This window comes from Sphingobacterium sp. xlx-130, assembly GCF_011007405.1.
Lineage (GTDB): Bacteria > Bacteroidota > Bacteroidia > Sphingobacteriales > Sphingobacteriaceae > Sphingobacterium > Sphingobacterium luzhongxinii.
The window spans coordinates 576,714-634,384 of record NZ_WFKN01000004.1; the positions used below are offsets into that span (position 1 = coordinate 576,714).

At 37.8% G+C, this 57,671-nt stretch carries 46 protein-coding genes (1 of these 46 only partly in view); 27 read left to right on the forward strand and 19 right to left on the reverse strand.

The genetic code is table 11. The features are described from left to right. Positions 1-72 precede the first annotated feature (72 nt). Positions 73-2,022 (reverse strand): KUP/HAK/KT family potassium transporter, encoded by a 1,950-nt coding sequence (locus tag G7B18_RS08485; protein ID WP_164108614.1) that lies wholly within the window; start codon positions 2,020-2,022, stop codon positions 73-75. Positions 2,023-2,232: 210 nt separating this feature from the next. On the opposite strand from G7B18_RS08485, the gene G7B18_RS08490 reads away from it, so the two are divergent. After that, the gene (locus G7B18_RS08490) at positions 2,233-2,649 is read left to right on the forward strand and encodes a T9SS type A sorting domain-containing protein (RefSeq protein ID WP_164108613.1); all 417 of its coding nucleotides are present in this window, start codon (positions 2,233-2,235) and stop codon (positions 2,647-2,649) included. 26 nt (positions 2,650-2,675) lie between these two features. Here the strand turns inward: G7B18_RS08490 and G7B18_RS08495 are convergent, their stop codons facing one another. From G7B18_RS08495 to G7B18_RS08510, 4 genes are all read right to left on the reverse strand, one after another. Beyond that, positions 2,676-3,173: a retropepsin-like aspartic protease gene (locus G7B18_RS08495; RefSeq protein WP_240452807.1), complete on the reverse strand. Its 498-nt coding sequence runs from the start codon at positions 3,171-3,173 to the stop codon at positions 2,676-2,678. A gap of 122 nt (positions 3,174-3,295) precedes the next feature. Further along, the gene (locus G7B18_RS08500) at positions 3,296-4,234 is read right to left on the reverse strand and encodes a malate dehydrogenase (RefSeq protein ID WP_164122360.1); all 939 of its coding nucleotides are present in this window, start codon (positions 4,232-4,234) and stop codon (positions 3,296-3,298) included. 636 nt (positions 4,235-4,870) lie between these two features. Beyond that, positions 4,871-7,183, reverse strand: coding sequence for a BamA/TamA family outer membrane protein (locus G7B18_RS08505; protein ID WP_240452808.1), 2,313 nt, complete (start codon positions 7,181-7,183; stop codon positions 4,871-4,873). Then, on the reverse strand, positions 7,173-12,461 hold the full coding sequence (locus tag G7B18_RS08510; RefSeq protein WP_164122361.1) for a translocation/assembly module TamB: 5,289 nt from the start codon (positions 12,459-12,461) through the stop codon (positions 7,173-7,175). The genes G7B18_RS08505 and G7B18_RS08510 overlap by 11 nt, the downstream gene beginning before the upstream one ends. Positions 12,462-12,655: 194 nt before the next feature. Here G7B18_RS08510 and G7B18_RS08515 point away from each other — a divergent pair, with 194 nt between their 5' ends. The 4 genes from G7B18_RS08515 (at position 12,656) to G7B18_RS08530 (ending at position 15,705) form a co-directional block, all read left to right on the forward strand. Then, positions 12,656-13,327, forward strand: a complete 672-nt coding sequence (locus tag G7B18_RS08515) for a response regulator transcription factor (protein ID WP_164122362.1) — start codon at positions 12,656-12,658, stop codon at positions 13,325-13,327. After that, positions 13,327-14,613, forward strand: a complete 1,287-nt coding sequence (locus tag G7B18_RS08520) for a sensor histidine kinase (RefSeq protein WP_164122363.1) — start codon at positions 13,327-13,329, stop codon at positions 14,611-14,613. The genes G7B18_RS08515 and G7B18_RS08520 overlap by 1 nt, the downstream gene beginning before the upstream one ends. A 167-nt stretch (positions 14,614-14,780) precedes the next feature. Next, positions 14,781-15,224 carry a PepSY-like domain-containing protein gene (locus G7B18_RS08525; RefSeq protein ID WP_164122364.1) on the forward strand — a complete coding sequence of 148 codons (444 nt, stop codon included), beginning with the start codon at positions 14,781-14,783 and terminating at the stop codon, positions 15,222-15,224. A 28-nt stretch (positions 15,225-15,252) separates the two neighbouring features. Next, entirely contained in the window at positions 15,253-15,705 is a 453-nt protein-coding gene (locus G7B18_RS08530; protein ID WP_164122365.1) for a PepSY-like domain-containing protein, read from the forward strand. 42 nt (positions 15,706-15,747) lie between these two features. Here the strand turns inward: G7B18_RS08530 and G7B18_RS08535 are convergent, their stop codons facing one another. Then, positions 15,748-17,241, reverse strand: a complete 1,494-nt coding sequence (locus G7B18_RS08535; RefSeq protein WP_164108605.1) for a TlpA disulfide reductase family protein — start codon at positions 17,239-17,241, stop codon at positions 15,748-15,750. A gap of 70 nt (positions 17,242-17,311) precedes the next feature. Continuing rightward, entirely contained in the window at positions 17,312-18,370 is a 1,059-nt protein-coding gene (locus G7B18_RS08540) for an aldose epimerase family protein (protein WP_164108604.1), read from the reverse strand. A 188-nt stretch (positions 18,371-18,558) separates the two neighbouring features. On the opposite strand from G7B18_RS08540, the gene G7B18_RS08545 reads away from it, so the two are divergent. The 5 genes from G7B18_RS08545 to G7B18_RS08565 all read left to right on the forward strand — a co-directional run bounded on the left by G7B18_RS08545 (position 18,559) and on the right by G7B18_RS08565 (position 24,534). Beyond that, on the forward strand, positions 18,559-19,905 hold the full coding sequence (locus G7B18_RS08545) for a deoxyguanosinetriphosphate triphosphohydrolase (protein WP_164108603.1): 1,347 nt from the start codon (positions 18,559-18,561) through the stop codon (positions 19,903-19,905). A 108-nt stretch (positions 19,906-20,013) separates the two neighbouring features. Then, complete coding sequence (locus tag G7B18_RS08550; protein WP_164108602.1) at positions 20,014-22,125, forward strand: type IA DNA topoisomerase; 2,112 nt, start codon at positions 20,014-20,016, stop codon at positions 22,123-22,125. Between the two features lie 87 nt (positions 22,126-22,212). Next, positions 22,213-23,196, forward strand: coding sequence for a hypothetical protein (locus G7B18_RS08555; protein ID WP_164108601.1), 984 nt, complete (start codon positions 22,213-22,215; stop codon positions 23,194-23,196). A 92-nt stretch (positions 23,197-23,288) separates the two neighbouring features. After that, positions 23,289-23,720 (forward strand): energy transducer TonB, encoded by a 432-nt coding sequence (locus G7B18_RS08560; RefSeq protein WP_164108600.1) that lies wholly within the window; start codon positions 23,289-23,291, stop codon positions 23,718-23,720. Positions 23,721-23,727: 7 nt separating this feature from the next. Continuing rightward, entirely contained in the window at positions 23,728-24,534 is an 807-nt protein-coding gene (locus G7B18_RS08565) for a suppressor of fused domain protein (protein ID WP_164108599.1), read from the forward strand. 14 nt (positions 24,535-24,548) lie between these two features. Here the strand turns inward: G7B18_RS08565 and G7B18_RS08570 are convergent, their stop codons facing one another. Then, a complete protein-coding gene (locus tag G7B18_RS08570; RefSeq protein ID WP_164122366.1) occupies positions 24,549-24,800 on the reverse strand; it encodes a hypothetical protein in 252 nt (83 codons plus the stop codon). A gap of 238 nt (positions 24,801-25,038) precedes the next feature. On the opposite strand from G7B18_RS08570, the gene G7B18_RS08575 reads away from it, so the two are divergent. From G7B18_RS08575 to G7B18_RS08590, 4 genes are all read left to right on the forward strand, one after another. Beyond that, a complete protein-coding gene (locus G7B18_RS08575; protein WP_164108597.1) occupies positions 25,039-25,851 on the forward strand; it encodes a hypothetical protein in 813 nt (270 codons plus the stop codon). Between the two features lie 21 nt (positions 25,852-25,872). Further along, a complete protein-coding gene (locus G7B18_RS08580; RefSeq protein WP_164108596.1) occupies positions 25,873-26,955 on the forward strand; it encodes a ThiF family adenylyltransferase in 1,083 nt (360 codons plus the stop codon). Between the two features lie 36 nt (positions 26,956-26,991). Continuing rightward, entirely contained in the window at positions 26,992-29,151 is a 2,160-nt protein-coding gene (locus G7B18_RS19210; protein ID WP_164108595.1) for a 7TM diverse intracellular signaling domain-containing protein, read from the forward strand. Between the two features lie 82 nt (positions 29,152-29,233). Continuing rightward, positions 29,234-30,319, forward strand: a complete 1,086-nt coding sequence (locus tag G7B18_RS08590; RefSeq protein ID WP_164108594.1) for a sensor histidine kinase — start codon at positions 29,234-29,236, stop codon at positions 30,317-30,319. Positions 30,320-30,335: 16 nt separating this feature from the next. On the opposite strand, the gene G7B18_RS08595 is transcribed toward G7B18_RS08590, so the two are convergent. The 5 genes from G7B18_RS08595 to G7B18_RS08615 form a co-directional block, all read right to left on the reverse strand. Next, the gene (locus tag G7B18_RS08595) at positions 30,336-30,803 is read right to left on the reverse strand and encodes a response regulator (protein WP_079644987.1); all 468 of its coding nucleotides are present in this window, start codon (positions 30,801-30,803) and stop codon (positions 30,336-30,338) included. A 208-nt stretch (positions 30,804-31,011) separates the two neighbouring features. Further along, positions 31,012-31,785 (reverse strand): succinate dehydrogenase/fumarate reductase iron-sulfur subunit, encoded by a 774-nt coding sequence (locus G7B18_RS08600; RefSeq protein WP_205600169.1) that lies wholly within the window; start codon positions 31,783-31,785, stop codon positions 31,012-31,014. A gap of 87 nt (positions 31,786-31,872) precedes the next feature. After that, a complete protein-coding gene (locus G7B18_RS08605) occupies positions 31,873-33,807 on the reverse strand; it encodes a fumarate reductase/succinate dehydrogenase flavoprotein subunit (RefSeq protein ID WP_164108593.1) in 1,935 nt (644 codons plus the stop codon). A 23-nt stretch (positions 33,808-33,830) separates the two neighbouring features. Next, on the reverse strand, positions 33,831-34,616 hold the full coding sequence (locus G7B18_RS08610) for a succinate dehydrogenase cytochrome b subunit (RefSeq protein ID WP_079645097.1): 786 nt from the start codon (positions 34,614-34,616) through the stop codon (positions 33,831-33,833). Positions 34,617-34,926: 310 nt separating this feature from the next. Continuing rightward, complete coding sequence (locus tag G7B18_RS08615) at positions 34,927-35,529, reverse strand: porin family protein (RefSeq protein ID WP_164122367.1); 603 nt, start codon at positions 35,527-35,529, stop codon at positions 34,927-34,929. A gap of 111 nt (positions 35,530-35,640) precedes the next feature. Between G7B18_RS08615 and G7B18_RS08620 the strand changes: the two genes are divergently transcribed. The 6 genes from G7B18_RS08620 (at position 35,641) to pruA (ending at position 40,196) form a co-directional block, all read left to right on the forward strand. Continuing rightward, positions 35,641-35,856: a hypothetical protein gene (locus G7B18_RS08620; protein WP_079645095.1), complete on the forward strand. Its 216-nt coding sequence runs from the start codon at positions 35,641-35,643 to the stop codon at positions 35,854-35,856. Next, the gene (locus tag G7B18_RS08625; protein WP_164122368.1) at positions 35,856-36,203 is read left to right on the forward strand and encodes a tRNA-binding protein; all 348 of its coding nucleotides are present in this window, start codon (positions 35,856-35,858) and stop codon (positions 36,201-36,203) included. The genes G7B18_RS08620 and G7B18_RS08625 overlap by 1 nt, the downstream gene beginning before the upstream one ends. Before the next feature lie 3 nt (positions 36,204-36,206). Then, positions 36,207-36,677 carry a nucleoside deaminase gene (locus G7B18_RS08630; RefSeq protein WP_164122369.1) on the forward strand — a complete coding sequence of 157 codons (471 nt, stop codon included), beginning with the start codon at positions 36,207-36,209 and terminating at the stop codon, positions 36,675-36,677. An 89-nt stretch (positions 36,678-36,766) separates the two neighbouring features. Next, entirely contained in the window at positions 36,767-37,375 is a 609-nt protein-coding gene (locus tag G7B18_RS08635) for a superoxide dismutase (protein ID WP_164108588.1), read from the forward strand. A 105-nt stretch (positions 37,376-37,480) separates the two neighbouring features. Further along, positions 37,481-38,350, forward strand: coding sequence for a helix-turn-helix domain-containing protein (locus G7B18_RS08640; protein ID WP_164108587.1), 870 nt, complete (start codon positions 37,481-37,483; stop codon positions 38,348-38,350). Between the two features lie 208 nt (positions 38,351-38,558). Next, on the forward strand, positions 38,559-40,196 hold the full coding sequence (gene pruA, locus G7B18_RS08645; protein ID WP_164122370.1) for an L-glutamate gamma-semialdehyde dehydrogenase: 1,638 nt from the start codon (positions 38,559-38,561) through the stop codon (positions 40,194-40,196). A gap of 63 nt (positions 40,197-40,259) precedes the next feature. On the opposite strand, the gene G7B18_RS08650 is transcribed toward pruA, so the two are convergent. The 5 genes from G7B18_RS08650 to G7B18_RS08670 all read right to left on the reverse strand — a co-directional run bounded on the left by G7B18_RS08650 (position 40,260) and on the right by G7B18_RS08670 (position 45,329). Then, positions 40,260-41,441 carry a metallophosphoesterase family protein gene (locus tag G7B18_RS08650; RefSeq protein ID WP_164108585.1) on the reverse strand — a complete coding sequence of 394 codons (1,182 nt, stop codon included), beginning with the start codon at positions 41,439-41,441 and terminating at the stop codon, positions 40,260-40,262. A 138-nt stretch (positions 41,442-41,579) separates the two neighbouring features. Next, on the reverse strand, positions 41,580-42,602 hold the full coding sequence (recA, locus tag G7B18_RS08655; RefSeq protein ID WP_164108584.1) for a recombinase RecA: 1,023 nt from the start codon (positions 42,600-42,602) through the stop codon (positions 41,580-41,582). A 95-nt stretch (positions 42,603-42,697) separates the two neighbouring features. Next, a complete protein-coding gene (gene nth / locus G7B18_RS08660; protein ID WP_164108583.1) occupies positions 42,698-43,372 on the reverse strand; it encodes an endonuclease III in 675 nt (224 codons plus the stop codon). 71 nt (positions 43,373-43,443) lie between these two features. Then, positions 43,444-43,629: a hypothetical protein gene (locus tag G7B18_RS08665; protein ID WP_164108582.1), complete on the reverse strand. Its 186-nt coding sequence runs from the start codon at positions 43,627-43,629 to the stop codon at positions 43,444-43,446. Positions 43,630-43,703: 74 nt separating this feature from the next. Beyond that, a complete protein-coding gene (locus G7B18_RS08670) occupies positions 43,704-45,329 on the reverse strand; it encodes a S8 family peptidase (protein WP_164108581.1) in 1,626 nt (541 codons plus the stop codon). Positions 45,330-45,510: 181 nt separating this feature from the next. Here G7B18_RS08670 and G7B18_RS08675 point away from each other — a divergent pair, with 181 nt between their 5' ends. The 6 genes from G7B18_RS08675 to G7B18_RS08705 all read left to right on the forward strand — a co-directional run bounded on the left by G7B18_RS08675 (position 45,511) and on the right by G7B18_RS08705 (position 53,632). Further along, positions 45,511-47,628 carry a S9 family peptidase gene (locus G7B18_RS08675; RefSeq protein ID WP_240452809.1) on the forward strand — a complete coding sequence of 706 codons (2,118 nt, stop codon included), beginning with the start codon at positions 45,511-45,513 and terminating at the stop codon, positions 47,626-47,628. A 21-nt stretch (positions 47,629-47,649) separates the two neighbouring features. After that, positions 47,650-48,228: a YceI family protein gene (locus G7B18_RS08680; protein WP_164122372.1), complete on the forward strand. Its 579-nt coding sequence runs from the start codon at positions 47,650-47,652 to the stop codon at positions 48,226-48,228. Positions 48,229-49,065: 837 nt separating this feature from the next. After that, positions 49,066-49,782, forward strand: a complete 717-nt coding sequence (locus G7B18_RS08690) for a GNAT family N-acetyltransferase (protein ID WP_164122373.1) — start codon at positions 49,066-49,068, stop codon at positions 49,780-49,782. A gap of 83 nt (positions 49,783-49,865) precedes the next feature. Continuing rightward, complete coding sequence (gene argG / locus G7B18_RS08695; RefSeq protein WP_164108577.1) at positions 49,866-51,053, forward strand: argininosuccinate synthase; 1,188 nt, start codon at positions 49,866-49,868, stop codon at positions 51,051-51,053. 85 nt (positions 51,054-51,138) lie between these two features. Further along, complete coding sequence (gene argC / locus G7B18_RS08700) at positions 51,139-52,158, forward strand: N-acetyl-gamma-glutamyl-phosphate reductase (RefSeq protein ID WP_164108576.1); 1,020 nt, start codon at positions 51,139-51,141, stop codon at positions 52,156-52,158. 190 nt (positions 52,159-52,348) lie between these two features. Continuing rightward, entirely contained in the window at positions 52,349-53,632 is a 1,284-nt protein-coding gene (locus tag G7B18_RS08705) for a DUF3472 domain-containing protein (RefSeq protein WP_164108575.1), read from the forward strand. Positions 53,633-53,684: 52 nt separating this feature from the next. Here the strand turns inward: G7B18_RS08705 and G7B18_RS08710 are convergent, their stop codons facing one another. Beyond that, the gene (locus tag G7B18_RS08710) at positions 53,685-56,228 is read right to left on the reverse strand and encodes an ATP-dependent Clp protease ATP-binding subunit (protein ID WP_164108574.1); all 2,544 of its coding nucleotides are present in this window, start codon (positions 56,226-56,228) and stop codon (positions 53,685-53,687) included. A gap of 254 nt (positions 56,229-56,482) precedes the next feature. Here G7B18_RS08710 and ettA point away from each other — a divergent pair, with 254 nt between their 5' ends. Next, positions 56,483-57,671, forward strand: partial view of an energy-dependent translational throttle protein EttA gene (gene ettA / locus G7B18_RS08715; protein ID WP_164108573.1) — the 5' portion only. 494 nt of this gene lie beyond the right edge of the window; 1,189 of the gene's 1,683 nt are visible here — the first part of the coding sequence; it begins with the start codon at positions 56,483-56,485; its stop codon lies off the right edge, out of view.

Below are 57,671 nucleotides of genomic sequence, written 5' to 3' on the forward strand. Positions count from 1 at the left end.
TGATAGGGTTTATAAGGTTGATAGGGTTCGTAACTTTATAAACCTTCTTAACCTTATAAACCTTCTTTAATCTTATTTCAATCTTCTTAACTTAATGTTTTCGGTATTCGGAATGTTTAGTGGGACACGCTCCAACGTCACAAAACTACTGTCAAGCCCAAAGCCTTTTTCTTCACTTAAACTGAAATGTTTAAGTATTTTGTAGATTTCCATAATGATGCGGTCACCCCAACTGAGGTCGGATGTCTTCGTAAAGACTTTCTCTAAAACGACAAAGTTGAAATCTCCTGGGATTTTGTGTTTCTTTAATGTGTTATATTGACTGGTAATATCTATTTCACCTTTATTCACCATGTCTTCGATCACTTTTCGTAAAAGTAAACTGATTTTCTGTTCCTCTCTGAATCCTAACTTAAAGTCTACCCGGATTAATTTTCCCGGAATAAGTTGATGGACGGTGTAATCACGTGAATGTGGGGTATCCATTACATCAACGTGTACTAGCCAATAGACATCGGCCCGCTTGGGCTTTTTATTGATAATGGAATATATAATTTTTGTCTCTATTTCTTCGGTGTTATTAGCGCTGGTAAGATATACAAGCTGTGAGGCAAATGTCGGAACTGAAGTGTCTTCACTTAACTCTGAGATAATAGGGTAATATTTCTTTATATCGTCAAAACGAACGTATTTATTCTTGATTTTACGTGCACCATACCAAGCAAACATGACGGTAAATATGCTAGATGCTAAGATCAGCGTAAGCCAACCTCCATGTGCTATTTTTACCCCATTACCTGCTAAAAACCCTAGTTCTACGGTAAAATAGACTACCGCAAAAAGAATGATCCATATTTTATTGATGCGTTTACGTGCCATAAAATAAATAACGAGGATGGTCGTAGATAGAAAAGTTAAATTAATTGATAGACCATAAGCTGCCTCCATGTTACTAGATTTTTGGAATATAGCGATAACCAGCATACAACCAATAAATAGGATTAAGTTGATAGATGGAACATACAATTGCCCTTTTTGGTGGCTGGGGTATCTAATGGCCACTTTTGGCCATATATTTAAGCGTACGGCTTCTGAAATTAATGTATATGATCCAGATATCATAGCCTGACTGGCGATTATGGCAGCAACGGTAGCGATGGTTATACCGTAGATCAAAAACCAATCCGGCATTATTGCATAAAAGGGGTTGTGTTCACCAATAGAAGTCCCTTCATGCATAATTAACCAGGCTCCTTGACCAAAATAATTTAAGATTAGTGTCAGCTTAACATAAATCCAACTAATGCGTATATTGGACTTGCCACAATGTCCCATATCGGAGTAGAGCGCTTCTGCCCCCGTAGTACAAAGGAAAATAGCACCTATAATAAATAAAGCATTGGGGTAGTTGATTATGGTTTCGATAGCGTAATAAGGATTTATTGCCTTGATTACTTCGGGTGCATAATGTATGTAAGAGAATCCTAATAATCCGATGGTTGTAAACCACACGAGCATTAAAGGACCAAAAACTCGGCCTACGATAGAGGTGCCAAAACGTTGGATAAGAAATAACAAGGATATAATAATTACGACAACAGGTACCGTAGGAAAGGATGGATTATGTATAGCCAATCCTTCGATAGCGGAGGAAATCGTAATAGCGGGGGTAATCATACCATCTGCTAGTAGGGTGGAGGCACCGATGATGGCTGGTATAATAAGCCATTTGGCTTTTCTGCGCACCAGCGAATACAGGGAAAGTATGCCCCCTTCTCCTTTATTGTCGGCATTTAGGGTAATCAGAACGTACTTTATGGTCGTTTGCAGGGTCAAGGTCCAAAACACACATGAAATGCTCCCTAAAACGAGGTCTTTGTCGATGGTGCCTTGGTTAAAAATTGCTTTGAAAACATAAAGTGGAGAAGTTCCAATATCTCCAAATATGATTCCTAAGGAGATGAGTAAGCCGCCCATACTGAGGCGATTCAATGTGTGTTTATGGTCTGAGCCCATAGTCATTATTTACTGTGTTACTATTAAATATGGAGCCAAGATAGAGCAAAATCTTGACGTAACGAATTTTCTTGTTAAAAATTGTTAAAAGCAGAATATATATATATTATCATGCACATTTAGCCTTTTAAAAAACTAACTTTGTATTAGGAAGTTTGATTGGTATTGATTAGATTTGATTAAACCATTTCCAATTGTGTGTTGTCTAAATTAACAATGAAAGTAAATATCCTTAAATACGCGAAAATAATGTGCACCAGCTGTTTTATACTAGCATGTGTACATGCTGCCCATGCTAATACTGGCGGTAGCGTTGGATATGAGTTGAGCGGGGTATCTGTCTCAGCAGCTAAAGATGACGTGGCAGAGAAAGTAGTGACAAATGTAAAAGTGATGTACAATCCGGTTGCAGAGCAGATAAGTGTTTCATTCAAATTGACCAAGCAAAGTAATGTTGCTATTAAGTTGATGGATGCTTTGGGTAATGAGGTAATGAATCTTTCAAACTCTACGCTTGATGCGGGTAATCAAAATCTTTCTTTTGAAACCGAAGGTAAGGTATCCCCTGGGTTTTATTTTGTACGTGTCGGATCTGGCACCGAAACCGTCGTGAAACGAATCTCGATCCGTTAGTTATTTTTAGATTATTTTCTCTGATGTTATAGCACGGCCATTTGTTCGTTTTGTTTGCGTCTGTTTTTATTTAGCCTAAGCGTTCTTTTTTTGTAATCGATGATTCCGCCAAATTGTACTAGAATATCTCCTCCCAATACGCCGATAATAGGAGGTATACCCATTTGGGTGTAAGCATAATTAATCGTTGATAAATCTAATACAGCTACCTCAATTGATTTACAGGACCAATCGGCAATACTAAAATTATCTAATTTGAAAGTATGACTTTCCATTGCGTTGGTACCTAGACCTGTCGAAAGTATATTGGATGTGATAAGCGCAGTTTCTGTCATGCCCGCTTGGATCAACATACTTTTGTCTAGGACTGTTTTACTCGCGCCTGTGTCAACGACCATCTTATGGACTGTGTCAAAAAGTTTGACCTCCACTAATATGTGATAGCCCTGCTGTTCCAACGTAAGGATCTGCAAAGGAATTATATGCATATAAGTTTTTGTTCCAGCGGCATTAAATGTTGCCACCGCTATAATTTAAAAGTCAAACCTACATAAATTCGCCTTTACACCCGAGATAATGCGTCGTAATATAAAAGCGAATTTTGTGGTTCCTTTATCCATTTAGATTTTTTGTAATGGAAATATTACTATATAACGTTACTCTCTTTAAGTATAGCGTTCATATTCCTGACGGCTTCGGCGCTCGCTTTAAACGCTTTTTGTTCCGCATCATTGAGTGTCAGAGGTACAATTTTATCCCAACCTTTTTTATTAATAATAACTGGAACACCAATGTTAATATCTTCTTCGCCCATTTCACCTTCTAAATATACGGATGCGGTAAAAAGTTTGTTTTCATTTAGAACTATGCTCTTAACCATTGCTGCGGTGGCTGCTCCAGGAGCGTACCAAGCTGAAGTACCTATTAAAGCAGTTAATGTAGCTCCACCTACCATCGTATTTTTAATGATATCTGCTTGCTCTTCATCGGACAGAAATGCGCTGACTGGAATACTATTCCAAGTTGCTTTACTAATTAAAGGTATCATGGTAGAGTCTCCGTGTCCGCCGATGACAATTGCATTGAGATCTGAAGCGGAAGCGTTTAGTTTAGAGGCTAACTGATATTTAAATCGAGCAGAGTCGAGGGCTCCTCCCATGCCGATGATTCTGTTTTTAGGAAGGCCACTTGTCTTTAGCGCAAGGTATGTCATGGTGTCCATCGGATTGGATACTACAATAATGACAATTTCTGGGGAGTGCTTTATTAGATTTTCAACAACTGACTTAACGATGTTGGCGTTGGTTCCTATTAATTCTTCTCTAGTCATGCCAGGTTTGCGCGGGATCCCAGAAGTGATCACAGCGACCGTGCTGCCTGCAGTCTGACCATAATCATTCGTAACACCTTTTATTTTTGTGTCAAAGCCAAGCAATGCTGCTGTTTGCATCATGTCCTGGGCCTTCCCCTCAGCAACACCTTCTTTAATGTCTAATAATACAACTTCTTCTGCAAAATTACCTCTTGCTATGTTATCTGCAGTAGTGGCTCCTACGGCACCTGCTCCTATGACTGTTATCTTCATACTTTTGTTTTTTATAGACCATTTAGAATAAATGATGTAATCGTATTTATATTAAGTAGTTTGAAAAGACTTTTGACAACTAGATCAACATTCGCTTGATTTCAATAACTAAATATACTTAATATTAATCGTTTTAAAAAGCTCTTGAACAAAACTTTAATGATGCTGTCTAAAAAGTAACCAATAATCGTCATCGCGGACCTGAGGAGTAGCCTGTTCCGGGAATCGGGAACGGTGTAGGGGGCTAATTTGTTTAAATACAGATTGCTTTGCTATGCCATCTGCCTTCGGCAGTCGTCATTCTTTACTGATAAACCGAGCAAAGGAGCTCGTCGAAGACAATCGGTACAAGCTCTACCAATGACAGATTTGTAAACTATGTCGTCTTCTCGACCGAAGTGGAGAGATCTAGAAGCTATATATTAATTCTATACAGTTTGCAGACCTCTCTATTACAATCGAGGTGACGCTTACTGTTATTAAAACTCCGCTGTGTTTGTTAAAAACACTTACCTATAGCAAAGGCGAGAATTTAGACAGCCACACTAAATATCATGAAAAAAGTTCTTGACATCCTTTAAATAACAAACACTTTCAGAAAAAAATACATGGAACCGACAATAGCAGGACAACCATTTAGAAAGGATATCCAATCGCTAAGTTGAAAATCAAATTATCTTTTCGCCACTTGGAACTTCGTAGATCAATATCTTTAAATACCCAACGATCTCCTTTAGGTAGGTACGGAACTCGGAATGGCATTGCGAAATCTGTACGAATAATCAGAAAATCGAAGTCAAAACGTAAACCCGCACCGCCACCGACTGCAAGTTCGGATAAGAATTCTTTTGATAATTTTCCTCCGGGCTTGTTGCTGTCAGCTCTTTGTAACCACACATTCCCAGCATCTACGAATGCTGCCCAATGAACAAAACCAGCAAGCTTAGAGCGATACTCGGTATTTAACTCAAGCTTATAATCCCCCGTCTGATCGGCAAAAAAATTGTTCGCTCCGATATTTTCCGGTGCGGATGAACCCGGTCCAACAGCCCTTGCCCTAAATGCTCTTAGACCGTTAGGACCTCCGGTATAATATTGTTTTAAATAAGGTAAGGCATAGGAGTTGCCGTAAGAATAACTCGTTCCGATCATAAGTCTAGATGCTAGTTGGGCATCCTTACCTAATTTCATATAATGTCTGAAATCTCCTTCAATACGAACGAACTGGCTGTAGACCGTACCAAAAAGAGTACGTGTTTCATCATTTTTATAACTTGCACCTTGAATTAGACCCAACACATTACCCGAAAGATTTATCCCTCCTTTGAAGTAAAAAGTGTGTTTAAGGTTTTGGTCCATCGAATTCGTAAAAGTGTAATTATAGTTTGGTCCAAAAGAAAATTGTGGGTCGACAATACGCTTTAATGTGGGAACCGTATCCATCTGGGCTTGATATTCGGCGGATATATTTCGAGGTTGCACATAAATAATCTCAGCTAAGGTAAGGTCATGTTGTTTTTGGTCGTTTTCTTTCCACATATATCCATAGTTCAGCGTGGACGAGTTGAGTACATAAGCCGTTCTTCTATTTAAGAACTCATAGCCCAGTTTTAAGTACGTTTTGGGGATATAACGTTTGGATGGAGCCCATTTGTAAGGTGATAACAAACGAGGCCATGTAATTCCTACTTCGGCTCCATATCTGTAATAGGCCGAGTTTAAGTTAACTTTTCCGCCTGTCTGCGTTTCGTAGCCTCCAAAAACGTTAAGAGTGACAGTTTCAGCACCCTTAAAAGCGTTGCGTAATGTCCAGGTCACGTTGGCCTCTGAACCATTGTAGACTGTCGCTGTCTTTCCTAAAATTTCAAAGCGTAGTGATTTCTTGGGAAGCGGGGTAAGATAATAGTAGATATCTAGTGTGTTAGCAGAATCCGGATTGTTCTCAAAATTGTTCTTTACAAATTTGAAGGTGTTTAGATTGACCAAATGATTGATGGTTTGGTTATGATCGTGACGATTATAGAGTTCCCCTTTTTCAAAGAAAATATGGTTGGCCAATACCTTTTTACGGAATGTATTTTGTGGATCGATAAAGTAGATGTTTTTGTCATATAATTCCATATTACGTGGATTTCTTCTGGTGTATCCTGAAGAGCCTAAAGTGTAATTGGGGTAAACGTAAATATTTCCGATGCGTTGTGGTTCCTTAGCTTGTGTGGTAGTTTCAGGCTTTATGGTTACAAACATGTCTACTTTATGATTCCCAATGGTGCTATCGACCTCCACTAAAATATTATCAGGATTGAAATAATAATACCCTTTGTTCTTAAGTTCGTTGTCTATTCGTTCACGTTCGCTGATAATTGCATCTAAATTATAATTGGAACCGATGGTCAATAACGACCTGTCTTTTACATCGTAAATGTCGCGACCAATATGAGTAAGGGAATCGATATTGTATGATAAAGAATTGATCCGATATATCTTTCGAGGTATTGCTGTATAGAGAACACGCGCATACTTGCCTTTTACAATGGTGTCTGAGCTTACTGTAGCGTGGAAAAAACCTAGATTTTCCATCCGGTTTCGCAGTAGATTTTCGTTGTATTCTCTATTTACGTCACCTAATAAAACGGGGGCTTCGCCTTGCTTTTTTAACCAGTTACGAACTAAGTTTTTGGAGGTGTCGTAACCACCGCCCATATTCCAGAACAGAAGCTTCCAGGGGACACCTAATGCTTTCTTGTTAGGTTTGGGCATGAGCAGTGACGTCAGATGTTCTTCAAAAGCAATCTTCCGTTCAGGACTCGATATGCTATCCATTTTTAAGACGACTTCTCCACCTGTATATAGTTTTTCACCTTCGGCAATATACTTCGTCGAATTGCATGAAAATACAACCGTGGTGAATGTGAATAATGCGATAATAGGAACTATTCTATTGTTCATCTTGTTTCCTTTCTTCTTCCTCATTTCGGATAGCTGAAATTACTTTTTCAGTTTTTAGCCCCTTATTGGTACTGTCTTTTTTATTTTTACTGGGATCCTGGCCTTTTTGTAGGCGCTCTTCTTTTTCTCGCTCTTGCATTCGTTTACGAAACTCTGGGCTGTGTATCATTAAACTATCCCTTACAACTGTTCGCACACTATCTCGGTAAACCGAATCAGTCTCCATACGTTCGACATTGAATCGTTTTCTGAAGTTACTATTATCACTGTTATAATATTGTTCGAGAGCTTTGGAGCTCATAAAAAGTTCTCTAAATCTATTGTAGCTCATGTTGATGATAAAACCTATACCAGTCTCTACAAATTGGCCTTGAAGCGTGGCTTGATATTGGTTCTTGCGGTATACCCGAGCAAAATAGCGTCCATCTTTTGATAGTTGGTAATCAATTGATATATCTCCGGCAATATTGTTGGGTTTTTCACCTGGTCGGGTATTTCCTTCTACTTCAAAGTTAGAACCCACGGTAATCTTTAATCGGTCATCAAAAAGCATTTTGGAAATACCAACGTTTAGATCTGTACGGTTTTGCCCAGAACCGGTCAGATAATCCTGCTCAGACTGTAGATTGAAGTCTAGTTCGACTCCCTTGATTAAATTGGACGCCAGACTGTTCAATTGACTGGAAAGGAAGGAACTTACAGAACTACGAGCCATACCTTCGACTCCGCCGCCTCCCGAAAGACTTTCAAAAGGATTGGACGACATAAAGCGACCCATGATTATCAACGAGAAAACCTGTTTATTCAGTTCGGCAGGGTCGTCACGAAGCGCTGCAAGACCGATGTTGACCTTCGAAACCACATCTTGTGATACGATAGCATTATTTTCGTCCAAGTCAATATCAAATCGAATATCCGGTTTGAAGAGTTCGCCGGAAAGGATCAATTTTACGTTGAAAGGCACCCGCTGTTTATATAGATTCTGGCTTTCAGTACCAATTTGATTGCTGACTAATTCCAAAGTCGGAAATCGACCTTTGTAAATAGCAGTGATGTCCATTCGAGCATCTAAAGGGTCTCCGTTCCAAATAATCGTGCTCCCCTTCTCAAAGTCGAATTGTTTTTTGATCGGTCCGAAGTTGAAGGAATAATTTCCTTTTTCAACTGTGAATGTGCCGGACATTGTTATTTTTTCACTAGCATCGATCGCTGTATTCAATTCGGCGATACCTTGTATATTCAATGCGTCTTGTGATCCCTCATCGATGATTATTTTGAATTTGGCTTCGCGATCTGTACTTAGATTTAGAGCGAGATCCATTCCAGAAAACTTGGTAGCTGTAGTCATGGAATCTAGTTTGGCAAAAATATTTGCCCTAGTGGTATCACTTTTATCAACGAATTTGACGACTCCCTCACGGTCTGCAATCCCTGGATTTTCATTTGGAACAATAAAGACAAAGTCAGTGTTTTCATTCGCACGTACATCGCCATCAATAACGGGCTTGTTTATATCTCCAGTGATTCTAATATTGGAGGTAATGTTTAATTTGCCGTAAAACAGATCATTATCTTCTCTAGTAGAATTTACTGCTGCAAAATTTTTTGTCGTCAAATTGAGGTTGAAAGCAAAGTCTGAATAGTTTTTGGTTAAAATAGTGCCGTTTAATTTAGCCAGGTTACCTTTCATGTCATTAAGTGCAAACTGACGGAAAGCAATTCCCTGATCATTGAAGATAATTTTTTGATTATCCATCATTAAATCGGCATTTAACATGGATATGTTCATTCGAGCTTTATTAAAAGTCAGATCACCCAAAATCTTTGGTGCGTCCAAACTTCCACCAATTCGTAAAAGACCATTTAGATCGCCTTCGCTATTTTTTAAGTATCCCATACTGAAGGCTTCGATGGTTTTGATTTTAAGTGGTTTTAGCTCTAACTTAGCATTAAAACTGGCTTCGCCTGACGGTGGAGATATATATTCTCCCAACAGTTGTACATTGTTCCCATTTTCGGTTACTTTAACATCTGCCGAGTAGGTGTTTTCCCGCATGTTATCCACTTTGACTAAGACGTTACCAACAGTGTCTTGTCCAAAATAGAATTTTTGGATTTCTAAATCGGACACGAATACAGGATTGCTTTCTAAACGAGATATTGTCGCTGCTCCGTTTATACCCCCTCCGAAATTCAACGTTTCGGATTCCAACATATTGGATAGGGTCTCTATTCGGAAATTGTTAAAAGTCAGGTTGATAGGTGAATTTAAAGTGCTGTCTTGAGATTGAATCATAAACTCTTGACCCTTATAACTTAATTTGAAATCTTGTGCCCGGATACCATCTTTACCAAAACTAATCTGATTTTCAGGAGATATATTCCACTTATCGTAGTTAAGCATTAGACCATCTTCGAAGAGACTGAGCATATAGTTACTTTCATCTACACTCATTTTTGCGCCTAAATGATAACGGTCTTTTTGTGCCTTGTCCTTGATCCAGAGTCCAAAATCCAAATTGTTTTCAATTATTTTTCCACTGAGAACGGTGTTATTCAACTCAATGTTATCCACCTTAATCTTATTAATAAGCGTAGAATAGTACATTGTACTATCTACGGTAATGATATCTAAACCAACATCTCGAACTTCAATACCATCATATATTAATGTCGGAGCTATTAGTTTGGCCATTATGTTTTTCTCTTGACTATTAAAAGTTCCATCCAGCGAGATATCGTCCATTTTTTCAAGTCCCGGGAAGAAATCTCGTAAGAATCTAGAATTATTTAATGTGGCTGAAAACTCGAAGTTCTGATTTTCGTATTTTAATTGCTGTGCAGGCTCATTTTTAGGGTTATAGTAAATCCGGGCAACATCCTGTAAAGAGGATGAAAGCTCTGTTAATTTGTATTTTCCGACTAAATGGGCCCGCAGAAATTCTGATTTTAGAATGAGTGTGTTGCGGTTAGTATCTGCAGCAGCTGTAAGGGCTATGGTATCTAAGGCATATCGAGCATCGTTGTATGCGATTGATGATTGCGAGACAACTAGCTTACCATTGAGGTGATTAAGATCTGCCGTTTTTAAATCTAGATTTACTTTTCCATGGTAACGGAAATTGTCGTCCATGAGTTTGAGATTTTTTAGATTGACAGAGTCAATCATTAGTTCGGCCTTGACCTGAGGATATTGTCCTTGCATATTGGCAGCCATATCCAGATTGAATTTAATATTCGGGTCGCTAGAGTTTATATTTCCTGCGATGTCTCCATTTTTAGCATTTAGATCGAGACGGATATTTCGATATTGGTAACCAAGCGCATCTACTCGATTTATGATGCCATTAATAGCTGCATTCATTGACTTTGGATCTAAACCTTTGCCCTTTACCTGTGCATCTACCGATATTATTCCTAATGTAGAGTCTTGGTTGAGCAAATGCCCTAGATTGAAGTTTGCTATGGAAAGTGTAGCATCGTAAGTTGTATCTTTTCCGGCCATATTGAGATAGCCATTGATCGTGGCATTGCCCTTTTCTGTCAATAGACTCATATTTGCATCAAATCCCTTCATGCCGCCCTTAAAGGTGCCCGATAGCGAAATAGAATTTGGGAATTGAACCGCCATATCTTTAGGCAATATAGATTTAGCAATGAGTCTATCTAAATCTATATTGCTCGTGGTTAGTTTTTTCAGATTAAGATTTATGAACAACTTGTTCATATCGGGGAGTCCCTTTATATCGGCACTGGCTGAGATGTTCGTGTTATCTAATGTTCGAAAGTCTAAAGAGGGGATATGTAGATCATTTAATTTTCCAGTGATGCGACCATCCAGATAGAATTTTTTAGTCATTAGAGGTTGCATGACATCCATTTGTTCGAGATCGGGGACAAAGAAACGGATGTCCGACATATCAATCTGCGTCTTTTTTACTTTGGCATCTATAGATAACAAAGCAGGGGTGTTCGCAACAGCATCTAAGGAAGGGTACGATATTTTGAAGTAATCGCGGATAATAGTATTAGGGGTTTCTGCCAGTAAATTTTGTATGGTGGCACCTGTATTGGTGTAAACAAAATCGGCTCTTAATCGTTTTAAATAAAAGCCAGAATGATCCTTGGCTGTTAAGTTTTGTAATGAGCCGCTAATAGAATCTGCGGAATAATGCAATTGATCGAGTGCACCGGCAAGGTCCGTAATTTTGATGTTAAAATAATCAAAGCCTTTCATTCGGGCTTGATTGTCATCTCTAAAAGCAAAATTTGTTTTATCTATAGCTAGTTTTTCAGTCGATACTACCCAGTTGATCGAGGTGCTGTCTGGTCTTGTAGTTTCCTTTTTAATTGTTTTGCCAAATGTGACATAGGAATCGGACTGATTGAGGATGACTTCACGAAGCTTTACAACTTCATTATTGAGGTCTATGACATCTACATTAGCGGATAGGTTTTTGATATCAAACTTGCTATCCATCGCAGATGAAGCGTCTTGGTAGCGAACGAAAATGTCTTTTAATTGGATGAATTCTGTCCCAATATTTGGTAGCAAAGCTGTCGCATTAGCCGAAGAGTCTGTGATTCCGAAATCTTCCGCTTTAAGAGCCGTGTTTTCTGTCGTAGGTGGCCACTGTTTAATATATGCTGTAAGTCCTTCTATATTTATTTTTGGCATGTCGAAGGTCATGTTTCGCTGCAGGTCAAAGGTTTTGATTCGGGTGTCAAAATGCTTAAGCCAAATATCCGCAGAAGTCCCTATCATATCGTCGGCATAGGCGAAGCGAATCCGGTCAAAGTTGACTTTGTCAATGTTAAAGATAAGGGCTGACGAAGTATCTGGGGCTGTTATATTACTTTCTTTTTCAGAGGTAAAAGCCTTTAGAATATAATCAAAGTTGAATTGACCATCTGGTGAAAATCGCTTTATCTTGGCCGTGATACCTTCTAAATCCAATTCTTGGACCTCAATAGTATTTTTCAATAATTTTAACATATTGATATCTACTACTAATTTTTCGCCAGCGATTAAGGTATCTTTACTTTGGTCTTCAAAATAGATGTTTTCTAAGACCAGTTTCTTGGGGAAAGTAATCTTGACATAACCGATGTTTACTGGGGTGCCGATTTTGGTCTCGAGATAATTTGCGACTTTGCCTGCTATGTAGTTTTGTACTGACGGCAGACGAATTAAGAATATCAGTAAGAGAACTAAAGCTATTACTGAACCAAAAATCCATAGAAAAGTGCGTAATAAAACGCGAGTGAATTTATTCAAACCAACGATTATATATTAATTACAATGCCTTATTATAACGTAAAAATAAGCTAAAAGTTTACTAAATTGTAATTTTTATGGGCGAAAGTCAATAAATTGTAATCCGCTATGATTAATTCCCAAATGTTTCCTAATTATGGTTTCATTATTGTTTGTTAAGGGAATAAAGTTTTTTTATTTTAATATTCACACCGATGAAAGTGCTTATTATTGAAGATGAGATTGAGTTACAACGAAGTATTCAGGATTTCTTGGAAAGAGAACATTTTCTTGTAGAGAGCGCTAATACTTACGAGGCAGGTTTGGACAAGGTACTCAATCATTCTTACGATATCGTATTATTGGATATTATGTTGCCCGGAGGTAATGGATTAGACTTACTAAAAATATTGAAACGTGAAAACAACTCCCATTCCGTACTTATTCTTTCAGCTAAAGATTCGGTGGATGATAAAGTGCTGGGACTTGAAATAGGAGCGGATGATTATTTGGCTAAACCTTTTCATTTCGCTGAACTTTTAGCTAGAATTAAGAGTATTGTGAGACGAAATAGCCAAAAAGGTGATTCGGTGATCCGGTATGAAAACGTTTCATTGGATGTGGATAATAGAACGGTTTTTGTTGAATACCAAGAACTGCAACTTAATAGGAAGGAGTTTGATATGCTATATTATTTTCTGTTGAGACCGAAAAAGCTTTTAGAAAAAACGACACTGGCAGAAACTGTATGGGGTGATCATGCAGATCAAGCTGATAATCTTGATTTTATTTATTCTCAAATAAAGAACTTGCGGAAAAAGCTGAAAGATGCAGGTGCAAATCTAGATATTCAAGCTGTATATGGGGTAGGTTATAAATTAGTGTAATGGCTGTTTCTCTAAAATATTATACCAATCGATTTATTATTGTTGCCATACTTGTTGTTATGGCGGTTTGGGCATTACTATTTTATGCTATCCTCATGGATGAAGTGTATGATAACATCGATGATGGGTTGAAAAATCAAAAAATCGAAATCATAAGGGAAGCTTATGATAATCCGATCATATTGGATAATACCAAGGAATTTGGAATTAACCAATTTCGTATTCTACCGATAGAAAAAAGCGAAGAAGATCTCGATAAAAACCATTTCTCTAAAGAACTTATCTATATGCCTTACGATGAGGAAGATGAGCCTTATCGCGTCTTGCGAACCGGATTTTATAGCAAAGAGGGGAAGCCTTATTCTTTGGAAATTCGAACCTCAACAGTAGAAGAGGACGACTATTTAATTAATTTGGCAATTTCTTTAGGGGTATTATATCTTGTTATAATTCTCAGTATATTGATTATAAATCATTTTGTATTAAGTAGGGCTTGGAGGCCATTTAGATTGACTTTAGATAATCTGAGTAGTTATAGATTTGGTGACACAGCTAGTTTTAATATAATTCGAACGAATGTTAAGGAGTTTGAGGAGTTAAATCGGGAAGTCAAACACATGATTGATCGTAACGAAGCTGTATTTGAAAGCCAAAAGCTCTTTTTGGAAAATGCTTCACACGAATTACAGACACCATTGGCAGTTACTATAAACAAATTAGAGCTTTTAATGGACGATTCAAATCTCACTGAAGAACAGCTTGTTAAAATAGCCGATGCTAAAGCCGCATTGCATAGAATGGTGGGTTTAAATCGATCGCTTTTAATGTTGTCACGTATTGATAATAATCAGTATGCGTCGATAGAGTTTGTAGACTTTGGAGCATTGGTGAGATCTATAGTAGAGGAACTTACTGATATGGCCGATCATAAAGGGGTGCTCATTTCTATCAATGAAAAAGCAGCGTTTAGATTGAATTTTAATATGAACCTCGCTCGTATTTTACTTTCTAATTTATTAAGGAATGCGCTTAAGTACAATGTTAAGGACGGGGAGGTGATGGTTGACATTACTGCTGATAAAATTTCTATAGCAAATGATAGTAATTCAGGAGCCCTTAATCCTGATTATATTTTTGAAAGGTTCTATAAAGGAAGCCAGGATAATAATTCAAATGGCCTAGGCTTATCCATAGTACGGTCTATTCTTGAAAAGCAACATCAGCTAAAGCTTCTCTATTCTTACGAATCAGGAAAACATTTTTTTATACTTCAGAAAATTTTATAATTTTTTTTTGAAAACATTTCTATTCCTAATTGTTTCCTAAGTTGGGTACGAACTTTGAATTATAAAATCAAAATAAGTTAAAAACATGAAACCATCATGATTGATTCAATCGCATCGAGGGATGAATAAATCTGATAGCTTCATCACAAATGAAAAAAATTAAAGGTATGAAAACAATGATTAAATCTTTAATGACTGTAGCACTACTAGTGGTTGCGGTTGTTGCAAATGCGCAAGACAAGGTAATTACGTTTGCGCAATTGCCTAAAAAAGCGCAAAACTTTGTTACTACTTATTATGATGCAGATCAAGTGGTACTTGTAAAAGAAGAAAGTGAGCTATTATCTGGCAAAAGTTATGATGTAAAGCTTAGAGATGGTGTGAAGTTAGAGTTTGATGCTAAAGGGGAGTGGACAGAGGTAGATGCAGAACTTAAAGCTGTCCCCGTGAAAATTGTACCGGCTTCAATTCTTGAATACGTGAAAAAGAGTTTTCCAAATAATGAGATTGTTCAGATTTCGCGTTCTAGTAGAAAATACGGAGTCGAGTTGACAAACGGGATAGATCTAGAGTTTAATAAAAAGGGACAATTTGTTCGTATAGACGATTAATATTTGATGTAATTTAAAGCGATATAAGATGAAAAAAATAATATTAAAACTTAGTTTATTGTTGGCAGTTGCCTTTATTGCTGTGTCATGTGAAAAGGAAGAACTTATTGATGTGAATAATCTTCCGGCCGTAGCCAATACATTTTTAAATGACCACTTTAAGGATGTTAAAGTACTTTCTGTAACTCGGGAAAAAGAAACTTTGTCCGGTACAGAGTATCAGGTGCTTTTGAACAATGGCGTAGAGGTGAAATTTGATAAAAATGGAAATTGGACAGAAGTTGAAGCTCGTGAAAACATGGCGTCTATACCAACTTCATTTGTTTTGAAACCTATCGTGGATTATGTAAAAGATAACTATGATAATGCTGGGATAAACGGTATTGATAAAGAGAAGTATGGATTTGATGTCGAATTGACCAATGGATTAGATTTGGTGTTTGACACGGATGGTAAGTTTGTACGTATTGACGTTAATTAAGTTAAAAAAAGAGGGTTTAATAACCCTCTTTTTTTAACTTAATTAACCTTTTCTAGCAAGTTCTATTTTAGTCTCTATCTCGTTGACTACTTTGTCGACATCTGCGGAACCACCAGATGATTCAAAACGAATAAAACCTTCTTTATCAATAACTACTTTGTGAGGAATTCCAGAAACGCCGTATGCGGTAGTCGTTGCTTTGGTACGATCTTTCATTTCATCAAACAATACATGAAATGTGTAGTTGTTTTTTGTCATGAATTCATTTACCAAATCTTTGTAGTTTTCTTCACGCTGCCAAGTATCTATAAAAAGGAACTCTACATCTTTGTCCGCTTTGTATTTGTTTACTGCTGCCTGCATTCCTGGGAATGACATCACACAAGGGCCGCACCAAGTTGCCCAGAAATCTAATACAACAACTTTTCCTTTGTAATCGGCGAGGGAAACTGTTTTACCCTCTCTATTCACTAAAGAGAATTGTGGAGCCTCTTTTTTTATCATTTCCGATTTGTACTTGGAGACCATTGCGTCCTTGGCTTTGGCTTCAACAGCCGCAAAGTAAGTGTTGAAATCAGCTTTATTGTTATTTAACTTGTTGTAAAGCGGTTGCATTTCTTTCACTACGTCTGCATTTTTACCGTTCTTAACCACAAAATTTTCTAAGGATAGAAAGGCATCCAATTCTTTACCCTGTTTCGCAAAAGCCTTGGCTAACGTCATTACATTGCTAGGAGAACTAGCAGCATATGGAGACGACTTCATTAAGTCTTCCATCACACGAACTGCTTTGTCTACATTGCCTTTTTCTAATAAAGCCTGTGCATAAGTGGGAGCTAATGATCCGTATGCTCTAGCTGCTGCTCCATTTTTTATTTTCGGATCAGTAGACTTGGATGCTTCTAAACCGCTAATATATGCCTCTTCTAAGATCGGAAGAGCAGCGTCATAGTTGCGGTCTTTAATTAAGCCTGAGGTAATCCTGCTCGCATAAGATGCAAAGCTTGGACTAGCTTTAAGTTGATTGATGTAGCTATTGGCTTTGGCGATATTGTTTGCTTTGAAATACAAGGATGCTAAGCTTACTGCCGCTTGATCGTAGATACCTCTATCTTTTTCTTCGAAAGAAGCCGCTGGAAATTGTTTTAACCAAGCGGTATATCCTTTTTCAACAATTTCAGCAGAAGCTTTTTCATCGCCAAAAACTTTTTCGTAAGCTTCAGAGCGCGCTTTAATTCCTTTAGGGAATTTTTTTAGAATAGTTTTATTTATTGCTTCTGCTTTGTCTTCTTGTTCTAGGCTTTGATATACCCTGGCAGCCATGGATACAAAGCTCTCATTCTTGCTTTTTGACATAGCCAGGGCTTCTTTTCCTAGCTCTACCTTAGATGCTTCATCGCCTTTTTGGAATAATCCGTTCAGGTGTTTTAACAAATCATCCATTTTGACATCTTTCTGCTTAGCCATTTGGGCATGTGCAGAAGAAAAGGCGATTCCAGCACTTAAAAGTGCAATTGATAAGATTTTCTTATTCATCAGTCTATAATTTTTTCTCAAATATAAATTGAAATGTATTTGTTTATCTATTGTAAGTAATTTATTACACCTACTTTTTAAGGCTGAATTTATAAATTATCGTCTGATCAAGCTCTTCACCAGGGGCTAAGATCACGTTAGGGAAGTTTTTTTGATTAGGGCTATCGGGGTAATGCTGTGCTTCAAAACAGAATCCGCCATGCCGTAAATAGCGGTGGCCAGACTTTCCTAAATCATTGGAAAGAAAATTCCCTGTATAGAGGTGTATACTAGGTTGGCTTGTAAAGACTTCTAATAATATCCCGCTTTCCTGAGAATAGGCAGTTGCAGCAGCAGTACTTATCGTTGATTGATTGACAAAGCCATGATCATAACCTTGCGCATATTGTAGTTGTTCTTCGGGACTATGGATATTCTCAACTATCTTTTTTGGTTCCCTGAAATCAAAGGCCGTGTTTTCTACAGAGAACACTTCTCCGGTAGGGATTTGCTTGCTGTTGATAGGTATGTATTCCGTAGAAGGGATCTGTAGGATGTGATTAAGTACGTCGCCATTGCCCTCGCCATTCAGATTGAAATAGGCATGGTTTGTCAGATTGATGACAGTCGTTTTATCTGTAGTGGCTCGAAAGCGAATTTTGATCTCGTTTTCATTGGTCAATTCATAACTAACATTGACCTTTACAGTACCTGGAAAACCCTCCTCTCCATCAAGGGAGATGTAACAAAAATCGACTTGTTTTTGCAAACTCACCTGTCTATCCCATACCTTTGTGTGAAAGCCATTGGGGCCACCATGGAGTGAATTCTCCCCATTGTTTTGTGCTAATGTATAAGGAGTATTGTCTATTTTGAAAGAACCATGAGCAATTCGATTGGCATATCTCCCGATTGTAGCTCCATGATACTGTTCGCCTGCATTGATATATCCCGTTAAGGTATCAAACCCTAAGACTACATCAACAAGGTTGCCATGTTTGTCTGGGACTAAAGCACTTACTAAGCGAGCCCCATAATCACTTAAGGCAATTTGCATACCTGCACGGTTTACGAAAGTCAGCAGGTGCGTATTTTTATTATTTAAGCAGCTTTCGAAAGCTTTTGTATCAGGAAGTTTGTAGATTGTCATGACTTGAATTGTTTCTATAAAAATAGCAATTATTTAGTTAGTCCGAAAGTTTAATACGTGTCATTCTCCCAGAATTAACCCACTAATGGAGATATAATATGCAGGTAGATTCAAGCTGATTTTTCCTGTAGGTATTCGCGAATTCAAAGCATTTTATATAAGTTTGCCCTAGAAAATCCATAATATTGATGAACTGGAAACAACTTTTGTCTGCAAAAAGATGGGGGTACGAAGATCGTATTCCGAATGAACAATTTGATGCAAGATCTGAATTTCAGCGTGATTACGACCGGTTGATCTTCTCTTCTCCGTTCCGTCGGCTGCAGAATAAAACCCAAGTTTTTCCCTTGCCAGGTGCTGTTTTTGTTCATAATAGATTGACACATAGTTTGGAAGTGGCGTCTGTCGGGCGCTCTTTAGGTAGGTTGTTCTATAACCTGATGAAAAAGCAGAACCCGGATATTGATGCAGAGGTGCCTTATTTACAAGAGGTAGGCAATATTATATCATCTGCTTGTCTTTCGCACGATTTGGGAAATCCAGCCTTTGGCCACTCGGGAGAAGCTGCTATATCGTCCTTTTTTACCCAAGGAGCAGGCCAGAAATATCAAGAGCATGTTTCGGCAAAGCAGTGGGCGGACTTAACTCATTTTGAAGGGAATGCGAATGCATTAAGGATACTAACCCATGCTTTCAGTGGTAAGGACGAAAAAGGCTATGCGCTCACTTACTCGACATTAGCTTCTATCGTCAAATATCCATGTTCGGCAATTGATGGTCATATAAAAGGTAATCATCATCGTAAGAAATACGGTTTTTTTGAGGGAGAAAAGGTTGTTTTTGATAAAATAGCTGTGGAATTGGGGCTGGAAAAGGATCCGACTAATCCCAATGGCTATTTACGACACCCTCTAGTGTATCTTGTTGAGGCCGCAGATGATATCTGTTATAATATTATTGATCTCGAAGATGCGCACCACCTCAAGATATTGTCTTACAAAGAAGTCGAAGAACTCTTGTTGCCTCTTTGTGGAGGAGAGGAGTTGAGGAATAGGCTTGACGGACTAAAAGATTCCGGGAGCCGGGTGGAGTTGTTGCGTGCTAAAGCTATAAACACATTGATAAATGGCTGTGCCGAAGTGTTTACAAATAATCAAGACAAGTTTCTGTCGGGGACATTTGAAAGTTCGTTGATTGACGCGTTGTCTCCCGAGATTGTAAGTCAGATGAAAAGGATAGAAAAAGTTTCGGTTTCAGAGATTTACAATGCTTCTACGGTAGTTCAAATCGAAATAGCAGGATATAAAGTGATGAATGCTTTGCTTGAAGAATTTGTTCCTTCCTATCTGAAAACAAACAAAACTATGTTTGATCGTAAGATTGTAGCTATGATTCCCGCGCAATTTCATACAGAAAAGGAAGATGCGTATTCTAAAATTCGAGCTGTATTGGATTTTGTTTCCGGAATGACGGATGTGTACGCGGTAGACCTGTATCGTAAAATAAAGGGAATTTCCATCGCGTCGCTCGACTAAGGTTTGTCGACTATTGGAAATAGAAGAACGGAGATTAGAAATAAGGAATAACGTGATAGTATAGAGGTTGTGTCTCGATACACAACCCTCGATACGTAATACTATAATATGAAGGTAGTAATAGCAGAGAAACCCTCTGTCGCGAGAGATCTAGCCCGAGTGATGGGGGCAAAGGAAGTAAAGGATGGATACATAGCAGGAAATGGTTATGCTTTTACCTATGCATTTGGACATTTAGTACAATTGTGCACGCCACAGGCTTATGGTTATCATAACTGGTCCGTTTCCAATTTACCCATCATTCCTAATAAGTTTGAGCTAGAAGTCAAAAAGGTCCGTAAAGACGGCAAGCAGATCGATGATGGAGGTGCTTTGAAGCAAATTCAAATTATCAAAGGATTACTTGATCAGGCGGAAGAAATCATTGTCGCGACGGATGCTGGACGTGAAGGGGAATTGATCTTTCGCAATATATATTATTTTCTAGGCTCTAAAGTACCTTTTCGACGATTGTGGATATCTTCACAAACAGATAAAGCGATTAAAGAAGGATTTGCTAATCTAAAAGGGGGACAAGAGTATGATAGTCTTTATGAATCTGCTCGATCTCGATCAGAATCAGATTGGTTAATTGGGATTAATGCGACCCAAGCTATTACACTAGCAGCTGGTAACAAGGGGTTACTTTCGTTGGGGAGAGTTCAAACTCCTACATTGGCGATGATCTGTTCTCGTTATCTGGAGAATAAGGATTTTAAGCCTCAGGCTTTTTACAAGATCCAAGCTGGATTTGAAAAAGATAGTATCGCTTTTAAAGCAACGTCAGATAAAATTGAGAAAAAAGATGTTGCAGAAGAAGCTATATCGAAAATCAATATTGGAACAGAAGCTAAGGTTGTTAAAGTTGAAGCAAAAGAAACAAAGGAGCAGCCTCCACTACTCTTTGATCTGACTTCATTGCAACAAGACGCAAATAAAAAGTATGGTTACTCTGCTGATCAGACACTTGGTATTGCACAGACATTATACGAAAAGAAGGTGATTACCTATCCCAGGACAGGATCTAGATATATAGGGGAGGATGTCTTCGAGCAGATCGATCCCCTTTTTCAGCATTTGGCAAATACTGCTGAAGAAGGAATCGCGGCTATATCTGGGAATTTAATAGGAGCTAAGCTCAATAAACGTTCTGTGGATGATAAAAAAGTGACGGACCACCATGCGCTATTAGTGACCGATGAGAAACCTGGTCCTATGCTCAAAGAACAGCAGAATATTTATAATATGATAGCTAAGCGCATGGTCGAGAGCTTTTCAGAAGTCTGTCTGAAAGATATTACAACGGTAACTATCGATGCGAACGGAGTAGAGTTGATCGCTAAGGGAACAGTAATAAGGCAATATGGATGGCGGTTGTCTGCTGATCAAATTGAGGTAAATGATGACGAGAAAAACTCGGACGATCAAGACAATGAAAATGCACAACTCCCGAAATTAATAGCCGAAGAGTTATTAGAGATACTATCTCTAGAGTTATCTGAGCGTTTTACCAAAGCAAAGCCTATCCATACCGAAGCTTCATTGCTTAAGGCTATGGAAACATCCGGAAAGGAAATTGAGGATGAGGAAATGCGCCAAGCTATGAAGGATTGCGGACTCGGAACACCTGCGACTCGTGCTGCAACTATTGAAACTTTGTTTCAAAGAGAGTATATCAAGCGGGATAAAAAGAAACTTGTTCCAACAGATAAGGGGCTCGCTGTTTATAATCTCGTCAAAGATAGATCGATAGCTAAAGTGACATTGACCGGGAAATGGGAACAAAAGTTGGAGGAAATGCGGGCTAATAAGGTGTCTTATGATGTTTTTATGAAACATATTAAGGACTATACTGCAAAAATTACCAAAGAGTTGTTGCAGCTTCGCATATCCATTGCACAGGAGGAAATCAAGCCACAGCAAAAGGGAAAAATAAAGTGCCCGAAATGTCAGCCCGGAAATATTCAGCTTTATGATAAAGTAGCGCAATGTGATCATTATGCACGAGGCTGTGACTTTAAAATATGGAGGACATTGAACGGTGTTTTTTTGGAAGAAAAAGAAATGAAAAACTTGCTGGAAAAAGGAAGGACCTCAGAATTGAAGGGGCTGCTAACCAAGGAAGGGCAGGTGGTAAATGCTTCTTTAGTCTTTCAAGATTTTAAAGTAAACGTAGTATAGCATTAAGAAGGAAATCTATGGTCAAATTAGAGTCAATCCTTTCGTATAGTCGTAAATTAAAAATGTAAAACTCTACCTTTGCGGCTTATGACAACAAAACTGTACAACCCCTTTATAGATTTTAAGTTCGATCTACACACCTGTTTTTTAACAGGTGAGACATTGAGCTCTGATGAAGAGCGTATCCAGGTTTTTCCGGTCTGGATGATGCGTTCTTTCGATTTGGAAGAAAAGCCTTTCAAATTACTCGATGAAAGTATGATTACCTATAATAAATTGCAATTGCCATGTTCAATAGGTGCTTCCTTACATATCGAGAGAGTTGAGAAAGAGGTAGAAGAGGCGATGAAGACGGGATACGATGCGGTTAGTCAGTTGGATCAGATCACACTATTTCAATGGATTTCAAAAATATTGTATGGTGTGGTGTTTAATGAGATCCAGGTCGGAATTAGACAATCGATGTTGACTGGCGAGGAAATGAATTTTTCTCAAGCCTTGGTGCATAAGTTTAGGAATCTACATGCGATGATGCAATCGTTGTATATCCCTATGGAATTTGAGCATAGAAACCCTTTCGATATCCGGGTGTTTCCTGTAAACAATGCCCCAGATACATTTTTGTACCGAGATGAAATCAATACGCTGATCTTTTCGTTACGTATGGGGGATTTTGCGATTATTGCAACTCTACAGGATAATGGGACTAATGCAATCTATCACGAGGATGCATTGCAAAATATAGGTGGGCAAGTGCTCCACCCAATCCAATTTGAAGAGATATGCGCCCGCTACTTTTATTCTGCTTATCTGTTTAATCGTTTGCCGGAATATACCTATATGGAAACTCCGCTTGCAGTTTTCGTAGAACCGATGCCTTTGACCGATTGGACATTGAAACCAATATTTGATAATTGGCAGGTTAAAACGTATGGTCAGGTGCTAGAAAACTTCTGGAAGCCATGGGGACATACCTTATTCGAAATTATTAAAGATCCGGAGCGTCCAATGACTTTTTTAACGGATGAAAACGGTGTTTTTAAAAATGTTGAAAATTTAACGAAAGGATAAATCGACCTTACTCTCCATATTTATAATCGATATTTTTTTTGTTTTTGATATTCAAATAGTTTTATTAACTTAAACCTACAAAGAGTAGAGTTATGAGGGTTGGAATTATTATTGTGCTGTGTATATGGGGGGTAGCTTCGGATGCAAAAGAAAAAAAATTGAATTCGTATCAAGATACAAGTATTGTGGCTGATATTGATATGGCCCCACAGTTTAAGGGAGGTATTAACGCTTGGAGTAGATTCTTGCAGAATAATCTAAATGTAAGTAATCTAGCCCAAAATATGGATAGTACCGAGTATGTAACTTACGGTGTACGACAAACAGCAATATTGGAATTCACAGTTTGCGAAGATGGGGCTGTATGTGATATTACCGTTGTTAATAAGGATAAAATAAGTCCGGATTTTGCTAAAGAGGTTTTACGGGTTATGAAGAGGTCTCCGAAATGGATTTCAGCAACCAAAGAAGGTGTTCCTGTTCGTACAAAATTTAAACAGTCAATAAGGGCTATATTAGACTAATAAAAGCATGTCTTTTTGGAACAAAGTAAAGAGAATTATTTCTTCTGGCGCAGAACTAGAAAATGAAAAGAATAAAGACGAAAATAATTCGATCGAAAGTGAGGTGACTGCTGGTGGATCTAGAGTGTATCGCTATGAGGATACCGATGAGGGAGATCGAGGATTTTCATTTCCTGAGGTAGTCTGTGTTTATTTGGAAGAAATAGAGCAACATTTGTCTAAATATATTGGGGCACCGGATATGGTTTTCCATGAAATTATTTCTGATTTGGTACATATTGATGTGCATTGGATTAAACCATCTGCAGAATATCCTTTTAATATATTGGTCACCTCAGGTATGAGTGATTTTCCGATGACTGTTTCTGATGAAATCGAAGATAAGGAAGAGTATGAGCGAGCTGAGCTAATGGTTGTGTTGCCTGTTGATTGGAAAATTGGTGATGAGGATTTTCAAGATAACAACAATTACTGGCCCGTGTATTTTCTCAAGATGTTAGCTCGTTTTCCACATGAGTACAAAACATGGCTTGGTTATGGTCACACGATACCGAATGGGATGGATGCTGAACCTATCGCTAACACGGGATTTGGCTGTATGTTGTTATTGCCTCCGTTTCTATCTTTTGAAGATGATTTCCTTTGTATGAAAGCCCGTGATGGAAAGGTAATTAATTTTTACGCTGTTATCCCGCTATTCACGAATGAGATGGAATTTAAGCTTGAAATGGGCACAGAAGCATTATTAGACAAATTTGATGAGTTTGGTGTGTCTGAACTCATTGATATAAATAGATCCAGTGTTGTGTCTTAATAGAAGTTGCCGGATTATTTTTTCTTTTTTGTTTTTTTTGTTGAACCTGAATTAAGGTTTTTTTTTGATTTTTTTTCAAGCTCTTTATTAAATATCCAAATCATTATTGAAGGACCCAATACTGGAATTATTAATGCTAAGAAAGTAATTATAAGTTGTCCACCGGTAGCACTGTTTAATTTAAAAAGACGGAACAGCATTATTCCGGTGAGAGCCATGTGGATTACGAGAACTATATTTACCAGAGTTGCTTTGTCAAATTCCATTTATTGATAAGTTTTGTTCAAACCTACATAAATTCGCCTTTACACGCAATATAATTGTGTCGTAATATAAAAGCGAATTTTGTAGCTCTCCTCATCCATTTAGATTCTTTTAATAGAGGAAAAATAGGTGAGTTGTTTTGGAATGTCAATCTCAAAAAAATATTTCTGTCTAACATCTAACACATTTAATTTTTATTGATTAGTTTTGTTTTCAATCGAATAACATATAACCGTTCCCGTGGCATTAGTATTTAAAGATGATCGTCCTGTCGTTAGATTAAGAGCATTCCGTGCTATCGATGACCCTAAAACTTGTGAACGTTTTATTGAGGGGCATGCGCACGTCTTGACTGCGATCGGAGTAAAGAAAGTTACCTCGTCCAAAAATGATTGGATGTACAATCCTGCAGCTTTTGTTTTAATCGTTGAGTCTCTTGATGGTGAAAACGTATATGGAGGAGCTCGGATACATGTCGCTGGTGGTTCTCAGCCACTCCCTATTGAAGAAGCTACGGGAAATATGGATGCTAAGATCTTTGATCTTGTTTGGGATTATGCGCAAGATGGGACTGGAGAGGGATGTGGTCTGTGGAATTCAAGGGAGATTGCCGGTTATGGTATCGGGAGTATCTTCTTGACAAGAGCTGCCATTGCAATAGCACCGCAAATCGGTATTAAATCTTTGTTTGCCCTTTGTGCGCCCTATACGATAAGTCTAACGAAGAGTGTCGGCTATAGACAAGAAACAAGTGTTGGGAATAATGGAACTTTTTATTATCCTAAACTAGATCTTTTGGCTACAACTATGATTCTCGACGATGTACAAACCTTAGATCTTGCATCTGAAGAGGATAAAAAGGCAATTATGGCTCTACGTGAGAATCAAAACTGTGTGAGGATAGAAGTCTTAAGATCGAAAGAAATCGAAATTCAATACAAGCTCGATTTGGATGGTATGGACCAGTGGGATTTGAAGAAAATTATTGCTAATACAAAAAAAAGAACTACGTTAGAAGTCGACATCAATGATGATGACATTCAAATAATGTAAAAAGCTATTTACCGAGAGAACATGATTGATGAATTAGATAATAAATTTCCTTATAAAGTATTATTTCTTAGGCTTTCAAATGTTGCTGATAAAGACCAATTTAAAAGGCTTCAAGAAGATGGTGAGATTGCTTTTACATATGATGAAATCGAGCGACAGCTTAAGGAGTTAGTTCGGTGTCGTTATCCTATGGGATTAAGTCTTGAAGATGAGCAACGGTATATTAAAGAGTTGTTAGAAGAAAAAACTCTTGACGAATATGGCGTTTGGGTTTATTACTCTTGGCGTAAATCAATAGTTCATATTTTAGATGAAGATGAATTTATAGAGGTAAGAACAAATAGAAATCAGCTTAAGATTTCTAAAGAAGAGCATAAGGTTTTATCAAGTAAGAAAATAGGTGTCATAGGTCTATCTGTAGGACAGTCTATCGCGTTAACCATCGCTATGGAGCGGATATGTGGTGTTTTGAGATTAGCAGATTTTGACACGCTGGATCTAAGCAATATGAATAGATTGCGTACGGGAGTATTTAATCTGTCAGTGCCAAAGGTCGTTATTGCTGCAAGAGAAATTGCCGAGATAGACCCTTACTTAAAAGTAGAACTTTTTCCTGAAGGTGTAAATAGTGATAATTATGAGCGTTTTTTTTACGAGCATGGAGGAATCGATGTGCTAGTTGAGGTTTGTGATAGCTTCGAAGTGAAAATGGAAAGCAGATTTAGAGCAAAGGAAGCTAGAATACCTGTTGTAATGGATACGAACGATCGTGGTATGTTAGATATTGAAAGATTCGATTTGGAACCTAACCGTCCGATTTTGCACGGCTTTGTTCAAGATTTGACGTTAGAAAAATTGAAGACATTAAGCGATATTGAAAAACTCAAGTATCTGATGCAAATTGTAGACGCCGAAAATCTTTCGTCGAAAATGAAAGAGTCTATTCCTGAGATGAGACGAAGTATTGTTTCTTGGCCTCAATTAGCCTCAGAAGTTATTTTAGGAGGAGCAATGACTACTGCAGTGTGTCGAAGAATTTTGCTGGGGCGAAATGTCAATTCTGGACGTTATTATTTAGATGTTGAACAAATAGTAGGTGGTTAGATTGATCTACAGTCTTTTGCGAAAACTAACATAATTATGAAGAATAAGAGTTTTCTGTTAGCTTTATTGGTTTTAATACCATTTTTATATACATACTCTGCTGAGGGATTTAAGTTTTTTAAAGAAAATGATGGAGAGTATATCGGTAAAAATATTTCTATATTTAAGGATCCAACGAAGCAGTTAACCTTTGAAAAGTTACAAAGAGAACCGGATTTGTTTAAGAAAAGCAACAAAGCCGTTCCTAATCTTGGAGCTGAAGACGTAAATAATTGGATTCGGTTTTCTGTCACGAACTTATCTGATATAAATAATTTAATTATAAACCTATCCCAAACAAATATTGATGATGTTGTTTTTTATTCTGTAAGAAATGGTATTGTTGACAGTGTACATATCAATTCTGAAAGCGACATAAATAGTTTACAATATCCTCATCAATTTTTCCTGTTTGAAATACCGCTAAATAAAGGTGAAGAAATAACTTGTTATCTTAAATTATTTAGTAATACGCAGCTTTCTGTTCCTATTTCTGTTCATAGTGCGAAAGGCCTATTTAAAACACTTTTACAGACAGATGTGTTTTCAGCAATTTATATTGGATTAATGTTATCCATGATACTGTATAATATATTTCTATACTTTTCGACGAAAGAGCCTCACTATTTCGTGTATGTGAATTATATTTTTTGGGTCACAGTTGCACAGCTCGCTATTTTAGGTCTTTTAGAACCTCTTTTCCGGATACAGAGTAGTTGGATTTCGAGTAGGATTTTGACTCTTTCGGGAGCACTCTCAGGGATTGCTACAATTTTTTTCGTTAAATCATTTCTTCAGACAGCAAAGGATTCTCCAAAGTTCAATTTTTTACTGAATGTATTTTTGGTGGGATATGTCGTAGCAATCGGACTTTTGATTGGTGGTGTAATGATCCCTGCATATAAAATGGTTAATGTAGTTGCTGGTGGCGGGTCCACTATTGTATTGATATTGGCATTTCGTTTATCGCGCGAAAAATATAGACAAACTAAGTACTTTTTATTTGCTTGGTGTATCTTTTTATTAAGTGTGTTGGTTTATGTACTAAAGGATTATAATGTACTGCCTTATAATTTTTTTACGCTTAGGGCTATACAGATAGGCTCTGTTATTGAAGCTATACTTTTATCTTTTGCCCTAGGAGATAAAATTAATATCTATCGCAAAGAGAAAGAAGAGTCTCAGGCCAGAGAATTGACAATCTCTCAAGAAAACGAACGTCTAATTCGCGAACAAAACTTTGTACTTGAACAGAAAGTTAATGAGCGTACGAGAGAGTTGACTGAATCTAATGAGTCTTTGCAGACTACATTGACGCATCTGAAAGAAACGCAATCACAACTTGTAGAAGCAGAAAAAATGGCTTCTTTAGGACAACTCACCGCTGGTGTAGCGCATGAAATCAATAATCCCATTAATTTTGTGACCTCTAATGTAGCTCCCCTAAAACGGGATATTAAGATGGTTTGGGGTACCTTAGATGAAGTAGAACGTATAGCATTTGCCGAAGGACTATCTACAGAAGAAAAGCAGGCACAAATCAAAGCATATAAAGAAGATATCGATATTGATTATTTGAAAACAGAGGTTGATTTTCTTCTTAGAGGAATGCATGATGGAGCAAGTCGTACAGCTGAAATTGTAAAGAGTCTTCGGATTTTTTCACGCGTGGATGAAGACACACTGAAATATGCTGATATTAATGAAGGGTTAGAGTCTACATTAATTATTTTAGGTAGTATTATAAAAGAGGGGATAGAGGTTGAGAAGATATATGGGGATATTCCGCAAATTGAATGTTACGCTGGTAAGTTAAACCAAGTTTTCTTAAATATATTGACAAATGCTATTTATGCGATCAACAAAAAGTACGATCGTGATACGGGTGGAAAGCTTAAAATAGAGACAGGTGTTTGCGATGATGATTCTTTTATTTATATTAACATTATGGATAATGGTATAGGCATCCCAAATGATATTCGAGAAAAGATATTTGAACCTTTCTTTACAACAAAAGATGTTGGAGAGGGGACTGGGCTGGGGATGTCGATCGCGTACAATACAATAGCAAAGCATGAGGGCAAAATTATTGTTGAATCCGAGGTTGGGGAAGGCACACTATTTAAATTAGTTATTCCTATTAAGCAAGACGTCTAGGAAAAGATTAAGCTTAAATCGCCTAAATTTCCGTAACTTTGTTTAAAGGTTATTTGGTTATCACTATTTTATTACCAAATTTATGCAAGAAGTTCCAGAGATATTATATATCGATGATGAGGTGAATAACCTAGTTGGTTTTAAAGCTAACTTTAGATATCAGTATCTGGTTCATACCGCCTCTAATACGACAGAAGCTAGAGAAATCTTGCTGGCTCATCCGGATATACGGGTTATATTCTGCGATCAACGTATGCCCGGAGAATTGGGAGTTGACTTTTTACATCGGATCAGAACGGAGTTTCCTCGACCTATAAGAATTTTACTTACGGCATATGCTGATATGGAAACTGTGGTTGATGCGGTGAATAAGGGGCATATCTTTAGATTCGTTCGTAAGCCTTGGCAGCAGGAAGAAATAATCTCATCTATAGAGGAAGCAAACAAATTTTATATTGCGACCTCAATGCTAGATATAAGAAACGAAGAACTGCAAAAAGCGTATCATGAGTTGGATAAGTTTGCTTATAGTGTGAGTCATGATTTGCGTGAGCCGCTGACAGGTATTCTTACCGCAATAAAGTTGGCAGCGGGCTTTGATCAGATTGAACGTATGCATGAGATATTGGGGCTGATGGAAGGATCTTTGATGCGTTTGGATGCCTATATTAATAGTTTGCGGGATTATTTCTTGCTTAGACGAGGAGAACTTGAGCTGTCTAATATTGATTTTCATTCATTATTTGATAATATCGCTCAGTTTTATAAAATGTACACGAAGAACAATCAAGTGGCTTTTCACGTGACTGTCGAACAGAGAGATACATTTAAAAGTGATTTAGCTGTTCTTGAGCTCGTTTTGCACAATCTGCTATCCAATGCCTTTAAATATCAACGTAAAGACAATCTGGATAAGCGGGTCGACTTATCCGTGATTGTGAAAGACGATCACGCTATCATAGAAGTAAGTGATACAGGAATTGGTATTTCGCAAGAATACATAAAAGATATATTCAGACTTTTCTTTAGAGCGAGTAATGAGGCCGAGGGTATGGGCTTCGGTCTTTACAATGTTCAGAATGCTTTGTCAAAACTACAAGGGACTATTTCTGTACAGTCAGAGTTAGGGAAAGGAACTTCCTTTAAAGTGTCAATTCCCAACAAGTAAGAGTTTTCACTCTTACTTAGGATAGTAGTTTTTGACGTAAAAGGAATTCTAACTGCTCGTTAGATACTTCTAGTTTAGAATAGGTTTCTAATACGTCTTTACGCTCTGCATATATTTCATACGCCCGCTGTATGGTTTCATCTAATTCTTCTTCACTCCAAGGTTTACTGAGATAATGGTAAATTTTTCCTTTATTAACAGCATCCACAACGGCGCTCATATCAGCATAACCTGTTAATAAAATACGCATTGGATCTGGATTTATTTTGATAATCTCTTCTAACAATGCAACACCGGTCATTTCGGGCATGCGCTGGTCAGTGATAATAATATCGATGTGATTTTTCTTCACAATATCGATAGCAGTAGGTCCGTTGATTGCTGTAAATACTTTATATTTTAACCGAAAAGTAGCCTTAAAGGAAACCAAGTTATTTTCCTCATCATCTACATACAATACTGTGATCTTGTTTTTGTTTTCCATAGTTTTAACGCATACGATCCCGCCTAGATTAGAGGAATCTCTTTGATATACAAAGTAATGAAAAGTATTGTAAGAATCAAATAGCTGATTATCGTTTGTTTTATCTCCATGTTAAAAAAATGTAAATAAGAGTGATAAGTTTCTAAACACGAAGAGGTTGCCTATACAAGGCAACCTCTTCGTGTTTAGCTAAACCTTATGTTAAGGACTAGTTGTGTACATCTTCTTGTCTAAATATTTTTGCACCAAGGTACTCTCTATTTAATCTAGCAATGTTCGTTAATTTTATACCAACAGGGCACTCAGCTTCACAAGCTCCTGTATTTGTGCAGCTACCGAAGCCTTCTGCGTCCATTTGATCTACCATCGCTTGAGCACGCTCATAACGTTCTGTTTGTCCCTGCGGTAACAAGGCAAATTGAGAAACTTTTGCTGAAACGAATAGCATTGCTGAAGCATTTTTACATGCAGCTACACAGGCTCCGCAACCAATACAAGTTGCCGATTCAAATGCCTCATCTGCAATACGCTTAGGTATAGGGATAATATTGGCATCTGGTACGCCGCCTGTATTAACGTTGACATATCCTCCTGCTTGTTGAATACGATCGAAAGCTGTACGGTCAACCGCTAAATCCTTAAGTACAGGAAATGCAGCAGCTCTCCAAGGCTCGATAACGATAGTCTGTCCGTCATGGAAGCTACGCATGTGTAATTGACAGGTGGTAGTCCCTTGATTAGGTCCATGAGGACGACCGTTGATTACTAATGAACACATACCACAGATTCCTTCACGGCAATCGTGATCAAAATATATCGGGTCTTCTCCCTTACGAGTCAAATCGTCATTGACAATATCTAGCATTTCTAAGAAAGACATATCATCTGCGATGTCTTTTGCTTGGATAGTCACGAATTGACCTGTTGATTTATCATTTTTTTGACGCCAAACTTTAAGCGTTAAATTCATGTGATTACTCATATCTGTATATGATTTTAGATTTTAGATTTCAGACAAGAGATGTTAGATCTTATAGAACTATGATGTCTCTTGTTTTTTTTCTCCAATCTATTTATAACTTCTTTGTGTTAACTTAACATTTTCGAATACTAACTCTTCTTTGTGAAGTACTTCCGCTTGTCCTTCTCCTTTGTATTCCCATGCAGCTACATAAGCGTATTCTTCATCATTACGTTTGGCTTCACCTTCTTCAGTTTGTGACTCCAGACGGAAGTGTCCACCGCATGATTCGTTGCGATTCAAGGCGTCATCGACCATCAATTCTCCTAATTCGATAAAGTCAGCAACACGACCAGCTTTTTCTAAAGACAAATTCATCTCTTCGTTTTCTCCTAATACATTAGCATTAGACCAGAATTCTTTTTTCAAATCCTGGATTAATCCTTTAGCTTTAGTCAAGCCTTCAGCTGTACGAGCCATACCACAGTATTCCCACATGATAAGACCTAACTCTTTGTGTATATCATCGACTGTTTTGGTACCGCGTAGTGCTAATAATTTCTTAATATTATCTTCTACATCTTTACGCGTTTGCTCAAAAGCCGGGTGATTTTTGTCTACAGGAGCAAAGCTTCCTAAGTTAGCCAAGTAGTCTCCAACAGTGTAAGGGATAACGAAGTAACCATCGGATAATCCTTGCATCAAAGCAGAAGCCCCTAGGCGGTTAGCACCGTGATCCGAGAAGTTTGCTTCACCTAAACAATAGAGCCCTGGTATGGTAGTCATTAAATTATAATCAACCCAAACACCACCCATAGTATAGTGTACTGCAGGGTAAATACGCATAGGTTGTTTGTATGGATTTTCATCTGTGATTTTAGCATACATGTCAAACAAGTTACCATACTTGGCACGTACCGTATCTTCTCCTAAGCGAGCAATGGCATCCTTGAAATCTAAGTAAACAGCAAATCCTGTTTTACCGACACCACGTCCATCATCAACGGCTTCTTTAGCATTACGGGAAGCTACGTCGCGAGGAACTAAGTTACCAAATGATGGGTATTTACGTTCTAGGAAGTAATCTCTATCGTCCTCTTTAACATCAGCCGGTTTCAATTCTCCTTTACGGATTTTAGCTGACATTTCTTGTGTCTTAGGAACCCATACACGACCATCATTACGTAATGACTCTGACATCAAAGTCAATTTTGACTGGTGGTCACCGGTTACAGGAATACAAGTTGGGTGAATCTGTGTATAACATGGATTGGCAAAGAAAGCACCACGTTTGTGTGCTCTCCAAGCTGCTGTTACGTTACAGCCCATAGCGTTTGTAGATAAGAAGAATACGTTTCCGTACCCACCTGTACATAATAGTACCGCATGCCCTTCGTGCGACTCTATTTTGCCGGATACCATATCTCTTGTAATGATACCTTTGGCTTGTCCATCAATTTTGACAATATCCAACATCTCGTGACGAGTGTAAGATTGTACTTTGCCTTTTTGGATTTGACGGTTCAATGCAGAGTAAGCACCAAGTAACAATTGTTGTCCTGTTTGACCACGAGCGTAGAAAGTACGAGATACTTGCGCTCCACCAAATGAACGGTTATCTAATAAGCCTCCATATTCGCGAGCAAAAGGTACACCTTGAGCTACACATTGATCTATAATATTAACAGAAACTTCTGCTAAACGATACACATTCGCTTCACGGGCACGGTAATCTCCTCCTTTAATGGTATCATAGAATAAACGATAAACCGAGTCACCATCATTTTGATAGTTTTTTGCTGCGTTGATACCTCCTTGAGCTGCGATAGAGTGTGCGCGACGAGGAGAATCTTGATAACAAAATGTTTTTACATTGTAGCCCAATTCTGCTAGAGAAGCAGCTGCTGAGGCTCCGGCCAAACCTGTTCCAACAACGATAATAGTAAATTTGCGTTTGTTGGCTGGGTTAACCAGTTTCATGTTGAATTTATGTTTTGACCATTTTTCGGCTAATGGGCCTGCTGGTACTTTTGAATCTAACATATCTTAATACTATTAATTCGATATTACAAACTTTTAAAATAGAAATACAAAGGCATTGCTGCAAAAGCGAGAGGGATAATAACCCCAAATACCCAGATCCCAAGTCCTTTGATGAATCCGATGTACCTTCTGTGATTGAAGCCTAATGTTTGAAACGCAGATTGGAATCCGTGGATCATGTGAAACGCTAAGGCAGCCATTGCTATCACATACAATAATACAATGAAAGGATTTTGAAAAGTATAGGCTACTTGTTTGTACAAATCTTTAGTTTGAATAGTCTCGATACCATTGTTTACGAAGATTTTATAACCATCATAATCACTTGGAATGGCATCAGAAGCGATAATTTGACGATTTCCAGTAGACATTTCTGTATTATACTCTACATAAGGCGTAGTGCCAAATTTGTATTGGAACCAGAATTGCTGCATGTGTGTTGCTAAGAAAACAAGAATTACAGTGCCTAATATCCCCATATTTCTAGAATTCCACTTACTACTTACATTTCCACTACCTTGGTTGTAACCGATTGGTCGTGCTGCTTTGTTGCCTAGCGTTAAAATTAAAGCATAAACAGCATGGATGATAATAGATGCGTAAAGTAAATAGGAAACTACTTTAATAGGGGTGAAGTGCGTCATGAAGTACGCATAATTGTTGAATGCATAGCCTTGATCATCCTTAAACAACTGTAAGTTACCAATCAGGTGAACTACTAAGAACGAACATAAAAATAGTCCGGTTAAGCTCATGATGAGTTTCTTTCCCAGAGAAGAAGTCAATAGTGGCTTTGATTTACTACTCATTATCCTTTTTTTTATAGATTTTAATATCGCAAAAATATCTAATTCATTTATAAAAATGACTTTAAATCCATTAAATAGCATTAATTTAGAATTGTTCTAAATCTTTCGTATTGAATGATTTTTATTTCTAGATCTTCAATTTTCGCTAAAACCAGTGTTTGTTGTTTGCCGATGTTCATATGCCCTATCGATGTTTTTGGGGATAATACGGAGGGCTTTACGGAGGGCTTTTAATAAAATTGGTCGGGACATCCTTTATATGTCCCGACCGATTTGTAATAATTTATAAGATTAAGTGCTATGACTTAAACTAGATTTTGAACAAACGGTAACCCAAACCGATACTCCACATGTTGATTTTTTGAGCTTCACCACTTCCTTTGGCGATGTCGTTCAGACCTAATTCATAGCGGAGATCAACCCGGAGGCTAGAAATGTCTACTCCGGCACCGAAAGCCCATGCTGTAGAACTCTTTTTGTACTCGGAAAAATTTAAGGCTTCTTTGATTTTATTGTCACCATTGTCATTTGTAATGAACGAGAATACGGGGCCTGTTTGGATTCTAGCCCCGATTGGTCCTAATCCAAATCTTTTGCCTAATAAAACTGGAATATCAATACTGGTAAACTTTAGCTCGCCCGTTGTCACTTCTTGAGCTTCAGTCGTTGTAAATTTCGTGTTTTTGCCAGTGATATATATTTCTGGTTGTACGTGGAAACCTAAAACCCCGATACGGGAATATAGACCCGCTTGATAACCAGCTTTGTTTTCCGAATTGAAAAAACTCTCCTCTTTTAATTTTGAGTAGTTTAAGGCACCTTTTAGTCCGATTTCAAAACTAGGCAGTACTTGTGCTTGGGCCACAGTAGCACCAGAGAATAATAGAAGTAATGAAGGTAAAAACTTTTTCATCGTTGATTTATTTATGTAGATTTGTTTTAATATACTATAGTTTAAAACGTGTTTTATGTTACAGACGACATTTCAGTCGTTGTAAATATATGCAATTTTAATACCACAATTATGAGCAGTATCAAAATTAACGAACAAGATTGGCAAGTAGCTAAAATTAAATTGAGTCGTAAATATAATCATTTGACTGATGATGATTTATATTATGCGCCAGGAGAGGAAGAGCAGCTGGTCGAGCGTTTAGCGAAGCGTTTAAAAAGGACAAAAGATTATGTTGTATTTACAATATCTAAGCAATTAGAAGATCTTTCAAGTAATAGGTTGTAATGTCAGAAAGTAATGAAATAAATTGGTCGGATTTCGAGAAGGTTGATCTACGTGTAGGCACTATCCTTGAGGTTAACGACTTTCCTGAGGCTAGGAGGCTTGCTTATCAATTGTTTATCGATTTCGGGTCCGAAATAGGGATGCGCAAGTCTAGCGCGCAAATAACTAAACTGTATACCAAAGATGAATTAGTGGGTAAACAAGTTATCGCTGTTGTGAATTTCCCCCGTAAGCAAATCGGTAAGTTTATGTCGGAGTGTTTAGTAACAGGGCTTCCCAATGAAAATGGGGATATAGTGCTCACGGCTGTAGAACGCCCATTGCCAAACGGCGCTAGATTGATGTAATATATGCGTATTTATAATTTCGAAGATACAACAGCCGAAGTAAATACGGATGAAATGTTTATGCGTGAGGCACTTCGGTTGGCCCAAAAAGCCTTTGAAGAAGATGAAGTGCCTATTGGTGCTATAATTGTTGCGCAAAATAAAATTATAGGACGAGGGTATAACCTGACTGAACGGTTGAACGATGTGACTGCGCATGCGGAAATGCAGGCATTTACCGCTGCTGCTAATTTTTTAGGGGGCAAATACTTGAAGGACTGTATATTGTATGTTACTGTAGAGCCATGTGTAATGTGTGCCGGAGCATCCTATTGGACACAAGTGTCTAGAATCGTATATGGTGCCAAGGACGAGAAGAGAGGATATAAGACAGTGGCTCCTTATGCTATTCATCCTAAAACACAGATTATCGGAGGGATTTTAGAGGAGGAGTGTGGCGAGTTAATGCGGTCTTTTTTTCGGGCTAAGCGATAAAATGGCATTATTATGAAACATTAGCTAAAGTGTTTTGTTATATTCGTGGTATTAAAATAAACTTGATAATTTAATTAAAATAAGTAACTATGGCATTTGAATTAGAAGCGTTACCATACGCAAATGACGCATTGGAACCTCATATTGATAAAGAAACAATGGAGATTCATCATGATCGCCATCATCAAGCATATGTTGATAATTTGAATAAAGCGATTGCAGGCACTGATGCAGAAAACGAATCGTTGGAAGATATCTTGAAAAATGTTAGTAAGTATTCTCCTGCTGTTCGTAACAACGGTGGGGGGCACTATAACCATAGACTTTTTTGGTCTGTTTTAGGTGCTAACGCTGGTGGAGAACCTAAAGGTGAGTTAGCTACAGCTATTAATGAAGCATTCGGTTCTTTTGATGAGTTGAAGAAGAAATTACAAGAGGCTGGTGCTACGCGTTTCGGTTCTGGATGGTCTTGGTTAATTGTTGGTGCTGATGGTAAATTAGCAGTAACCTCGACTCCAAATCAAGATAATCCTTTGATGGATATTGCGGAAGTGAAAGGAACTCCTATTTTTGGAATTGATGTATGGGAGCATGCTTATTATTTGAAATATCAAAATAAACGTCCAGCCTATTTGGAAGCTGTTTTCAATGTCGTAAATTGGGATGCTGTTGCTAAAAACTACGCGGCCGCTAAATAGTACTGAGTTTTAACGGGTTTAATAAAAAGCGACATGGAATTCCATTGTCGCTTTTTATTTACCAAGCATATGTTGCAAAAGTAAGTAGCGATTAAGGTTAGGTATATGAAGCCAATTCAATTTACAGTTTCTGTGTACGGTGAAGGCGTTTTCGCTGTTATGGAGGACAAAAAGGAAAACTTCTACAATTATTATCATCGTCATGATGAAGCGCAGATAACCTATATACTTAAAGGTAAAGGGACAATTATGGTGGGGAATATTTTACAGTCTTTTCAGTCTGGAGATATCTTTGTTTTAAAGCCAAATGAACCCCACATGTTTGATCGAGATATGGAGTGTGAAGAGGAGATTGTTGATATTCACGCTATTCATATTTTTGTTAATCTAGAGCGGATGAGAAAGCTTTATCATATTCCAGAGTTCGAGAGTGTTAAAGATTATTTGTTAGAGTTAGATACAAGTAAACGCGTAGATCGAAGCGTTTCTGAGTCAATGATGCATTATTTTACTAATTTGATGGTCAAGACATCTATGCCGCGTTTTACAGAGTTTCTTTCTTTACTTTATGCATTGGCTTTTCATAAGGGGGAGGCTTCGTCACTTTATTCTGGCGTTCGAAACGTAACTTACTCTGATAAGGATGGTGCACGGATTAGTCAGGTCTACAAGTATACTTTTGATCATTATAATGAAGATATCACCGTCGAGCAGGTAGCCTCAATTGTACATATGACGGCGACATCATTTTGTAAATTTTTTAAGAAGCATACAAGAAAAACATATATAAGCTTTTTGAACGAGGTACGAATTGAGAAGGCCTGCCAGATTTTGATTGATAATAAATCGGAACATATAGCAGAAGCAGCTTTTCAATCGGGATTTAATAATGTTGTCCATTTTAATCGCGTTTTTAAGTCTATTACCAAGATGTCTCCACGAAAGTATATAGCACAGCATACGGTAGAAGTATAACAAAAATTGCAGTCGGTAATTGGCTTTTGTGATTTTTATTTTTGATGTATACTATTGATTTATAGTTGCTTTTGGAAGATGTTTTGTTTTTTTTTAAATTCATGGAGTCTTCTTTTTGGATAGAATATGTTTATTTATGGACAATTGAAGATTATAAATTCAGGGATATATTTCGTTATTTTACAGTTATAATAAATAAAATAAAATTATGTTAAAGGGATTTTTTAATGTTCCGGCTCCTATTAACGAACCGGTATATTCATACGCACCAGGCACTAAGGAAAGAGCTTTATTACGTCAGGCTATCAATGATGCAAGAGCGCAAGAAATTGACGTTCCTATGTACATCGGTGATAAAGAAGTTCGTACGGAGAAAAAAGTTAAATTGACTCCTCCACACGATCATAAACATATTTTGGGATATTATTCTCAAGGTACCAAAGAACATGTTAAAGAGGCTATCCAGGTGGCTTTATCTGCTAAGGAAGATTGGGAAAACTTACCTTGGGAACAACGTGCTGCGGTATTTTTGAAAGCGGCCGAGTTGATCGCTACTAAATATCGTTATAAGCTCAACGCAGCTACAATGTTAGGGCAATCCAAAAATCCTTATCAAGCAGAGATTGATTCGGCGTGTGAAATCGTAGACTTTTTACGTTTCAACGTGAAATATATGTCTGAGATCTATCAACAACAACCGCCAGCAAACAGCAAAGGGGTATGGAATCGTGTTGAGCAACGTCCTTTAGAGGGGTTCGTTTTTGCGTTGACACCTTTTAACTTTACGGCAATTGCTGGTAATTTGCCAACATCAGTAGCGATGATGGGAAATGTAGTCGTTTGGAAGCCTTCCAATACACAGATCTATTCGGCGAATGTGCTTATGCAGATTTTCAAAGAAGCCGGACTTCCTGATGGCGTTATCAATTTGGTGTATGTTTCTGGACCTGATGCTGGTGATGTGATTTTTAAACACCCAGATTTTGCAGGTATACATTTTACAGGATCAACAGGAGTATTTCAAGATATCTGGAAGACTATTGGTGAAAATATCCATTTGTATAAAACCTATCCACGTATTGTTGGTGAGACTGGTGGAAAAGATTTTATCGTTGCACATTCGTCAGCTGACTTAGATGTGTTGAATACAGCATTGATTCGTGGTGCGTTTGAGTTCCAAGGACAAAAATGTTCTGCTGCATCTAGAGCATATATTCCACAATCCCTTTGGAATGATCTAAAAGGGTTAATGGAAAGAGATATTAAATCTTTCAAGATCGGAGGGACAGAAGATTTCAGTAATTTTATCAATGCTGTGATTGACGAGAAGTCGTTTGATAAAATTACGAGTTACATCGATAGAGCAAAAGAGTCTAAAGACGCTGAAGTTATCATCGGAGGTACTTACGATAAGTCAACAGGATATTTTATCCATCCGACGGTCATTCTAGCTAAAACGCCAGATTATGAAACACTATCTGAAGAATTATTTGGACCAGTATTGACTATTTATGTGTATGAGGATGAGCAATGGTCGGATATGTTAAAATTGGTAGATAGCACATCTATTTATGCGTTAACAGGTGCGATTATTTCCCAAGATCGGTATGCTGCACAAGAAGCTACACATGCATTACGTAATGCTGCTGGTAACTTCTATATAAATGATAAATGTACAGGGGCTGTTGTAGGCCAACAACCATTTGGTGGAGCAAGGGGCTCTGGTACAAATGATAAGGCAGGGTCGATGATAAACTTATTACGTTGGGTTTCGCCTCGTACAATTAAAGAAACTTTTACGCCAGATACGGATTATAGGTATCCATTCTTGTCTGACGAGCAATAAAATCAAGATAGTTTTAGTAGAAAAGGCACAATCGTCAGATTGTGCCTTTTTTTAATCATTACTTTAAGCTTTTGAGAAGCTATTAATGAGTTCTCCAGTTTCCTTCTTTAATTTCACATCTAGTTTTTTTCCTGATGCGGATACTTCAATAAGCGTACGTTGACCTTGTTTTGGGCCACCACCTATAATAACTGGATAATTGTGATCTGTATTCGCAGGGTAAAATCCAAATTTATGTGTGTGGCCGGAAATCAATGCGTCCACATTATGTTTCTGCAAGAGATCATGAAAACATTCTCTATTATGTAGTGTGCCATGCCAATCATCGGAATGGAAGAATGGAATATGATTTAGGACCAGAGTATGTTTGGCTTTTTTTCTTTCTTTTGATGTTAGAACTTTAGCTAACCATTCTTTCTGTTCGAGCCGATACGTATCATAATCAACGGTGTTCGCATATACCTCATGATTGTCTGGTTTATCTTCTCCTCCGTCTAAGAGAATCCAAAAGACAGGTCCCAATAAGAATGCCTGGTAAAACTTGTTGTTTGGGTAATCGAAATATCTTTTATAATCCCTTGCGAATGAGCCTCTTGTTTCGTGATTCCCTCTGATCATTACAAAGGGGGTCTGCGATGAAGAAAGGTCATTCATGGGTTGAAATAGTTTACTAACTAGTTCTTGGGATCGAGTGACATAATGGAATAAGTCTCCATTTAATAAGATAGCGTCCTTTCTTGGTAAAGTGCTTCGATCAAAAAGTAATTTATAACTTTTTACATCCTCATGGATGTCGTTTAATATGAGTACGTGAACGTCTTCTTTTGCGAAAGGTAGCTTGGTTGTTATCGCTTGCGTCCCGATCTCTTTGCCATATTCAATTTTATAAGGGTCAAATTTGATAATCTCTTTTGCAACTATACGATATTTGAAATCTTTGCCTAAATGAGGGACTTTAAATTTAAAGAAGTCTGTATTTGCGTTGCGCATGCCATCTTCTGTCTGATAAATGGAGCTATAAGAATTGCCATTATCATCCAAGAGCTCGACCCAGGCCAAGCAAGGTTTGTTAAAAAATGCACAGATTGTGACATTTTCGGAATCAAAGTTTTGAAGATAGGGAGGACAGGATAATGAAAAATCATTCTTTTGTTGATTTTCCGTATACGCAGAAGTCGTCTTAATTGTTGTGCTAAGACCAATAGCTCCGACAGTCTTTAGGAAAAATCTTCTATCAATTGCCATAATAAGTTAAGGTTGTTCCTAGCTAAAGTACATAAAATAGGAGGATTTTTGCATAAGTAATAGAGTTGTTGCAGTTAACAAATAGAAAAGGGAGCTTACTTAAACGCTCCCTTTTATCTCTTATTTAAGTAAGTGATATTATTCTTCTAATAAGGCTGATTGATCTACAGTCTCACCTGTTACTTCTGCTCTTATTTTTGACTCAAGCTCGTCCATTAAATCTGGATTATCGAATAAAAGGTTCTTAACAGCATCACGACCTTGTCCTAACTTAGTGTCACCGTAGCTAAACCAAGAACCTGATTTTTTTATAATGTTATATTCGACACCCAAGTCGATAATCTCTCCTACTTTGGAAATTCCTTCTCCAAACATAATATCAAACTCTGCGATACGGAAAGGAGGAGCTACTTTATTTTTAACAATTTTTACTTTTACTCTGTTTCCTGATACTTCATCCGAATCTTTAATTTGAGATGTGCGGCGGATGTCTAAACGGACTGATGCATAGAATTTTAGTGCATTACCCCCTGTTGTTGTCTCTGGATTACCAAACATTACGCCAATTTTTTCGCGTAATTGGTTAATAAAAATACAACAACAGTTTGTTTTAGAAATAGTACCTGTAAGCTTACGCAATGCTTGAGACATGAGGCGAGCTTGAAGTCCCATCTTAGATTCTCCCATTTCACCTTCTATCTCTCCTTTAGGTACTAAGGCTGCAACAGAGTCAATCACGATTACATCTATAGCTCCAGAGCGTATAAGGTTGTCTGCAATTTCTAGCGCCTGTTCACCATTGTCTGGTTGAGAGATTAAAAGGTTCTCTACATCGACGCCTAACTTTTGTGCGTAATATTTATCAAATGCATGCTCCGCATCGATTATTGCTGCGATTCCTCCTTTTTTCTGTGCTTCTGCTACAATGTGTGTGGCCAAAGTTGTTTTTCCGGAAGATTCAGGACCATATATTTCGATAATACGACCTTTGGGAACCCCTCCAATACCTAAGGCAATATCTAGGCCCAATGAACCTGTAGAAATAGCTTCGATGGGTTCAACTGCTGAATCGCCTAATTTCATGATAGTACCTTTTCCGTAAGATTTTTCTAACTTATCTAAGGTAAGCTGTAGTGCTTTTAGTTTGTCTGCGTTACTCATGTTTTTAGTATTGTTATGTCAAATATATAACCTTTATTTTTTAAATGCAATTTTTTTGCTAAAATAATTAGTTTATCGCTATTCGTGTTAATATTTTATAGATTCATTGTTTTTTTATCAATAGGTTTTGCTTTTTTCGTTTTTTCAAAGTATTTGCAAAAGTAGGTGATAGGGCATTGCTCGCATTTTGGCGTTCTTGCAAGACAAATATATCGGCCGTGTAGAATAAGCCAGTGGTGTGCTATTGCTATTGTCTCCTGAGGTAGATATTTAACTAGCTGTTTCTCAACGGCCAAAGGGGTTGTAGCATTGCTGGTCAAACCGAGTCTGTTGCTGACTCGAAACACATGGGTGTCAACGGCCATAGAAGGATTGTTATAGACAACCGATGATATTACATTAGCCGTCTTACGACCTACTCCCGGTAGCTTTACTAGATCTTCTACTTTTTCAGGGACAATACCCTTAAAATCAACTAACAACTTTTGAGCCATACCTACTAGGTGTTTCGCTTTATTATTTGGATAGCTTACAGATCTAATATAACTAAATACCTCATCCTGACTACTAGCGGCTAGAGACTCTGGATCTGGAAAGCGATTAAAAAGGGCTGGAGTGACTTGATTGATTCTTTTATCGGTACATTGAGCGGATAAAATCACGGCTACCAAAAGTTCATAGGGGTTTCCATAGTGAAGTTCCGTTTGAGCATCTGGATTGTGTGTTGAAAAATATTCTACAAAGGCTTTATAGCGGTCTTTTTTTAACATAAACAAAGATACTCATTTTGCCGGATACTGTAGAAACAACAAAGTCTCTAAACTTTTAGAGACTTTGTTGTTTACTTGCTTACAAAGGTTTTTGAGTAGGCGAGAATGTTGTCTATAACATTTTGAGAAGGTTCTTTTGCTAGACTTTGGATACCATTTTTAATCTTTGTCTCGAAATTTACTTCTGCTTCAGTTATCACTTCCTTTAAATCGCTGTTGTAAGCTTCTTCATAAATTGTAGTAGAATTTTCAACCATAAGCGTCTTATTTATTGTTGTTTAGTAGTAAAACGCAAAATAGGAATTATTATTATAGAAAATTTAACATTTTTTTACTTTTTGCTAGAAATTTTCTTATTTGCTTCTACAACAGCATTATATGCATTTACTATTCCTCCACTTACAGATATTTCGTCTAGATATACCTTTTTACTGGATCCGTCTTGTTTTACCTTCACCTTTTGATCCACCTTCGTAACAGATTTGAGAATTACATCTTTAACCTCTTCAGCACTTAATTGTGGGTAGTAGGATCGAAGGATAGCAGCGAGTCCAGATACAACAGGGGCTGCCATACTTGTACCTTGTTGTTCTTTGTATTGATTCTCTGGCATTGTTGAGTTTATAGCTACACCAGGAGCGAATACGTCAACGGATTTATATCCGTAATTCGAAAAGTCTGCCAGAAGATCGCTATCCATTTTCCATGAGGTGGCACCGACAGTAATCCATCCCTTAGCTTCTCCAGTTATCGCATTAAGGCTATCTGTATAGTATTTGTTCGGATAGTTTGGTGTGATATCAATATTTTTTCCGTCGTTTCCTGCCGCATGAACCAATAGTACATCCTTTTCCATAGCATAGCGAATAGCATCATCTACTGTTTTCTTATTGTAATAGTATCCTTTACCAAAGCTCATGTTTATGATTCTAGCGCCATTATCGACAGCGTAGCGAATTCCATTTGCAACATCCTTATCTCTTTCATCCCCATTAGGTACGACGCGAATAGACATAATTTCTACATTATCTGCAACACCGTTGATACCAATATTATTGTTCCTTTTGGCTCCTATGATTCCAGCTACGTGGGTGCCGTGTTCTGCATCCGGGCCTTTTACATCTGGATTGCCGTAATTGCGTTCTGTTGCATCATTGTAATTGTCACCAATAATGGATCTTGAATCATAGTCTTTATTCAAGTGATATTTGACTTGAGCGCCAAAGTAATCAGTAGCTTCTTCAATATCTTTATAGAATTTTTCGAAACCAGCTCCTTCTACCTCTTTTTTGGCGATACGAATAGCGAGTTTTTGCTGATCATTTTCTGTCTTGAAGTTGTCTAAATCTTCTTTTGTAATATCCTTAGGTTCTTTCCCGATTTTAGCAATGACTTTGTCAATACTTTGTTTAAGTCGGCCATAGTTTAAATCGCCGAATTGAGCTTCGTCCATTTTACTGGTATAATCCGAGATCATTTTTTGGTAGGCAACAAACTCTCTTCTTTCAGCTTCAGAAAGACGCGTGCTTGGAAGGATTGATATGTACTTTGGTTCAAATTTGCGAATTAGACGAGTAACTTCTAGGTTGTCATAGTTCACATTCTCACCATTGGCATTTCCTATAAAATTCCAGCCGTATTTGTCATCAATATATCCATTTCCATCATCGTCTTTGCCATTTGTATTGGCGTCTTTTTTATTGATCCATAATACTTCCTTAAGATCTTCATGTTTTACATCTACACCGCCATCGATTACAGCAACAATCACCGGTGTAGATTTTTGCCCTTTTAATAATTCATAAGCTCTTTCGGTACTGATGCCAAAAATGCCGTCAGTCTTGTAATCTAGATTGTACCAGTTTGCGGGGGCCTTATCCTTCTTGTCCTGAGAGAATCCAGAATAAGGAAGTATACTAATACCCAACAGGGCAATGAATAATTTTGTCTTATGCATAGTTTGTTTTTTGTTTCAATTGCAAATATAATGCTAGGAGCTGTGTCAAAATAGTTAAATCTATGTAAAATAAGTATTGTAACTTAATAATTGCAGAGTTTTTGTATTTTTAAATTCTATTCGTCAATTATAACATAGGTCTATGGTGAGAAAAATAAATAATTACATAATAATATTAAGTATGGCAGCAGCATCTTGTGCCCCACAAGCAGATACCGTTAGTACAGTAACTTGGCCCGATATTCAAGCTCCTGTAGCAGAAATAAAACCTTATACTAGAATTGTGCACGGAGACACCGTGGTTGATAACTATTATTGGCTGAATGACTATTTCAAAAAAGGAGCAGACTCATCTGCGGTTATTAAGTATTTAAAACAAGAGAACGATTATACAGCCCTCATGTTGAAAAGTACGGAACCATTACAAGAGAAGTTATTCAACGAGATGAAGTCCAGAATTAAAGAGAAAGACGAATCTGTACCTTACTTGGAGAATGGTTATTATTATTACCGACGCACAGAGGAGGGGAGACAATACTATAAGTTTTGTCGAAAAAAAGGTGGACTTGACGGTAAAGAGGAAGTCTTGTTGGATGTCGATGAGATGGCAAAAGGAATGGCTTATTATGCCGTTTCGGGACTAGCTGTAAGCCCTGATAACAAGTTTTTGGCTTATGGAGTAGATACTGTTTCTAGAAGGGAATATGTAATTCATATTAAAAATCTAGAAACAGGTGAGTTGCTTACGGATAGGATTTCTAATACGACCGGTAGTGCTGTCTGGGCATCCGATAATAAAACAATATTTTATACAAAGATTCATCCTATAACGCTTTTGTCTGAAAAGATCAAACGACATTCATTGGGGACCAGTAGTGAACTGGATGCGGAGGTATATCAGGAAAGGGATAATACAAATTATATTTGGGTTAATAAATCAAAGAATGGACGGTATATCTTTATACAATCTCAAGGGACTTTGAGTACTGAAGTCAGGTACTTGTCAGCAGATGAACCTACTGGTGCTTTCCGGGTATTTCAAGAGAGACAAAAGGATGTCTTATACTCGGTTACAGCATTGGAAGATAGGTTTTTGGTAACGACCAATGCTGGAGCACAAAATTTTAAAGTCGTATCCTGCCCATTGGATAAGACGACAAAGGAAAACTGGAAAGAATATATACCACATAGATCGGATGTGCTCATAGAGGGGTTGGACGAGTTTAAAAACTTTTTGGTGATTTCAACACGGAAAAACGGACTCACAAACTTAACGATACGGGATCTAAAAACGAATAAGGATCATGCATTAGATTTTGGTGAAGCAGCCTATACTGTTTATCCAAGTATCAATGTTGAGTATAGCAGCGATGTCGTACGTTATGGATACACGTCTTTAGTTACGCCTTTATCTACCTTCGATTATAACATGCTTACCAAGGAAAGAATACTTCTGAAACAACAAGAGGTATTGGGAGGATATAATGTAGATGATTACATTACAGAACGTGCCTTTGCTCCAGCCACGGACGGCGTACTTGTCCCGATATCCCTGGTGTATAAAAAGGGAACAAATAAAGATGGATCAGCTCCACTTTATTTGTATGCTTATGGATCGTATGGAGCATCTATGGATCCTACATTCAGTAGTACGAGATTATCTCTCCTCGATCGAGGTTTTATTTATGCCATAGCCCATATTCGCGGTGGAGAAGAAATGGGAAGACAATGGTATGAGGATGGCAAACTGATGAAGAAGAAAAATACTTTTACGGATTTTATCGACTGCGGAAGGTATCTGATTAATCAAAAATATACCAGTAAGGGACATCTCTATGCTGAAGGAGGAAGTGCTGGCGGTTTATTGATGGGAGCAGTAGTTAATATGGCTCCTGATTTATGGAACGGTGTAATCGCAGCGGTCCCTTTTGTCGATGTTGTTACCACAATGCTAGATGAGACGATACCATTGACAACTAATGAGTATGACGAATGGGGGAATCCTAATAATAAAGAGGCATACGATTACATGAAGTCTTATTCGCCTTATGAAAATATCGAAGAGAAAGCCTATCCTAACCTCTTAGTAACAACTGGATTGCATGATAGCCAAGTTCAGTATTTTGAACCTGCAAAGTGGGTGGCTCGTTTGCGCACAGCTCATACAGGAAATAGTGTTATTTTACTGAAGACTGATATGGATTTTGGACATGGGGGCGCTTCAGGACGATTTGATTACTTAAAAGACCAGGCGCTTGAATATGCGTTTATCTTAAAATTGGAAGGTATTAGTAAATGATGAATTAGATAAATTAAAAAAATGCAAGCCAATATTTTAATGTTGTTATTTGTTGCGTTTAGTCTGTCCGTACAAGCGCAAAAGAAGAATGAATTTGTTGTAAATGTAGGCCAATCCACGGTAAAGTGGGCGGGTAAGAAGATTGTTGGGGGAAATACTGAAGGTACGATATCACTACAAAGTGGTAAGATGATTCTCGAGGGAGAAAGACTGACTGCAGGGGAGTTTGTTTTGAGTACGAATACAATAGCCTCTTCTACCGCTTCAAGTCGATTGATCAGTCATTTGAAAAATGAAGATTTTTTTGATGTAGAGAAATATCCTACGGCTAAATTTGTGATTACGAATGTTAAATCAGAAAATGGTAAATCTATGATTACTGGAAATATGACGATCAAGGGTATTACAAAAGCCATAACATTTCCGGCAACGATTTTAACCCATAAAAATAGGGTAGAAGCAAAAGTATCTGGCGTAAAAGTGGATCGGACTCAATATGGAATACAGTATAATTCTGGATCCATATTCACAAGTTTAGGGGATAAGGCTATTGAAGACCATTTTGTGCTGGATATTTCGATTATCGCCGAAAAGAAATAATTTAGAATAATAAAAACAGGAGTGCGGGATATTTTATCCAGCACTCCTGTTCTAGTTTATCGAAAAGTAGTTGTTATTTTCTATTCTTTAAAGAATCTGTTGCATTTTCAGACTCTTGTTCTCTAGCATCAATTTGATGTTGTCTATAATTTTCGATTGCATTTTTACTGGCTTTTTGTGATACGTAAATGCCCAGAATTGCAATTAAGGTCACTATCGCGAGCCCCCACGCGTATTTGCGTTTATCTTGTTTAACCAACCAATACATCACGAAAATATAAGGAACAGCAAATAAAATGTAAAAAATGATACTTGGGCCTACCATAGCTAATTAATATGTTCAGGTGCAAAAATACGCTATTTGAAAAGAGAAGTCAAATAGAATCCCAAAATCTAGATTTTTATTTTTTTTGTTTTGTATTTTAAACATTTCAAGGATTTTGCAGTCTTATTGATAGTTTTTGTGTCATTGAAATTAAAAGTGATGTTTTTCAAAAAAAAACTGCAATCTTCTTACATAAAAGAAAAAAATAATTCTTTACTTTTGCAGGGTCAGATATAAGAAATAAACACAAGAGTTTAAATGTATAATAAAAAAGGGCATATAAATAGCATGGAACAAACTTTCAAAAAGTTTGTTGTTATGGTTATGACCGGACGTATTACATTAAACTGTCCAATTCTCCGATTCCGACGACCTATTCTGCCTCGAGCTTGATACAAGAGGCAGGAAAATTCTATTAATGGTAAATTCATCTGGCTCGATGAATTTCTTAATCCTTGGTTATTACTTTTAGCGCACGTTTAGTGTATTAATTTTTAGGTCGACATCTTAAGATGACAATTTCAGATTTTTTAATTATCCCAGCTATGGCAGACCATGTTAGGTATGCCGAGCAGATCTGTGATGAAATGTTTGAGTCTGCAAAGGCTCGGGGTACAGGTATTGCCCGTCGTAAGCCCGAATATGTGGCTATGAAAATGAATGAAGGCAAGGCTGTCATAGCTTTGCATAAAGATGGTACTTGGGCGGGGTTTTGTTATATTGAGACTTGGGGACACGGCGATTATGTCGCGAATTCTGGACTCATTGTGAATCCTATTTTTCGCAAAGTGGGATTAGCAAAGTCAATTAAAAAACGAGTATTCGAACTATCTCGGGAGAAGTACCCCAATTCGAAAATATTTGGATTGACAACAGGACTAGCAGTGATGAAAATTAATTCCGACCTAGGCTATGAACCCGTAACGTATTCTGAATTAACGCAAGATGAAGAATTTTGGAAAGGTTGCCAAAGTTGTATAAATTACGATATATTGATGAGTAAAGATCGTAAAAATTGTATGTGTACAGCGATGTTGTGGGATCCTGTTGAAAAAGAAAAGGAATTGAAAGAAAAGATACAACGTAAAGCAGAAGCAAAGGAGCGACTAGACCGTATTTCGAAAAAGCAATCTTTATTGAAGCGTATTGAAGCGAAATTGTGGAAATCGACACGTAAAATGCTTGTTATGTTATTCCCTTTGGGCAGGAAGCCAGTAAAGGGATTTTGAATTGATACCCTCTTAAACACAAAACGAGTGTGAAGAACGCATTTATGCCGTTTTTTTAATAAGCACTCACAAATATTTATTAGATGAAAAAAGTAGTTTTAGCATTCAGTGGAGGTTTAGATACATCGTTTTGCTGTATTTATCTTTCTAGGGATTTAGGTATGGAAGTTCACTCTGTAGTAGTTAATACAGGTGGTTTTTCAGAAGATGAAATAAAGAATATAGAAGCGCGTGCATACGAGCTCGGTGTAAAATCACATACTACGATTGATGAAACACAAGACTATTATCGTGACACCATTAAATACCTGATTTTCGGTAACGTACTGAAAAATGCAACCTATCCGCTATCGGTATCTGCGGAGCGTGTTTGCCAAGCGACAGCGATAGCTAATTATGCGAAGAAGATCGGAGCAGAGTGCGTAGCACATGGATCTACGGGTGCTGGAAATGATCAGGTCCGTTTTGATATGATCTTTAATACGCTGATCCCGGGTGTAGAGATAATAACACCAATTAGAGATTTGAAATTATCACGTGAGGCTGAGATTGAGTATCTTGGTAATCACGGTTTCCCTTATAGTGCGGAAAAAGCAAAATATTCCATTAATAAAGGACTTTGGGGAACTTCCGTAGGAGGTGCAGAGACCTTAACATCTAATCAGTATCTACCAGAATCTGCATGGCCTACTGCGGCCACTTCTACTGCTCCTCAAACAGTCACAATTGACTTTGAGAAAGGTGAGCCTGTGGCGTTAAATGGAAATAAAATAGGCCCTGTGGCTGTAATACAGCAATTACAGGATATGGCGCAACCTTACGGTATTGGACGCGATATCCATGTTGGTGATACTATCATAGGGATCAAGGGAAGGGTCGGTTTTGAAGCAGCTGGACCTATCATTTTGGTAAAGGCACATCATACCTTGGAAAAGCATACGTTAACAAAATGGCAGCTGGCCTGGAAAGATCAAATCTCGGGTTTTTATGGCAACTGGATGCATGAAGGGCAAATGCACGATCCTGTAATGCGTGATATAGAGGCATTTTTGTCCTCTTCACAGAGTACCGTTACGGGACGGGTTATTGTGGAATTACATCCATATCGATTTGTGATTGTGGGTATTGAATCTTCACATGATTTGATGAATAATGAGTTTGGTAGTTATGGTGAGATGAATGAAGGTTATACAGGGGATGACGTAAAAGGATTCTCAAAGATATTTGGGAATCAAACTATTATTTGGCACAAAGTAAACCAAAAGGGTTAAGACAATCAATAGATTGTATTAATAAAGAAAATGGGTGCCACGTTTTGTACGTAGTGCCCTTTTTTTTAGATAGAAAACATATTTTATGGAAAAAATTAAAGTAGGCATCGTCGGATCTGCAGGCTATACAGGAGGAGAGCTCTTACGGATCCTTATCTATCATCCCCATGTGGATATTGTATTTGCAAATAGCGGATCAAATGCTGGTAAGAAAATATATGAGGTGCACAATGACCTTTTGGGGGATACAGAGCTATACTTCACTACTGATTTTCATTCGGAAATAGATGTGTTATTCTTGTGTGTTGGTCATGGAGATGCGCGTAAGTTTCTGGAATCAAATACGGTTGCGTCTAAGGTGAAGATAATTGATCTGTCACAAGATTACCGTCTTAAAGCTAACTCAATATATCAAGGGCAACAATTTATATATGGACTGCCTGAGTTAAATCGTGATGCCATACGGTCTGCTCATTATGTGGCTAATCCAGGTTGTTTTGCAACTAATATTCAACTGGCACTTTTGCCTTTGGCTGCTCACAGTCTATTGCCAGCGCAAGTTCATATCACGGCGACTACCGGGTCTACTGGAGCTGGACAGAAACCAGGCGCTACTTCCCATTTCTCTTGGAGATCGGGAAATCTTTCAGCATATAAGTCTTTTGAGCATCAACATCTGCAAGAAATTTCTGAGTCGTTAAATCAGTTGCAAAAAGGTTTTATAGAAGATTCAGATAGGACATTAATGGATCGAGCAGCAAAACGTATTAATTTTGTGCCATTACGTGGAGCTTTTCCCAGGGGTATCTTTTCAAGTATTTATGTCGATGCAGATTTGACAGAAGAAGAAGCCTATTCATATTACGAAAATTTTTATCAGGAGCACCCATTTACCATTGTTTCACGTGTCAACATCGATCTAAAGCAAGTTGTCAATACCAATAAAAGTATTCTTCATCTCGAAAAGCATGGTGATAAGCTGCTTATTGTAAATGCTACGGACAACTTGTTAAAAGGTGCATCTGGTCAAGCTGTTCAGAATATGAATCTTATGTTTGGATTAAGCGAGAGAGCTGGATTAAACCTTAAATCGGTAGGTTTTTAAATCTGCAAAAGAATATAATATCAAAGGCAGGTTTCTAGGATTAGGAAACCTGCCTTTTTTTTATCGTAACATTCCTGTTTGACAAACGTTTGATCGTTGTCAGATCTTTTATAGTATGCTTTGATTACGATATTTTTAGGGAGTAATACTGAATCAACCAATTCAAAAATTTTAATTTAGTTAATATTTAATGATGAAGAACACAAAGTCTATTTTTTACTTTCTTACTTTTCTTTTGTGTAGTTTTTGCCTCGAAATCTGGGCACAAACTACAAAACCCTATGAAGTAGCATTAGCTGGTAACGCCTTTCAAATAGGCGAAAGTCCAGGGAAGTCAAGGGTCGGAAGGGAAACTGCATTTATTGTATCAGGAGATTCTCGTATTACAAGTACGTATTTTAAAGTACTTGGAAAGGGCGATATTCAAATAAAACTACGGGGAAGAAAAATAGGGTCATCAATAGCCCAATTAGGAATAGTGTTTTTAAAAAATAAAAACCACGTCGTCATTGATAAAGAAGAATTCAAGGATATCGATTTAGGTACTTTTAAGGTCAAAGAACCCGGATATCTCCATCTCGATCTAAAGGGATTGGAAGGTCAGGCAGAGGTGAGCCATCTTATTGTTTCAGGTTCTGCGGTCCAGCAAGGGGTAATTTTCTCAGATGACCCTAGTTTCTATTATTGGAGTAGGAGGGGGCCTTCCTGTCATATGGGATATGAGGTGCCTGAAAGTGAGACTGTGAGCTATTATTATAACGAAATGAAGATCCCTGTAGGTGAAGATAAAATTGGATCATACTTTATGGCTGTAGGGTTTGCACAAGGATATTTTGGTATTCAAGTGAATTCAGCTTCAGAAAGACGTGTTTTATTTTCTGTATGGAGTCCATTCGAGACGGATGATCCGAAATCAATACCGGAGGACCATAAGATAAGACTGTTGAAAAAGGGTGCTTCGGTGCATACAGGAGAGTTTGGAAATGAAGGCTCGGGAGGACAAAGCTATCTTAAGTATAATTGGAAAGCTGGAAATACTTATAGGTTTTTATTAAAAGGTAGTCCCGATGGAATGGGAAATACAGATTTTACAGCTTGGTTTTTTGCTCCTGAAGTAAATGAATGGAAGCTGATTGCAAGTTTTAAGCGTCCACAGACCGATAGCCATTTGAAGCGATTTCATAGTTTCTTAGAAAACTTTGATCCTAATCAAGGGTATCTTGGGAGAAGAGTAATTTATAAAAACCAATGGTACTATGCTGATAAAACGTGGAAGCCTATCGAAAGGGCTCGGTTTACGGTGGATAATACATATACGAAAAGGCAACGGATAGATGCGACCGGTGGCGTCACAAAAGAAGGGTTTTATCTCAAGAACGGTGGTTTTTTTAGTGAGATTGTAAGTCCTGGTAGTAAATTTGATGCGATAGGAAAAGGAACTGTTCCTGTGATAGATTTCAATAAACTGCCTTAATAAATAAAAAAACCTGACCGAGAGGCCAGGTTTTTTTATTTGAACTTAACGTTTATTTTTCGTTTTCTTCGCTTACATCTGATGAGACAGAACTGTCCCCAGAATTACCTCCTTTAACTACGATTTCTTTTTTCTCTTCATCGAGATCTACCATAATCACAGCATTAGCTTTAAGTTCTCCTTTGAGGATTTCTTCAGCAATTGGATCTTCAAGATACTTTTGTATTGCTCGTTTCAATGGACGCGCACCAAAGTTAGTATCATAGCCCTTTTCGGCAATAAACTCTTTAGCTTTGTTCGTTAGGTTAATGGAATGCCCTAGTGCCTCTATACGCCCAAAGAGGGATCTCAATTCAATATCGATAATCTTGAAAATATTTTCTTTCGTTAGTGAATTGAAAACAATCACATCATCGATACGATTTAAAAACTCAGGAGCAAATGCGCGTTTTAAGGCTGTTTCTATGACACCTCTAGAATGCGAATCTGCTTGATTCTCCTTTGCAGCAGTTGTAAACCCAACCCCTTGACCAAACTCTTTTAATTGACGGACTCCAATATTAGAAGTCATGATAATAATCGTATTTCTGAAGTCAACTTTCCGACCTAGACTATCCGTCAGCTGTCCTTCATCAAGTACTTGGAGAAGAAGATTGAAGACATCGGGATGGGCCTTTTCTATTTCGTCTAATAATACAACGGAATACGGTTTACGGCGGACTTTCTCTGTAAGTTGCCCTCCTTCTTCATAACCTACATATCCTGGAGGCGCCCCAACTAACCTAGATACGGCAAATTTCTCCATGTATTCACTCATGTCGACCTGAATCAAAGAATCTTCAGAATCAAACATAAACCGAGCTAATTCTTTAGCAAGTTCTGTTTTACCGACACCGGTAGGCCCCAAAAAGATGAAGGAACCGATAGGCTTTTTAGGGTCTTTCAATCCTGCGCGTGTTCGTTGTATTGCTTTGACCAATTTATGAACAGCATCATCCTGACCTATAATTCGTCCTTTCATGGACTCACCCATGTTCAGTAATTTTTGACTATCAGTTTGACTTACCCGTTGCACAGGGATACCTGTCATCATAGAAACTACTTCGGCTACATTGTCTTCTGTAACCGTATAACGTTTACTTTTGGTTTCAGCCTCCCATGCCGCCTTCTCCTTGTCCAGTTCTTCTAACAGTTTCTTTTCTGTATCCCGAAGCTTTGCTGCTTCCTCATACTTTTGAGAGCGGACAACTTTGTTCTTTTCGACTTTAATCTCTTCGATTTTCTCTTCAATATCAATGATAGATTGGGGAACATGGATATTGGTAAGATGTACACGAGATCCCGCTTCATCAAGAGCATCAATGGCTTTGTCCGGTAAAAAACGATCTGTAATATATCGAGTTGTTAACGTGACACAAGCTTCTAATGCTTCTGGCGTATAATTGACGTTATGATGTTCTTCATATTTGTCTTTTATTCTGTTGAGGATTTCAATAGTCTCATCATGAGAAGCAGGCTCGATCATCACCTTTTGGAATCGCCTATCGAGAGCCCCATCTTTTTCTATAAATTGACGGTATTCATCCAGTGTTGTCGCTCCGATACATTGGATTTCACCACGAGCTAGTGCTGGCTTAAACATGTTTGAAGCATCTAGCGAGCCTGACGCTCCACCTGCTCCTACAATTGTGTGGATCTCATCGATGAATAGGATCACATCAGGAGATTTTTCAAGCTCATTCATGACTGCTTTCATACGCTCTTCAAATTGTCCTCTGTATTTAGTGCCAGCAACAAGCGAAGCAAGATCTAGTGTGACCACACGTTTATTAAATAATACACGTGAAACTTTGCGTTGTACAATACGTAGAGCAAGACCTTCTGCTATTGCTGATTTACCAACCCCTGGTTCACCGATAAGAATTGGATTGTTTTTCTTACGACGAGATAGGATCTGAGATACACGTTCGATTTCCTTTTCACGACCCACAATAGGATCTAGTTTGCCCTCTTCAGCCGCACGAGTTAGATCCCTACCAAAATTGTCAAGAACTGGAGTCTTGGATTTGATATCGGAGACTTTTTTCGGTGCCGAAAAGTTTTCTTCTTCTGCATAGTCATCATCAGGTGTAGACGACCCAGGAGCTTCATCTGTAATCGTAGCTTTATTCTGTTCTACTTCATTCTTGAATAAATCGTATGTCACATTGAATTGTTGTAAGATTTGTGAGGCGATGTTGTCTTCGTCCCGCAGTATAGCCAACAGTAAATGTTCGGTGCCTATAATGTCACTTTTGAAAATTTTAGCTTCAAGATATGTAATCTTCAATACCTTTTCCGCTTGTTTCGTTAGCGGGACTGATCCTACCGGTGCTCTGGATACCGATGAACCTTTTACAGCATCCTCAATAGACTGACGGATCGAAGCCGTATCTACTAATAGATTTCTAAGGATTTTTATCGCCACCCCATCACCTTCTCGAATAAGTCCAAGTAATAGATGTTCTGTGCCTATATAGTCATGACGAAGACGTAATGCTTCTTCTCGGCTATAAGATATCACATCTTTGACTCTTGGTGAGAATTTTGCTTCCATGTAATTACCTTTCTTTCTTTTAAACTAAGTTAGGACTTTTATAAATGTATGAAATAAATGTAAATCCCGACCTATTATTTTCTATAAATTATCAACAATCAAGCCACAGAGAGATGAAGCCAAAATGGCAGGATACGTTCGTTGATATATAACGTTTTGATGTATAGTATAGCTACAGTGTTTCACAATTCGTTGCGAATTTGGTATCTTTGATGCATAAAAATAAAAATATAAAAGTTTAGGTCTAAAAAGATATGTCAGACGAAAAAATAATTTTTTCAATGGCTGGTGTAAATAAAATTTACCCACCCCAAAAGCAGGTTCTAAAAAATATATATCTATCATTTTTCTATGGTGCCAAAATCGGTGTTATAGGTCTCAATGGATCAGGTAAATCATCTCTTTTGAAAATTATTGCAGGACTGGATAAATCCTTCCAAGGAGAGGTGGTCTTTTCTCCAGGATATTCGGTTGGTTATTTAGCACAGGAACCAGAATTGGACTTGGAGAAGACGGTGAAAGAGATTGTAGAAGAAGGTGTAGCAGAGATTACAGCGATTCTGAAAGAATATGAAGAGATTAATGATCGTTTTGGTTTGCCTGAAGTATATGAGAATCCAGATGAAATGGATAAATTGTTAGCTAGACAGGGCGAACTACAGGACAAAATAGATGCCACTAATGCTTGGGAATTGGATTCTAAACTAGAGCGCGCGATGGACGCGCTTCGCTGTCCGGAGCCAGAATCTAAAATTGCCAATTTGTCAGGAGGAGAGCGCCGTAGAGTCGCTCTTTGTCGGTTACTATTACAAGAACCCGACGTGTTATTGCTCGATGAGCCGACTAACCATTTGGATGCAGAATCTATTGATTGGTTAGAACAACATTTGCAACATTATAAAGGGACGGTCATCGCTGTAACACACGATCGATATTTCTTGGATAATGTAGCAGGGTGGATATTAGAACTTGACCGAGGCGAAGGTATTCCATGGAAAGGAAATTATTCTTCATGGTTGGATCAGAAGTCTAAGCGGTTAGCACAAGAGGAAAAGACAGAATCAAAACGTCAAAAAACGCTAGAGCGAGAGTTAGAGTGGGTACGTATGGCTCCGAAAGCCAGACATGCTAAATCCAAAGCGCGTCTGCATAACTATGAAAAACTAGCTTCTGAGGAGACTAAGGAAAGAGAAGAGAAGCTAGAGTTGTTTATTCCTCCTGGTCCCCGTCTTGGAAATGTCGTGATAGAGGCAGATAATATATCCAAAGCGTATGGAGATCGAATTTTATTTGAAAATCTTAGTTTTTCACTGCCTCCGGCAGGTATTGTCGGGATCATCGGTCCAAATGGAGCTGGAAAGACAACGTTGTTTCGTTTAATAACTGGACAGGAAACTCCGGATACAGGAACTTTCAAAGTCGGTGAGACTGTGGTTTTGGGCT

Bases quoted from the DNA above. Each gene is read 5' to 3' on its own strand.
- G7B18_RS08610 (WP_079645097.1), bottom strand. From the start codon at position 34,616: ATGAGTAGTAAATCAAAGCCACTATTGACTTCTTCTCTGGGAAAGAAA.
- G7B18_RS08550 (WP_164108602.1), top strand. From the start codon at position 20,014: ATGAAGGTAGTAATAGCAGAGAAACCCTCTGTCGCGAGAGATCTAGCC.
- G7B18_RS08565 (WP_164108599.1), top strand. From the start codon at position 23,728: ATGTCTTTTTGGAACAAAGTAAAGAGAATTATTTCTTCTGGCGCAGAA.
- G7B18_RS08690 (WP_164122373.1), top strand. From the start codon at position 49,066: ATGACAATTTCAGATTTTTTAATTATCCCAGCTATGGCAGACCATGTT.
- G7B18_RS08595 (WP_079644987.1), bottom strand. From the start codon at position 30,803: ATGGAAAACAAAAACAAGATCACAGTATTGTATGTAGATGATGAGGAA.
- pruA (WP_164122370.1), top strand. From the start codon at position 38,559: ATGTTAAAGGGATTTTTTAATGTTCCGGCTCCTATTAACGAACCGGTA.
- G7B18_RS08630 (WP_164122369.1), top strand. From the start codon at position 36,207: ATGCGTATTTATAATTTCGAAGATACAACAGCCGAAGTAAATACGGAT.
- G7B18_RS08540 (WP_164108604.1), bottom strand. From the start codon at position 18,370: ATGACAATCTACAAACTTCCTGATACAAAAGCTTTCGAAAGCTGCTTA.
- G7B18_RS08605 (WP_164108593.1), bottom strand. From the start codon at position 33,807: ATGTTAGATTCAAAAGTACCAGCAGGCCCATTAGCCGAAAAATGGTCA.
- argC (WP_164108576.1), top strand. From the start codon at position 51,139: ATGGAAAAAATTAAAGTAGGCATCGTCGGATCTGCAGGCTATACAGGA.
- G7B18_RS08680 (WP_164122372.1), top strand. From the start codon at position 47,650: ATGCAAGCCAATATTTTAATGTTGTTATTTGTTGCGTTTAGTCTGTCC.
- G7B18_RS08665 (WP_164108582.1), bottom strand. From the start codon at position 43,629: ATGGTTGAAAATTCTACTACAATTTATGAAGAAGCTTACAACAGCGAT.
- G7B18_RS19210 (WP_164108595.1), top strand. From the start codon at position 26,992: ATGAAGAATAAGAGTTTTCTGTTAGCTTTATTGGTTTTAATACCATTT.
- G7B18_RS08515 (WP_164122362.1), top strand. From the start codon at position 12,656: ATGAAAGTGCTTATTATTGAAGATGAGATTGAGTTACAACGAAGTATT.
- G7B18_RS08705 (WP_164108575.1), top strand. From the start codon at position 52,349: ATGATGAAGAACACAAAGTCTATTTTTTACTTTCTTACTTTTCTTTTG.
- nth (WP_164108583.1), bottom strand. From the start codon at position 43,372: ATGTTAAAAAAAGACCGCTATAAAGCCTTTGTAGAATATTTTTCAACA.
- G7B18_RS08635 (WP_164108588.1), top strand. From the start codon at position 36,767: ATGGCATTTGAATTAGAAGCGTTACCATACGCAAATGACGCATTGGAA.
- G7B18_RS08490 (WP_164108613.1), top strand. From the start codon at position 2,233: ATGAAAGTAAATATCCTTAAATACGCGAAAATAATGTGCACCAGCTGT.
- G7B18_RS08485 (WP_164108614.1), bottom strand. From the start codon at position 2,022: ATGACTATGGGCTCAGACCATAAACACACATTGAATCGCCTCAGTATG.
- G7B18_RS08625 (WP_164122368.1), top strand. From the start codon at position 35,856: ATGTCAGAAAGTAATGAAATAAATTGGTCGGATTTCGAGAAGGTTGAT.
- G7B18_RS08710 (WP_164108574.1), bottom strand. From the start codon at position 56,228: ATGGAAGCAAAATTCTCACCAAGAGTCAAAGATGTGATATCTTATAGC.
- G7B18_RS08545 (WP_164108603.1), top strand. From the start codon at position 18,559: ATGAACTGGAAACAACTTTTGTCTGCAAAAAGATGGGGGTACGAAGAT.
- G7B18_RS08500 (WP_164122360.1), bottom strand. From the start codon at position 4,234: ATGAAGATAACAGTCATAGGAGCAGGTGCCGTAGGAGCCACTACTGCA.
- G7B18_RS08675 (WP_240452809.1), top strand. From the start codon at position 45,511: ATGGCAGCAGCATCTTGTGCCCCACAAGCAGATACCGTTAGTACAGTA.
- G7B18_RS08615 (WP_164122367.1), bottom strand. From the start codon at position 35,529: ATGAAAAAGTTTTTACCTTCATTACTTCTATTATTCTCTGGTGCTACT.
- G7B18_RS08670 (WP_164108581.1), bottom strand. From the start codon at position 45,329: ATGCATAAGACAAAATTATTCATTGCCCTGTTGGGTATTAGTATACTT.
- G7B18_RS08580 (WP_164108596.1), top strand. From the start codon at position 25,873: ATGATTGATGAATTAGATAATAAATTTCCTTATAAAGTATTATTTCTT.
- G7B18_RS08555 (WP_164108601.1), top strand. From the start codon at position 22,213: ATGACAACAAAACTGTACAACCCCTTTATAGATTTTAAGTTCGATCTA.
- G7B18_RS08530 (WP_164122365.1), top strand. From the start codon at position 15,253: ATGAAAAAAATAATATTAAAACTTAGTTTATTGTTGGCAGTTGCCTTT.
- G7B18_RS08560 (WP_164108600.1), top strand. From the start codon at position 23,289: ATGAGGGTTGGAATTATTATTGTGCTGTGTATATGGGGGGTAGCTTCG.
- G7B18_RS08620 (WP_079645095.1), top strand. From the start codon at position 35,641: ATGAGCAGTATCAAAATTAACGAACAAGATTGGCAAGTAGCTAAAATT.
- G7B18_RS08650 (WP_164108585.1), bottom strand. From the start codon at position 41,441: ATGGCAATTGATAGAAGATTTTTCCTAAAGACTGTCGGAGCTATTGGT.
- G7B18_RS08600 (WP_205600169.1), bottom strand. From the start codon at position 31,785: ATGAGTAATCACATGAATTTAACGCTTAAAGTTTGGCGTCAAAAAAAT.
- G7B18_RS08505 (WP_240452808.1), bottom strand. From the start codon at position 7,183: ATGAACAATAGAATAGTTCCTATTATCGCATTATTCACATTCACCACG.
- G7B18_RS08525 (WP_164122364.1), top strand. From the start codon at position 14,781: ATGAAAACAATGATTAAATCTTTAATGACTGTAGCACTACTAGTGGTT.
- G7B18_RS08520 (WP_164122363.1), top strand. From the start codon at position 13,327: ATGGCTGTTTCTCTAAAATATTATACCAATCGATTTATTATTGTTGCC.
- G7B18_RS08570 (WP_164122366.1), bottom strand. From the start codon at position 24,800: ATGGAATTTGACAAAGCAACTCTGGTAAATATAGTTCTCGTAATCCAC.
- G7B18_RS08535 (WP_164108605.1), bottom strand. From the start codon at position 17,241: ATGAATAAGAAAATCTTATCAATTGCACTTTTAAGTGCTGGAATCGCC.
- G7B18_RS08590 (WP_164108594.1), top strand. From the start codon at position 29,234: ATGCAAGAAGTTCCAGAGATATTATATATCGATGATGAGGTGAATAAC.
- recA (WP_164108584.1), bottom strand. From the start codon at position 42,602: ATGAGTAACGCAGACAAACTAAAAGCACTACAGCTTACCTTAGATAAG.
- G7B18_RS08640 (WP_164108587.1), top strand. From the start codon at position 37,481: ATGAAGCCAATTCAATTTACAGTTTCTGTGTACGGTGAAGGCGTTTTC.
- argG (WP_164108577.1), top strand. From the start codon at position 49,866: ATGAAAAAAGTAGTTTTAGCATTCAGTGGAGGTTTAGATACATCGTTT.